Source organism: Megalodesulfovibrio paquesii, from assembly GCF_054653055.1.
On sequence record NZ_BAAIGQ010000004.1, the window covers coordinates 484416 to 541323 of the forward strand.

Below are 56908 nucleotides of genomic sequence, written 5' to 3' on the forward strand. Positions count from 1 at the left end.
TCGGCATCAAATTCATGACCAAGGCCATCGAATCCGACAAGCTGGGTCCCACCAATCTGGCGCTGACCTACTACTTCCGCGGTCGGGCCTGGTACGCGTTGGGCGGCTATGAACAGGCCGTCAACGACTTTACCAACGCCATCGTCCAAAACCCCTCGCTGTTCCCGGCCTACGCCGCCCGTGGGGACATCTGGAAGGAACGCGAACAATACCTGCTGGCTGCCGCGGATTACAGCCATGCCCTCTCCCTGCACCCATATAATGCCACCTTGCATTACAACCGGGGATTCGCGCTGTCTCTGGTCGGCAACAACACTCAGGCGGCCCAGGATTTCCATCTGGCGCACGAACTGGATCCATCCCTGGAAATCCCGGACATCGAAACCCTGCTCCAGCATCAGACCATGCGGCAGGGAATGGGCCCGACGGCGGGTAACGGCACTGAGCTTCCCAACGACTGATCCCCTTCCGCCGCGTCCTGCCCCTGCATGCGCAGCGCGGAACACTCGCCAGGCAGACGCCGTGCAGTGTGCGCCTTAGCCAGGACCGCAGCTCCCTGCGTTGAGTTCTTCCAGCAGAAAGGCCACCAATGGCGCCGCGGCAGGTACCCTGGCGCCCTCTTCTCCAAATATGGCGAATTCAGTTTGCGGCAATTCCGGCAACAGGCCGGGCGGCAATTCCCGCAGCCCCTCCTGCACAAAGGAGCGGCCGAGAATAGACACGCCCAGGCCTCCGGCCACAGCCGCCTGCAACCCCATGAGGCTATGGCAGGTGCAGGCAATGCGGCTGGCCCGTCCGGCTTGCTGCAAGGCTTCCAGGGCCATGGCTCGATACGAGCATGGCGGTGGCAGCAACACCAGCGGCAATTCGGCGTCCGGCGTCAGCTGAAACTGCGCGGCCGCGAACCAGACCATGGGTTCCCGCCAGATGACCCGGCCGCCCTGGACGTTGTCGCCATCGCGCTTGGCAATGGCCAGATCCAACCCGCCGGCGGCCAGCCGGGCCTTGAGCCCGGTACTCAGATCGGTAAACAGCTGCAGGGAAACGCCGGGATGATGCGCCCCAAAGCGCGCCAGCAAGCGCGGCAACTGGCGAGGGATGATGTCTTCGCATACCCCCAGCCGGAGCACGCCCTGCAGCTCCGTCGCGGTTATCCGGCACACGGCTTCGTCGCTGAGGGCAATGAGCCGGCGGGCATAGCCCAGCAGCACCTCCCCTTCCGGGGTCAGAGACATGGTCCGGCTGGTCCGCTCGAACACCCGTCGCGCCAACGCGCTTTCCAGCCGGGCCACCTGTTGGCTTACGGCAGACTGGGTGCGGGCAAGCACCTCCGCCGCGGCCGTGAAGCTGCCCGCTTCGGCCACCGCCACAAAAGCCCGCAACAAATCCAACTCCAAGGGTGGATGCTTCATCCGGAATACATAACGATAATTGATGAAAATATCAAGAAGCATTCCAAAACGTACTTGGTTTCCACCCCGGTCGGCATTGCCTTCAGCCATCCCCAAGGCGCGGTCGCCTTGCGGCCATGTGCGCCATGCGACGGATTCGAGCCATCATCTCCGGAAACGCCCGGTGCGGCGCCGGCTCTTGCTCCTTACTGGGCAATGGACTAAGGAAAAGACCTCATCCGGTTGCGGGCGCACTCCAAATGGTTGCGCCCGCATTCGGTTCAGGAGGTCGCAATGACACGCATTGAGCGCATTTACATCAACGGCGACTTTGTCACCCCGCACGGGGACGCCGAACATGTTCAGATAAATCCCGCCACCAAGGCCCCCATCGCCCGCATCCGCCTGGGCGACGCCGAAGACGTGCACCGCGCCGTGGCTGCGGCCAAGGCGGCGTTTCCTGACTTTTCCCGCTCCAGCGTGGCCGAGCGTCAGGCCCTGCTGCAGCGGTTGCATGCAGCCGTGCAGGCCCGTGAGCACCACCTGATCCAGGCCGCCATGGTCGAATACGGCGCACCCATCAAAGACACCACGGCCCGGGCCAGATCTGCCGCCAACAACTTCCTGCTGGCCGCCGAAACCCTGGACTCGTTTGCCTTTGAACGCCGCCTCGGCAAGGCCACGGTGCTCATGGAGCCCCTGGGCGTGGCCGGCATCATCACCCCCTGGAACGCCAACTACACCCTGCTTTGCAGCAAACTCGCCACGGCCATTGCCGCAGGCTGCACCGTGGTCATCAAGCCCAGTGAACTCAGCGCCCTGCAAACAGATGTGCTGCTGGATTGCTTCCATGCCGCAGGGCTGCCGCCCGGGGTGGTCAATGTGATTCATGGCACGGGCGAGGTGGTGGGCGAAGCCATTACCGGCCATCCTGACATCGCCTTCATTTCCTTTACCGGGTCCACCCGCGTGGGCAGGCTGATTCACGCGCGCGCTGCCGCCACACTCAAGCGGTTGACCCTGGAGCTGGGCGGCAAGTCGGCCAATGTGCTGCTGGACGACGCCAATCTGGACAAAGCCATTCCGCTGGCCGTGCGGATTGCCTTTGCCAACAGTGGCCAGGCCTGCGTGGCGGGCTCCCGGCTGCTGGTGCCCCGGTTCCGGCTGGAGGAGATCAGAACCCGCCTGGCCGCCGAAGTCGCGGCCGTGGTGGTGGGTGATCCCTGGGAGCCAGCCACCACCATTGGGCCTCTCGTGAATCAGGCCCAGTACGACCGCGTCCAGGGCTACATCCATCTGGGCATTGATGAAGGCGCCAAGCTGCTTATCGGCGGTCCGGGGCATCCGGAGGGTCTGGAGCACGGGCACTTTGTCAAACCCACGGTTTTTGAGCAGGTCACACCGAAGATGACCATTGCTCAGGAGGAGATCTTCGGGCCGGTTCTCTGTCTTATGGCCTATGATTCCGAGGAGGAGGCCATCGAAATTGCCAATGGCACCATGTACGGCCTGGCGGCCTATATCAGCAGCACCAACCTCCCCCGGGCGCGGCAGCTGGCCCTGCGCCTGAAGGCCGGCCGGGTGCTCATCAACCGGGCAGAAAGCAACGAGCCCAGGGCGCCTTTTGGCGGCTTCAAACAATCAGGCATTGGCCGGGAGTACGGCCCCTTTGGCCTGGAAGCCCTGCTGGAGCCCAAGGCGGTGATGGACAACTCCGGCGAGCTGTAAGGCAGGCACAAGTGGGGTGACTGGTTGTCAAAACATATTGATCCGGATATGTTTTTGATGGGAGAAGAATATTCTTCCCAAAATGTTCCACCCCCCCAGGCGGCCTTTCAACCGGCACCCACACGAGCATGCCCTATCGATTGCAGGTGCGTTTCGCCCTTCTCCATGCCACTGGGCATCCTTTCAGGCGCTTCTGCCTGGCCTGGTTCGTGGTGGTGTGGTTTTGGCCGATGCTGGCCGGCACCGCCACCCTGCATGCGCAATCTGCTCCTTCGGCTCCGGCGCAGCCTGCGGCCCTGACCCTCAGCCAGGAGGAGCGGCGCTATCTGGACCAGCTGGGGCCCGTCACCTTGTGCGTGGACCCGGACTGGGCGCCTTTTGAACGCATCGACGAACAAGGGCACCATGCCGGCATTGCCGCAGATTTGTTGTTGCTTGTCTCCCGCCGGCTCGGCTTGCCCCTGCAGCTGGTGCCCACCCCGGACTGGGAAGCCTCCCTGGAGGCCTCCAGGCAGGGCCAATGCACCCTCCTGAGTTTTCTCAACAAAACAGCCTCGCGTGATCGCTGGCTTCTCTTTACCGAGCCCCTCTTCACGGACTCCAATGTCTTCATCACCCGGGAGGAGCACGAATTCATCGCCGACCCGGCCAGCCTGTCCAATGAAACCATTGTGCTGCCAGAGGGCACTTCCATTGAGGAGCGTATCCGGGAAGAGTACCCCAACCTGCGCGTGGTGCTGGTGGAGAGCGAAGACAAGGCCTTGGCCATGGTTTCCGAGCGCAAGGCAGACCTGACCATGCGGTCCCTCATCGTTGCAGCGTACACCATCAAGAAGGATGGCTGGTTCAACCTGAAAATCTCCGGCCAGCTGCCACGGTATTCCAATGCCCTGCGCATTGGCGTGCTCCGCAGCGAACCCATGCTGCGGGACATCCTGAACAAGGCCGTGCAGACCATCACCCCGCAGGAACGGGGGCAAATCGTCAACAGGCACGTGTCCATCAACGTGCAGACCGCCGTGGACAAGAGTCTGGTGGTCAAGGTGGTTCTGGCCGCCATGGCCTTGCTGGGGGTGGTGGTCTACTGGAACCGCCGGCTCAGACGGCTCAATGCCCAGCTGGAACGGCTCTCCCAGACGGACATGCTCACCGGCCTGGCCAACCGCATGCGCATTGATGAGCTCTTTTTAAAGGAATACCAGCGGGCTGCCCGCTATGAGCGGCCGCTGTCCATCATCCTGCTGGATATCGACCATTTCAAGCAGGTGAATGACGACCTCGGCCACCAGACCGGGGACAAGGTCCTGGTGGCCATGGCCCATGCAGCGCAGGACGCCGTGCGCGCCTCGGATGCCGTGGGTCGCTGGGGTGGCGAGGAATTTCTGGTGGTGTGCCCGGAAACCGCGCAAGACATGGCCCTGCAGCTGGCCGAGCGCCTGCGCGCCACCCTCAAGGCCCTGCCCCATGCGTCCGGCAGGGAACAGACCATCAGCGCCGGCGTGGCCACCCTGTGCCCGCAGGACACACCGGACAGCCTGCTCCAGCGCGCCGACGCGGCCCTGTATGAAGCCAAACACCGCGGGCGGGATCGGGTCTACGCAGACTCCTGCCCGTGACGGGCTGCCGGCAGGCGAAGCACTCACCGAAAGAAGAGATGCCCGAGACAACTGCAGCCGCAATTGCCGGCACAGTGCAGAAGGGCAACGAGCTACCTGTCAGGCAATGCGGCCTGACGCACCGCGGCAGCCACCTCGTCCGCGCACAGGGTGTTCAGCCGGCTCAGGGCCGAGGCCATGGCGGCATAGGACGTTTCGGGCAGAGGCTGCACGTACCGCCCGGCACCCGAAGCCTGCACCACGCCCCGCGCATCCAGCACCACCCAGGCCGCGTCCAGCACGCAATCCTTGCCTGGCTGGCAATCATGGCGGAACAGCTGCATGGTCACCTGCAAATCCGGCAACGCGCCCTGGGGGAACGGGTAGGACACCACCGGGCGGACACAACGCCGGGCTGATGATGCCTGGCCCAGCCGGGCCGCGAGGTTGGCGGCCAGGGTTCTGGCAAAGGCCCGGTCCAGGGGTTCAGCCCAGCGATCGAACTCGGCCACGTCCACACTGTGGTCATCCTCGCGGGTCACCATCTGTTCGCGATCCAGATACCCCGGCAGGGTCACCGGGCCCACGCCCAGGGTCAGACAGCCGGGGCTGGCCGCCGCATCGGCCAGCCCCCCCGTGATGGCGGCAGCCGCCGTGTCGGGCGTGACGGCAGGCGCGGCCTCGGGTTCCAGAATATAAAAGCGCGATGGCTCGCTTTTGCCCAGGCCACAGCCGGCAACCACCACCAGTGCCGCCAGGCAGCCGCACCAGCGCACCGCGCGCCCGAGGTGTTGGCGCAAGCTCAAACGTGTTTTCATCATTTGCCTCGCAGCAGCGCTTCGGGGTGACGTTCCAGATAATCCGCCAGCTGCTTGATGGATTTGGCCATGCCCGAGATTTCCTGCAGGGTGCGCCGCAACTCGTCCATGGTCGGGGAGCGCGGGTCCACCACCTGCTCCATCTTGGCCAGGGAATCGTGGGCCTGGGTAAGCGCACCTTCCAGCGGCCGCAACCCCTTGCCGGCCTCTGCAGCCAGCTGGCGATAGGCATCCAGGGTCTTGGCCATGTTGCCGGCCAGGGGATCCACCTGATCGTCCACCCGTTTGGCCAGCTCGCCATAGCTCACGAGCGTGGCGTTCATCTGGCTGGTGATGGGATCCACCTTGGCCCGCACATCCTGCATCAAGGCCTTGGCCTCGGCCAGCATGTCTGCGGCATGCTCGGGCAGTTCCTTCATGCGCGGGGACTGGAAGAACTCCTGAATGCCCTTCACCGCGCCGGTGATGGAGCTGACCAGTTCATTCAAGGGTAGCTTTTCCAGGGTATTGGCAATTTCCTCAATGGTCGAGGGCACCGTGGGAATTTCGGCCACATTGCCATCCCCGCGGAACACGGCCGGCTTTTCCGGATGATAGTCCAGGGTGATGGTCAACTGCCCGGTGACGAAACTCTGCTGCTGCAGCACGGCGCGAAGGCCTTTCTCAATGAGTCGGGCAAGGGCTTCATCATATTTCAGATCCGGCAGGTCGTCGTCGGCCAGCTGCTTGATGCCAATCTGCTCGGGCATGATTTCCACCAGCACCGGGATGCTGAAATCCAGGGTCTGGGGATCGATTTCCAGGCGGATGTCCTTGACGCTGCCGATTTTGACACCGCGGAAGGTAACCGCCGAGCCCACGGACAAGCCGGCGACAGAACGATCGAAATACAAGATATAGGTTCGCGTGGTGGAGAACAGCTTGCCCGAGCCGAACAGGAGCACCGCTGCCACCAGCAGGGCCACTGCGCCCAGCACGAACACGCCGATGAGCGTCTTGCTCGCTTTGCCGCTCATGCTGCCGCCTCCCGGGGGGTGCCACCTTCCTGGCCGCGGGTCAGGAACTGCCGCAGCCGGGGATCGGTGGTCGTGCGCAACAGCTCGTTGGGGTCGCCGTGTGCGGTCATGGTTCTCGTCTCCGCATCCAGAAATACTGAATTTGTGCCAATGGCAAAGATACTGGCCAGCTCGTGGGTGACGATGACAATGGTGCTGCCGAGGGTTTCCCGCAGTTCCAGGATCAGTTCATCCAGCAAATGGGCGCTCACCGGGTCCAGCCCTGCCGACGGCTCATCAAAGTACAGAATTTCCGGATCAAGCGCCATGGCCCGGGCCAGACCGGCCCGTTTGCGCATGCCGCCGCTGATTTCAGAGGGATAAAAATCGCCAAACCCGGCCAGCCCCACCAGGGAGAGCTTGAATTCCGCCAGCTCGCGAATTTCCGCGGCCGAAAGTGGCGTGTACTGCTCCAGCGGCAAGGCCACATTCTGGGCCAGGGTCATGGAACTCCAGAGCGCGCCGCTCTGATAGAGCACCCCGGTTCGCCGCAAAAGCGCCTCCCGCCGCGGCTCCGGAGCCTCCCACAGGCTTTCGCCATGGTAGAGGACTGTTCCGGTGGCAGGCGACTTGAGCCCCACCAGCACCTTGAGCAGCGTGCTCTTGCCGCAGCCGCTGCCGCCCATGATGATGAAGATATCACCCCGGCGGATGTCAAAAGTCAGCCCCCGCATGAGCACGAAGGACCCGTAGGCCAGGGTCAGGTCGCGCACGGCAATGGCCGGCGCAACCTCTTCGGAACTCCCGGAAGAGGGGGCCGCAGGCGCGGTGAGGGTGGGCACAACCGGAACAGGCATGGATCAGATTCCCAAAATATCGCAGGACACAGTGATGATGGCTGTGGCCACCACAATGGCCACAATGCTGGTGACCACCGCGGAAGTGGTCGCCTTGCCCACGGCCGAGGCGCTGCGGCCGCATCGCATGCCCTGAAAACAGCCGGCCATGGACACCAGGACACCAAAAACCACACTGTGGAACACGCCAATCCAGATGGTCGGCAAATCCACGGCGCTGCGGGTGAAGGTGATGTATTCCCCCGGGGCGATGTTCAACATGAACACCCCCACGATGAACCCGCCGAGCATGCCCATGAAATCGGCATACAGACACAACAGGGGCATCATCACCGTGAGGGCCACCAGCCGGGGCAGCACCAGAAACTCCATGGGCGAGACCCCCAGCGTGGTCAGGGCGTCGATCTCCTCGTTCACCTGCATGGAGCCCAGCTCTGCGGCAAAACTGGCGCCGGTGCGGCCGGCCATGATCACGCCGGTCATCACCGCGCCCATGACCCGTGCCATGGCAATGCCCACCAGGCTGGCCACATACACCTGCGCCCCAAACATGCGCAGCTGCACCGCGCCCACATAAGCCAGAATAAGTCCCACGAGCACGCTGATGAGGGACACGATGGGCAGGGCTTCAGCCCCACTCATGCGGATCTGCTCCCAGACATCCACACGCCGCAACACGGCCCGGCCGGTCACAAGCCGCCAGACAGCCACGGCGGTTTCACCAACAAAATTCAAATAATCCAGAAATGTGTCCCACAAGGCCAGGGCCACGCCGCCCAGTTGGGCCAATGGACCTTCCGAGACCTTTCCCCGCGCAGATCCTTCCCGTACCGGGACCGAGGCCGCCAGTTCCAGCAGCCGGATCACCCCTGCCGGCAGGCCGGCGGTATCCACCTGCAGGCGCTGCCGTGCCGCGGCGTCCATGATGTTCCGGCAGAGCACCAGAAACCGGCTGTCCCACGCAGTCAGCGCCGCGGTATCGAACGTCACTCCCGCGGACACTCCCTGCAGCGTCCTGTCCCAATGAATGCCCGAAACTTCCTTGGGAAGCCGGCTGGTTACCAGCCAGGCGCCAGCAAACACCAGACGCACCCCGCCACCCTCCCGGCGGATCTCCACAGACGGCGCGCGCGGTCCATCCTCTGACGATGACGGCAGCATGGAGGCGCTGGAGGGAGGAGGCGTACGCACGGACATGGGCTGTCTTTATCGGCAGACAGCAGCCTCTGTCCATGCATTCCTTGCGCCGTCAGGCTTAAGAAATATGCAGCCGTCCGCCCTGACCGGCTATTGCCCGTGCCGGACCCGCTGCCGCACGGCCTGCACATCCGGCAGCGCGGCAATGCGGGCGGTCACATCCGGCCGCTCTACCCAGCGCACCCCGCCCGTGGCAAGGGGCACGCTCCAATAGACCGTATTGGCCCGGCGCCAGCCGCCAGTGCTGGAGATATTGTCCATGATGGCTATGATTTCCGGATAATTATCACCATTCAAATCCTCAAAGGCCAGGGCCCGCGCCACGGGGGTTCCCGGACCAGGCTGCAGCCGGGCCAGGGTTTGGCCATTGTACAGCATGGCAAAGAGGTGTGGCCCCGAGGCCACGGCAGCGGGGTCTGCCAGGGTGATGAAACAGACCGGACCGTACCAGGGCAGTTCCAGGCTGAAGGTCTGTTCCGGCACCATGATCTTGCCCATGAAGCCTCGGGCCAGAGGCTCTGGAGGAATCATCCGGCACCGGTTTTGATCCCGGCTCAGGAACACGCCCGGCGGCAGTGGCGTCGTTGGCGGGCCGCCCGGCTGTTGGCCAAGCGGCTGCCCGGGCGGACGGCCCATTCCGGAGCCTGGCCCTTGCGGCAGGGACGGCTGGGACTGCGGCAGGGGCACTGCTTGCGGCAGGGTCATCGGAGCTTGCGATTGTGATTGCGGTTGCCCTGGCGAAAATGGCGGCTGCTGTGCTTGCGGCTGGGGCTGATATTGCGATTGTGGCTGTGGAGAAGGTTGCGATTGCGGAGATGGGGCGGGCTGGGCGGGCGCACCCGTGCCTGTGGAGGCTGCGGAAGCTCCGGTACCCACGGCAATGGAGGGCAGCATGGCCTCAAAGGCATCCACCCAGCGTTTGGCCAGCCCGGGGATGGCGCCGTTGCGGGCCTGGGTGAAAAACTCCCGCCAGCCCTGCTGGTCATTGGGCCGCATCCAGGTCAGGCCCTGGCCGCATTGCGGGCGGACCGCAAAGTACTGCGGTGCTGCGGCAGTCATCTCCTGGGCATTGGCGGCCATGACCATGGTGACCTGCCGGTCCTGCACATAAAAGCGCACCACCCGCTCAAAGCGCACATCGCAATCATTGGCGCGGGAAAGCACGGCATAGGCCTTGGCATACCGCCCGTCCTGGAGGATGAGCAGTTCTTCGGAACCAGGGACAGCATCCTGCGGCTGCGCGCCAAACTCCTTGCGCTCCAGCGCCTGCATCTCCGCCCGGGCCTGGGCGGCCGGCAGGCCGCTCCAACTCTGCGTGGCAGCGTCCACGGGCAGGATTTCCACGCCCAGACTCACGCCCGGGAGCGACCCCAGCTGTGCCATGGGGACCAGGGCAACCTCCTGGGGCACGGTCACCTGCAGCCCGGTGGCCGGGTCTGAAAACACCCCGCCCTGCGCGCCGCCGGGGTGTGCAGGCTGCGATATGGGGTGCGATGCCGATTGCGATATTGGTTGCGATCCTTGTTGCGATGCTCCTTGAATCGGAACCTGCGGCGTGGTCATGGACTGCAGCGCCAGGGGCGCCGCCAACGAGGATCTGGAGCCCAGCAACTGCAGGCTGATGGCATCCAGCCCTGCCCGGCCGTCCAGGCCGCCTTCGGTGCATTGGCCGGTCCACTGTTCGCCGGTACTGTCATCCACCAGCGTCAGCTGTTCACCCTGGAGCTGGCCCCGCATGGAGCCCGGCACGCTGCCGCCTTCGGTGACGCGCTGCACAATCACCATCCCGTCGGCACGCTGTTCGGTGACCGTCAAACCACCACGGGTCACCTGACCGGATTCCGAAGTCCGAATCCAGCGCAATGTGGCCCCCTGGGGAAACAACTCTGCGCAAGAGGCTGCAAACGACGTCCCGGCAATGCCACACAGCCCCCCGACCGCCGCCACGGCCCCGGCAAGCGCCCAGGCCAAACGTCTGGCAATGATTCGCCGACTCATGCTCATTACGGAACCCGACATGCGCCCTTCCTTGCAATCAAGGCTGATTTTGGTACAGGAGCCCTGAGCATACACGACTCGTGGAAATCCTGCTACTGAAGCAGGCCTGGCCTCCCCAGGGTTTTACCAAGGAGCGACAATGTCAGCCGATATTTTTCCCATTGCGCCGGTACTGGACAAGACCGGGTGGGCGGCGTTCGGCTTTGAAATCTTTTGCATCGTCATGACCCTCTTTTTTATCGGGGCCATGGGATTTGCCTGGACCACAGTGCGCAGTCTGCGGCACGCCGAATTCCAGCTGGCAGACCACGAGCTGCAGGTGCGTTGCTTCCCCTTCAGCCGAACCTACCCGTACACCGCGTTGGATCTGCAGGCGGCCCTCGTCACGGACACCCAGACCCATCCGGAGTTCAAGCCCACCTCGCGCAAGGCAGGGACAGCCCTGGGCACGATCAAAGGCGGCTGGTATCGCCTCCGAAACGGGGACAAGGCGTTGCTTTACTTGACCCGCGGGGAGGAGGCGGTGGTCATCCCCACCCGAAATGGGCACACGCTGCTGCTTAGCCCGCAGGATCCGACCGGTTTTCTGGAACGATTGCGGCAGCGTGCCGGGGCTGTGCCGGACGGGGCCTGAAGTCCCGCACCAGCTGGGCCAGTACGCGCAGCTGCCCGGCGCGGTCCTTCACCCCGTCCGGCAGGGGGACGCCGGAAGCGTCGGGGGGCATGTAGGCCAGGGCGATGTACCGCCGCAGGATTTCCAGGGCCTCCGGAGCCAGATCTGGCCGGAAGGCCTCGATGCGGCGACCGTATTCGACGGGCCCGAGCGCCGGCTCGCGCGGCAGGCCCGCGGTGGCCAGGCGGGAGCAAAAAGTCCGGTACAAGGCCGCCACGGGGTCTTCCCGACGGGTGATGCCGGGCCGCCGCCGGCGTTGCCACCAGAGCACCATGGCCGTCGCGCCGGCCAGCAGCACCGCAAGCGCCACCGCCAGACCGAGCCGGCCGCGCAGGGTCCGCAGGTCCAGCCCCAGATCGCGCAGCATCTGGAACTGGCGCAGGGAACCATAGCTGAGGACCATGTCATACCATTGATACGAGAGTGTTTCCAGGGCATTGCGGAGCCAGGGCCAGTGCACCAGGGGTGAGGTGTCCCGGTGGAAATGCCGGGCCAGATCCTCGGCGCTGAGGGCGGCTTCCAGGCCTATCATGACCCGCTCCGGAGCCACGGCTCCCGTGGGATCCACCCGCACCCAGCCCCGGCCGGGCAGCACAACCTCCGCCCAGGCGTGCGCCTCGGCCTGACGCACCTCCACGTGCCCGCCCAATGGATTGACCAGCCCGCCCAGGTATCCCAGGGTCACCCGCGCCGGCACCCCGGCCGCACGCATCACATACGCAAAGGCCGCGGCAAAATGCTCGCAAAAGCCCTGCCGTGTCCCGAACAAAAAGCCATCAATGGGGTCGGCCCCCAAGGCTTGCGGGGCCAGGGTGTAGACGAAGGGTTCCTCGCGAAAGCGTTGCAACATGGCCTGGACGCGAGCCTCCGGGGCGGCAATGTCCCTGGCCAGCTGCTCCCCCAGCGCCCGGGCTCTGGGGTTGCCCCGGGCCGGCAGCAGCAGGCCGGCGCGAACGGCGTCTTCGGAGGCCGGATCATACGAGTTGAGGAAAGAGACCACCGAATACCGCCGCCGCTGGCTCACAGGCCGGAAGGCCCGCAACGTCCTGTCATTGTGCAGCATGGCCCAATACGGGAACGCCCCCGCGGCCTGCACGGGCTTGTCCAGGGCAAAGAGCCAGCGCGTGTTCATGGGCTCCAGAATGATGGTGTAGGAGATGGGCAGCGTCCCCCGCAACACCGTGCGCTCCTGTTCCGGCTCTTGCCCCTTGAGCCATCCCCGGCCATCAAACTCCCAGAGGGTCAGCCCGCGCCAATAGAGTTGATTCACCGCCGGCGGGGTTGCGTTCTCGAACTCTGCGCGGAAGACCAGTGTTTCATCCCTGACCAGCCGCCCCACCGCGCCCAGAGTCATGTTGTCATCAAAGCCGATGGGTGCGGCATTGGGCGGCAGGCCGAACAACCCGCCGGGCAGGCGGGGAAACAAAAAGAACAGCACCAGCATGACCGGCGCGCCCTGCAGCAGCAACCGGCTGGCCTGATTCAATAATGGCCGGAACCCTTCCTGTGGCCGGACCAGATGCATGAAGACCATGCACGCACCCAGCGCAGCAGCCAGGAGATAGCCGGCCATGGCCATGGATTCGGAATAAAAGAGATTGCTCAGCACCAGAAACATTCCGAGCAGGATGGCGGCCATATGGTCCCGCCGGGCAACGCTTTCCAACGGCTTGAGCCCCATGACCGTGGCCAGCACGGCAACGCCGCCGGCCAGGCTCTTGCTGCTGCCCGTCGAGATAACCGCCTCCACCACGGCCAGGGTCACGGCGGCCAGGGTCAGCACCTGCAGCAGCCTGCGGCCGGGCAGGCGCCAGCCGCGCCGCGGGGTCGCCAACGCGTAGCCCCAGGCAGCCAGGCACAGCCCGGTGATCCAGGGCGGCAGGCGCAGGGCGTGCGGCGCCAGGGCCAGGGCCAGAAAGGCCACCACCGCCTCAAGCCGTGGCGCGGGGGAAACGCTGCCCAGGAACGCGCTGTCTGGAGGAACAGGCAGCATGCGTGGAGATGTTGGCGTCATGCCGGGTCATCCTCCGCGCCGGGGCCGTACACCGCAGGGCGGTACAAGGCCAGTGCATCCAGACAACGCCGTTTGCGTGCCTGCGGATCAAGCCCCTCGCCGACGCGCCGCCCGGGAAGCCGCAGGACATATTCCAAGCCGAGGCCATGCGCCCTGAGGATCTGTCCGCTGAGCACCGCCAGCTTCGCTTCCGGATCAGATCCCGGCGTGGTGGCCAGGTCGAGCTCTGCCGTGCGCCCCTGGGTGCCTTCGAAGGCTTTGACCAGCAGCCCCCGGCCACGGGTGGAGGCCTTCCAGGACACACGGCGGGGCGGATCGCCCGGCACGTAGGCGCGCAGTTCCCGGAAATCATCCACCCCGGGTCCGCCGCTTTGGCCCTCGCCTTCTCCACCGCCGCCAAAGACAAAATCCGGCACCTGGGCCGCCGGTGCGGGCCAGACCAGACACTCCAGCTCCAGCTCCACCACCGTCCAGGCCCGAAAGAGCCCCAGGGGCCAGACAGTCTGCAGGGTCACCGGCCCTGGCAGCAGCCGGCCGCGGCGCGGGGCCGGCATGCGCAGGGTGTAATGCACAGGCATGCCGGCTGGCAAATCCACGCCCGGCGCATCATCATCCAAAAGAAAATGCACGGCGATGGCCAGACGGTCCGTCGGCGCCAGGGCCTGGATGTGCCACTCCGCCAAACCGCCGGCAAACACTCCCGGCCCCACGCCTGATCCCGGAGTCAGCCGAATGTCCAGCAGGGCGCGGCGGGTCTGCAGGCAGGCGGCCAGGGAGGCCCCAACCAGCAGAAACGTCAGGCCAAAGCCCAGGTTCAGATTGTAGTTCATACTGGCCACAAGCATGACCGCCATGGCAGCAAGAAACCACCAGCCATAGCGGGTCAACCCCAGGGCCACGCGGCCGTGGGTGGGCGGTGCGTGCGGGAACAGACGAAAGGCGCGCAACGGGTGGGCAGGCATGCTCAGGCCACGGCCACCTGCGCCAGCAGCGCGTCCAGTGTTTCGGGGGCGAACTCGCGCTGGGTGGCGCGGGATTTCAGCCGGTGCCCAACCACCCAGGGCAGCACGGCCTGGACATCCTCAGGCAGCACGTGCCCTCGTCCGTCCAGCCAGGCCCAGGCCTGGGCCGCGCGCACCAGGGCCTGCCCGGCGCGGGGCGAAAGGCCCACGGCCACCTCGGGATGCCGGCGGGTCAGCTCCAGCAGATCAAGCACGTATTCCACCAGAATCTCAGAAACATGCACCGCAGCCACCTCGCGCTGCAGGCCTGGGATGGCCTGCGGCTCGAGCACCGGGGGCAGGGTCTGAATCCGCGCGCGCGTTCCGCCCAGCAACAGCAGCATTTTTTCGAACTGCCGCTCGGGGTAGCCAAGGTGGATGCGCATGAGGAAGCGGTCCAGCTGGGAGTCCGGCAAAGGATACACCCCTGCCTGCTCCACGGGATTTTGTGTGGCCACGACGAAAAACGGCTCCGGCAGCAGGTGCGAGACACCTTCCACACTGGCCTGGCGTTCTTCCATGGCCTCCAGCAGGGCGGATTGGGTTTTGGGCGTGGCGCGGTTGATCTCGTCCGCCAGCAACACCTGCGTGAACAGCGGCCCCTGGTGAAAGTGAAAGCTGCCGTCGCGCTGGTCATAGACCGAGGCGCCGATGACGTCTCCTGGCAGGAGATCCGAGGTGAACTGGACCCGCTGAAAGTCCATTCCCAGGGACCGTGCCAGGCATTGGGCCAGCGTGGTCTTGCCGATGCCGGGGATGTCCTCGATGAGCAGATGCCCCTGGGCCAGCAGACAGGCGAGGGCCAGCCGGATCTGGCGGTCCTTGCCAAAAATCACATTCCCTATTTGATCAACAAGGGCATGGACGTGCGCGAGCATGAGACTCCCGTTGCGACTGGTACGGCCGGAATGGCGCGCATAGGGGAGCCTACCATCGCTGCAGCGGAAGGTCCAGTCATCCAGCCATCCAGCTGTGCAGCTGCAGAGATGCCCGGCAAGGCGCCGGACGCCGCGCTGGCGGCAGGGGTTATTTCATGCGGTAGGTAATGCGGCCGCGGGTCAGGTCATACGGGGAAAGCTCCACCTTGACCCGGTCGCCAGGCAGAATGCGGATGTAATATTTGCGCATCTTACCGGAAATGTGGGCCAACACCTCGTGGCCGTTTTCCAGCTCCACACGAAACATGGCGTTGGGCAGGGCTTCCTGCACCACGCCGTCAACTTCAATGGCATCTTCCTTGGGCATGCTGGGTCCTTGGTTTCTGGTTGCGGTCGGGGAAACCTCGTTCTATTTTCATGGATCGTCCAGTCTGTCAACGAGGGAGCCCCATGCTGATTCTGATGCTTGCCGAGAACGACCCCGCAGGCACGGCCATTCGCTTTGCCAAGGCCGTGAACGCCTGCACCGATCACCACTGCCGCGTGGTGACCGCCCAGACTCGCTATGCCCACGCCTGGGAGCCGGACCTGCATGTGCCGGATCTTGACCCCGCCGGCCTGGACGAGCTGGAAGGCCTGCTGCGCCGCGCCGACGTCTTTCATTTCCATATGGTGATTGACGAACACTACGCCTTCGGCCCCTTCACCCCAAGGGACTACCTGCGGGGCAAGCGCATTGTGCATCATCACCACGGGCATCATGATTTTCGAAGCAATCCTGAAAAATTCCGGCACAAGTACCAGCAACTCGGCCGCCGCCGTCTGCTCGTTTCCACCCCGGACCTGCGCTGCCTGCTGCCCGAGGCGCGCTGGCAGCCCAATCTCGTCCCCCTGCCCGAGGCAATCCCCCCCCTGCCGCCCTGCCCGCCCCTGATCATCAGCCACGCGCCCACGCGCAAGGATCTCAAAAATACCGACGAACTCCTGCGCATCGTCGCCCGTCTGCAACCGGCGTTCCCGCAGCTGGCCCTGGATCTCATCGACAACGTCCCCCATGTGGACTGTCTGGCCCGCAAGGCCCACAGCCACCTGACCTTTGATCACATGCAGGGATACTATGGCATGAGTTCTCTGGAGAGTCTGGCCATGGGCCGGCCGGTCATCGCCGGGTTGTCCGGGCATACACGGCGCACCATCTGCGAAACCCTCGGCTGCGAGACCCTGCCCTGGCTCCAGGCCTGCACCGGTGCCGAGCTGGAAGCCCTGCTGCGCAGCCTGCTCCAGGATCCAGACACCCTCGCCTTCCTGGCCGGGAGCGCGAGCCGTTCCCGTCAGTTCATGGAGGCCCACTGGAGCCCGGAGCGCATTGTGGGGATGTTGTTGGAGGCGTATGAATAGGAAGAGATACGCAATGCGCCAGGAAGGATACTCCTCCTTGGCTCCCCTCACGGTGTGCGCCGCAGCGCCCGCCAGCTGGAGGGGGGCCGGGGGAACTCAGTTCCCCCGCGCTATGTCTTCTGTTTTGCTGCGGCCTAGCCCATCTGCTTGAGGGCGTAGGTGAGCATCTTTTTGGCTTCCTTGAATTCCGCGTCGCATTCCAGGGCTTTGTTGGCCATGTAGGCCACCTTGTCCCATTTGCCCCAGTCCAGATAGAGCCGGCCGATATTGAAGTACAGGTTCGGATCATCCTTACAGAAATCCAGGGCCTTGGCGTAGTACTTTTCGGCCACGTCAAACTTGGAGAGTTTGCGCAGGGCCATGGCGATGCGGTTGTACAGGTGGATGGACTCCGGGGAGTCCGCCAGGGCCTGGGAGAGGAAGTCGTAGGCTTCCTCGTACCGATTGGCCTTGAGGAAGCGCTCGCCAACGTCTGACTTCAGGGCCGCGTCATCGTGGAACTCGGCCACCAGGCCATCGAAGTGCGATTTGGCTTGGACGAATTGCTGGGCATCCAGCAGCTTTTGCCCGGACTCGACCCCTTCCTGCTTCTTTTTCTCCAGGGCGGTCAGGATGGCCTGGGCGTCGTTGATCTGGCTTTTGCGCAATTCGCCCAGACATTCGCCCAGCGTTTCCAGCAGGGCTTTCTCTTCGCCGGTCTTGTATTCAAGCTTCAGAGGAATCAGGGCGCGAAAGCCCCGGTGCACGTCTACCTTGTACACCGCTTCCGTGAGCAGGGCTGCGAATTCCTCGCGTTCCTGGCGCATCAGGGGAGTCCCCATCATCGTGGCCAGCGCATCCCGGATGGCTTGCACAGCCGGCAGGTATTTTTCCTGCTTGAGATAGGTGCTCACCTGGGACAATTGCGCACGGGCTTTGGTCAGCTCATTGGACATGGGCGGCTCCGTTAGGAAACGACGGGTTCTGCGGCGGGGCTGTTACCGGCCAAGCTCCTGACGCACCATGCTCCGGAAGCGGTGGAAGAAACTCCGGCTGTCATGCGGGCCGGGGCTGGCTTCCGGGTGGTACTGGATGGCGATGATAGGCTTCCTGGTATGACGGAAGCCCTCCAAGGTATTGTCATTCAGGTTGATGTGGGTGATCTCCACATCCTTGAGGCTATCCACATCCACGCAGAAGCCGTGGTTCTGGGAGGAGATCTCTATGTGTCCGGAAAGGAGGTCCTTGACCGGATGGTTGCAGCCGTGGTGGCCGAACTTGAGCTTGAAGGTCGTGCCGCCCAGGGCGTGGCCCAGGAGCTGGTGTCCCAGGCAGATACCGGCCACGGGATAGGTTTCGCACAGGGTGGCCAGCTCCGCGATCACCGGTCCCAGGGCCGCGGGGTCGCCAGGGCCGTTGGAGAGGAACACGGCTTCCGCGCCGGTCTGCTGCACCTGGGCCGCGGTAAAGGAGGCCGGCACCACCAGCAGATCCATGCCCTGCTCTTCCAGGAGGCGCAGGATGTTCCATTTGATGCCGAAATCATACACCACCACGCGCACGCCGCGGCTGCGCCCGCCTTCCGGCGTGGCCACGCCGGGCCAGTCGTAGGAGCCGTCCTTGTTCAGGGAGACGGCCCGGGGGGCGGCGCCATCCCAGCGGTATGTGGACGAGGCGGACACGGCGGCGGCCAGGTTCTGGCCTTCCATGACCGGGATGGCCTTGGCCCGCTCCACCAGTCTGGCCGGATCGGCCTCACGGGTGGAAATGATGCCGCGCTTGGCGCCATGCATGCGCAGATGGCGGGTGAGCTGGCGGGTGTCTATGCCTTCGATACCCAGGATGTTATGGCGCTTGAGGTAGTCCGGCAGGGACTCCTTGGCGCGCCAGTTGGAGGGCACCTTGCAGCATTCCTTGACGATGAAGGCCTCCACGTAGACGCGGTCGGACTCCATGTCTTCGGGATTGATGCCGTAGTTGCCGATCAGGGGATAGGTCATGCACACCATCTGGCCGGCATAGGAAGGATCGGTGAGCACTTCCTGATAGCCGGTCATGCCGGTGTTGAAGATCACTTCGCCGCTGGTTTCGCCGTCGCCGGTGAAGGAGGTGCCGTGAAAGACGAGGCCGTCTTCCAAGGCCAGAATGGCACGCATGGATCAGACTCCTTGAGGGGGGATGAACAGTTCCCAGTACGGCACGGTGGCTTGCGCGGTCAAGCAAAAGGAATTCACCAACGAATCATACTCCTTGGCGTCTGTTTGTCCGGCTTCTGGCCAGGCCGAGTTCCAGGAGCCTGGCTATGAGGGCCTCGAATTCCAGGCCAGCCACCCTGGCGGCGCGGGGCACCAGGCTGGTGGCAGTCATGCCCGGCAGGGTGTTCACTTCCAGGAGGGTCACGCCGGCAATGGAATCCTGCCCGTCCCAGATGAAGTCCGCCCGGCTGTAGCCCTCGCAGCCCAGGAGACGATGGGCGGTCAGGGCCAGATCCTGCACATGGTCGCGCACGGCGTCCGGGATGGGCGCGGGGCACAGCTCATCGGCCCCGCCCTGCTCGTATTTGCTGGCGTAGTCAAAGAATTCCCCGCGGTTGGGCTTGATGAGGATCACCGGCAGGGCCTGTTCCTCGCCAGCATTGCCCAGCACACCGCAGGTCAGTTCAATGCCGGGAAAGGCTTCCTCCACCAGTGCTTCCACCCCCTGGGCCCACTGGCCTTCCAGCACGGTGCGCAGGGTCACGGCGTCCGCGGCGCGGCCCATGCCCAGGGAGGAGCCTCCGGTATTCGGCTTGACGAATACCGGGAAGGCATACGGCCAGGTCCAGTCTGCCCCCGGATCCTGCGGCAGGAAGGCCCAGCGCGGCGTGGGCAGGCCGGCATCGGCCAGGAGTTCCTTGGCCGCGGCCTTGTTCAGGGCCAGAAAGGACGCCGCCGGGCCAGAGCCCTGATACGGACAGCCCACGCGGTCCAGCAGGGCCTGGATGAGCCCGTCCTCGCCGGGGGAGCCGTGCAGGTTCAAAAAGGCAAAGTCGGCCTGTCGGGCCAGGGCAACGAGGCCGCTCAGGTCGTGGACCGGATCATAGGCGAGCACCTCGTGGCCCAGGCGTTCCAGGGCCGCATGGATGATCCGCCCCCCGGAAAGGGAGACCTCACGCTCGCTGGACCAGCCGCCGGCTATCAAAATCACACGCATCGGGATCGCATCCTAGCAATTCGGTGAAAGCTCTGGAAATTTCCAGGGCCTGGGCCTGGGTTCGTTCAATGCCGGCAATGGCCTTTTCGGTCTTGCCGTAGCGGGCCATCAGATCATGGCCGCGCTCGTCCAGGGTCACGATGCGGTCGTGGGCCACGCGCTTGTCGGCGTAGATCACGGCCATGGGCAGAAAATGGCGGCGCACGTCCACGGGCCAGGGCCACCAGACGTGGTGGGCCACGCCCTGGGCGATGCGCGGATTGCCTGTTTCCAGCAGCACCCAGGCCGCGCCCAGCTGGGCGTGCGAGCCGGTGTGCAGAATGGTGTAGAACTTGGCCAGGTCATGCAACAGCGCACTGGCCCGGACTTCCTGGACCTCCACCTCGGTAAAGCCCAGATCCGGCACGGCCAGGGCGGCCTCGGCCAGGGCCGTGGCGATGCGGGCCACCAGCCGGGAATGCTCGCGGATGTGCGCGGGCATGGCGTAGGAGTCCCAGAGCGCCAGACACCGCGCCTCGTCAGGAGCAGGCGGGAAGGGAGGCACACTCTCCGGGGCAACCGGAGGCGGAGGAAGCGTCAATGCAACACCCATTTGATGATTGTGTCGAAATTCAGCGCAGTGCGCAAGGAGGAAGGCAGCGCACGCCAATGAGTTTTTTCCGTCACGATTTCCCGTTGGCCGCGCCCAGCAGAATCCTTGAGCTTGTCTCCCCGGCGCGTTGCTGGGCCACGTGGGAATATGGCGGCAGATCTTCCGTGAGCCAGACGTTGCCCCCCACCACCGAGCCTTTGCCGATGGTGATGCGTCCCAGCAGCGTGGCCCCGGCATACACCACCACGTCATCCTCCACCACGGGATGCCGGGCAATGCCCTTGATGAGCGCGCCGCTGGCATCCTTGGGGAAGCTCTTGGCCCCCAGGGTCACACCCTGGTAGATGCGCACGTTCTGGCCGATGACGCAGGTTTCGCCCACCACCACGCCGGTGCCGTGGTCGATGAACAGCCCTTCGCCGATCTGCGCGCCGGGGTGGATGTCGATGCCGGTTTTGGAGTGGGCCATCTCGGTGATGATCCGCGGGATCAGATCCACCTCCAGCCGGTGCAGGGCGTGGGCGATGCGGTAATGGGTCAGGGCCAGGATGCTCGGATAGCAGAAGATCGTCTCGCCAGGATGCTTGGCCGCCGGGTCGCCCACAAAGGCGGCGCGCACGTCCGCGGCCAGCAGACGCCGGATTTCCGGCAAGGCCGAGAGAAAGCGGGCGGTCTTGTGCCGGGCGGCCTCCTCGCAGCTTTCGCAGTCCGTGTCTGCATGCTCAGGCTGGCTGTTGCGGCAGGAGAAACAGCGACCACGACGAATCTGTTCCGTCAGCAGCCGGGCCACCACATCCAGCCCCGCGCCGATGTGAAAACGCATGGTTTCGGGCGTGAGCTCCGACTCTCCGAAATAGCCAGGAAACAGAATGGCCTGCAGCCGGGCCACCACCTCGCGCAGCACCTCGATGGAGGGCATGGGCTGGTTGTGGGGCGTCTGGTGGAACATGCCCTCGTAAGACTCCACCCGGCAGAGCTGTTCCGTGATCTCATCCAGGGAAAGCAGGGGGCTCATGCGCGGGGCTCCTCCACCAAAGCAGGATCATTGAACAGAGGTGAGCTCAGGTAGCGTTCCCCGGTATCGCAGATGATGGTGACGATGCATTGGCCGGCATGTTCTGGCCGGGCAGCCAGCTGCAGGGCGGCAAAGACATTGGCCCCGGCAGAGATACCGCAGAGGAGGCCTTCTTGCCTGAGCAGGCGACGGGCCGTGGTCAGGGCGTCCTCGGTGCGCACGGGCAGGATTTCGTCCAGCAGGGAAACGTCCAACACCTCGGGCACAAATCCCGCGCCAATGCCCTGGATGCCGTGCGGCCCTGCCTGACCGCCGGAGAGCACCGGGGACTCCGCCGGCTCCACGGCCACCAGCCGCACGGAGGACTTTCTGGCCCTGAGCGCCCGGCCCACGCCGGTGATGGTCCCGCCCGTGCCCACACCGGCCACGAACAGATCCACCGCCCCGGCCGTGGCGTCCCAGATTTCCGGGCCGGTTGTGGCCTCGTGGGCTGCCGGATTGGCGGGGTTCCTGAACTGCTGGGGCATGAACGCGCCGGGCGTGGCGGCCAGGATGGCCTCGGCCTCGGCAATGGCTCCGGTCATGCCTTTGGCCGCCGGAGTCAGGACCAGCCTGGCTCCGAAGCCCCTGAGCAGATCACGCCGCTCCTTGCTCATGGATTCAGGCATGGTCAGGACCAGCGAATACCCCCGCAGTGCGCACACAAAGGCCAGGCCTATGCCGGTGTTGCCGCTGGTGGGCTCCACGATGGTCGCCCCGGGGGTGAGCAGGCCGCGCTGTTCGGCATCGAGGATCATGTTCCTGGCGATGCGGTCCTTGATGGAGCCGCCGGGATTGCGGGATTCCAGCTTGGCATACACCGCGGCCCCCAGCCCCTTGCCCAGCCCCCCGAGCCGGACCAGCGGCGTACGGCCCACACCGGCGAGCATGCTTTCAAATGCCTGCATGATCATTCCACCTTTGCCCCTGCCTCGCCCTGCGCTGGCGGGAGCGCCGCAGGCAGATTGGGGGGCAGATAGAGTTCCATCCGATCCAAAATCATCACCTGGGCCTCGGCTTCGGTGGTGGTCACAGCCAGCAGATGGCCGCCCTGGCGCCGGTCATCAGTCAGAAAATGCAGATGCCAGCCATCCACACCATAGCTTTTGGCGTGGGCCGGGAACCGGAAGCCGATGATATCGCCGGTGACGTCTTCCAGGGTGAACACCGCCTGCCGGGCCACGGCATCGGCCAGGGGCGGATAGGGCGGCTCCTGTTTGGGCACGCTGCGGACCTGGACTCTGGCGAACTGCCCGTGCACCCGCACGGCGGCAAAACGCTGGGTGTCCGGGGCCAGGGCATCCAGAGCCTGGCAGAGGGCCTTGAAATCCCCGGATTGGATCTCGCCGGAGGTGTGCGGGTCAAAGCGCACAGTGGTGGCAAAGGGGATGGTCGTCTCGGGCGGGGCGGCCCGGACCTCGCCATCCACAGGCACCTGATAGGTGACACCGTCCACCTGAACCAGCTCGCCATCGAGCCCGTCGAAGGTGCCCAGGCCCAGGGTGCCCTGGCGGTCGAGGGATTCCACGGAAATGACACCCGCAAACGCACCGGCCTTCAGAGCGTCCAGGGTGGAGGTCTGGTGGATGGCGTCGTCCTCACGGCTGCCGCCACATCCCGGCAGGGCCGCCAGCACCAGCAGGAGCAGGACGAGGTGCGCAACCATGCGGATTGATTGCGATGACAGCATATTGCGCATGCCTCGCCGGTTCTGGGACCGCTTATCGGTGAACAGGCCGCCAGGATTATGCATCGCGCCTCCCGTGCGATTGGAGAACTGGGATCAGTTGAAACGACCGGGAACAGCCCTGACCATACTGCATTCCACCCCACAGCGAAAGAGCGACGGAATGCGCCACACGGCAGGCGCGTTTTGGCCACCACAAAGGCATGGACAAACCCCTGCCACAGGCGTATCGCCTTGGCTGCATCCGCCGTCGCCGCATGTATTCGGAGGTTCGATATGCTGACTGCGACCCTGCTTTCCTTTGCCCTCACGTCGCTGGTTGTCCTGGCCATTCCCGGCCCCACGGTGCTGCTGGTGGTGGGGATGTCCTTGCGGGAAGGCCCACGCGCCGCCCTGCCCCTGGCCCTGGGCGTGGCCCTGGGGGACGCCCTGTCCATCTCCCTGTCCCTGGCCGGGTTGGGGGCGCTGGTGGCGTCGTCCGCCGGATTGTTCACCATCGTCAAATACTGCGGCGCGGGCTACTGCATCTACCTGGGCTGGCGGATGTGGCGGGATGCGCCGGGCCTGCGGGCCGCGGGGCTGGGGCTGGGGGCCGCGGCGCAGCAGGTTTCAGCCAAGCGGATCACCGGGCGCGCGTTTTTGGTGACGGCACTCAATCCCAAATCCATTTCCTTTTTCATGGCCTTTCTTCCGCAGTTCCTGGACCCGACGGCGCCGCTGTTGCCGCAGGCCCTGGCCCTGGGCAGCACGTTCGTGATCCTGGCCACATGCAATGCCATGGCCTATGCCCTGCTGGCCGGACGCTGCTCGCGGTTCTTCCGCCGGCCCGGTGCGGTGGGACTGTTCCACCGTCTCGGCGGAGGCTGCCTGATGACCGCCGGCGCAGCCGTGGCGCTGGAAGGGGCAGACTGACGAGGACGCCGGCGCCGGCGCGCTGTTCAGGCCGCCTTTTCGGCCCCCTGGTCCGGTGGCGATCCGGCCCCGGGCGTGTCTTCGGCCTCTGCAGCCACCTGCGGTGCGGGCAGGCGCACCACAAAGGTGGCGCCCTGCCCCAGGACGGATTCCGCCCAGATGCGCCCGCCGTAGTGTTCCACGATTTCCCGGCAAATGGCCAGACCCAGGCCGGTGCCGCGGGGCTTGTCGCCATCGCGGCCTTCGGGAAGAATCTGATAAAATTTCTCGAACACCGCTTCCAGGGCGGTTTCGGGAATGCCATGGCCGGTATCCGCCACGCGCAGTTCGACGGAACAGATATCAAAGCCCGGCTCCAGGGCCTCCCGAATCAGCGACGCCGAAAGCCGGATTTCGCCGGCTGCGGTGAACTTGGCGGCGTTTCCCAGCAGATTCTGTAATACCTGGACCATCTTGTCCCGGTCCAGGTGCAGCCGGGGCAGGTTGGATTCGACAGCCGTGACCAGACGCACGCGGCCGGAAGCCGGGAGCATGCCCCGGACGCTGGCGGCGGCGTCCTCCAGCAGCTCTGGCAAGGACACTTCCGTATCCCGCCAGATCATCATCCCGGACTCGATGGCATTGATGTCCAGCAAATCGTTCACCAGCCGGGTCAGCCGCCCTCCCTCCCGGGCAATGATGTCCAGGTTGCCGGCAATGCGCTCCCCGCACTGCCGGCGGGGGATTTTCGCCAGCGGCTCAATGCGGGAATCCCCTGTCAAATAATAGCGGTGGAACAGCTTGCTCGTGATTTTGGCGAACCCCAGGATGGAGGTGAGCGGAGTGCGCAGTTCATGGGAGGCCGAGGACAGGAAAGAGGTTTTGAGCCGGTCCAGCTCCAGCAGCCGGGTGTTGGCCTGGCGCAGTTCCCTGGTGCGGAGGGCCACCTGCTGCTCCAGCTGCTCCCGGGCCTGCTCCCTGGCGGTGTCCACGACCTTGCGGTCCGTGATGTCCATCTGGAAGCCCTCGATGTGCGTGGGCTGCCCGCGCTCGTCCCGCACCAGCCGTGCCGTCAGGGACCCCCAGTACAGGGTGCCATCCTTGCGCTTGAACTGCAGTTCCGCCTCCTGCACGGCGTCTGTGTGCAGCAGCCTGGTGAGCAGGGCCTGGCGATCCTCGGGGCGTGCGTACATGTCCTGCCCGAGATGCCCCAGGCGGTCCGACGAGGCCTGCGGCGAGGCATCGCCCTGAATCCTGGCAAACTCCGGGTTGGCGCTGAGCAGTTTTCCGTCCACGGTAGAACGGAAAATGCCCACAGGTGCGTTCTGCACCAGGAGCCGGTATCGGTTTTCCGCCTGTTCCCGGGCCTGGGCGTTCTCTTTTCGCTCCGAAATGTCCCGAATGGTGGCGATACAGCGTTGCACCCCGCCGACGGTGACCAGACTCAGATTCACCTCAGACCAGAACAATTCGCCATTGCGCCGGCGCGAGCGCCATTCCAGGTTCAGCGAACCTTGTCGCCGTGTCTGCCGGATGTGCTCCCGCACCTCGCGGAATGAATACGGCGGCTCCCCCTGGCTGATGTCAGCCACATGCAGCAACAGCAGTTCCTCGCGGGTGTAGCCGAAGAGATCGCAGGCGCGTTGGTTGGCATCCACAATCCTGCCACTCTCCACATCATGGACCAGCAATCCCTCGGTCACGCCCTGGAAGACGACGTGAAAAAACTCCTGCGAGGCCGCCAGCGCCTCTTCCGACTGCTTGCGCCGCGTCACATCCGCCAGCATGCCGTCGATGCGCAGCAATTGCCCCTGTGCATCCCGAATGGCCACCGCATTGACGGCCACCCAGATCACACTGCCATCCTTGCGCAGCATGGGCAGCTCGTAGCCGGAAATGAACCCGTGCTCCGCAAGCATGGCCAGCACCAGCGCCCGCTGCTCCGGCCGGGCGTATATACTGGGCATGGAGACAGCATTGCGGCGGACATCTTCCTCATCCTGATAGCCGAACATCTGCGCCAGCGCCGGGTTGCAATGCAGGACCTTGCCGTCCGGCCCGATCTGGAAAATACCCTCGATGGCGTTGACATACAGGTCCCGCAATCTGCCTTCCGACGCCCGCAGGGCCGATTCCCGTTCCCGAAGCTCGCCGGCCATGCCCGCAAACGCCCCGGCCAGTTCATCCAGCTCGGCAAAGGTCTGCCCTTCGCCATCCAGGGTCGCCGCCTGCATGATGGCCGGCGCCTCTACATCCAGAGGCCGCAGGCCGCTCAGCGCCTGGGCAAACTCCAGCAACGGCCGCGTGACCCGACGCCGCATCTCCTGGCGCAGGGCCACCACCAGCATCACATACAGGAGCACCACACCGCCAAGATACCCGGAGCAGGCAAGCAGGGCCGGCTGGAGCATGGAGGATACAGGGCGGGAAATCAGCAACACCCAGCCAGTCCGCGGCAGGGCCTGGGGGACAACCATGCTGAGCCGGCCCGCCACCTGCTGCAGCGTGACCGTCCCTTCCTCCTCCTCTTCGCTTTCCGCCTGCTGGAAGGAGGGCCAGTCGGCAATATTCAGGTCAGCCTGCGGTCCCAGGGAGGCAGGGGTCACGATGACGCCGCCAGCCTCGTCCGCCAGCAGCAGCGCGTCCTCATCGCCCACCAGCATGCCGCGCATGGAATCCGTGAGGGTTTGCAGATTCAGCAGGCCCACCATGGCCCCGCCGCCGGGGATACGGCACTCCACATCCACCACCAGGTGCCCCGTGTCTGGCGAACGGTGTGGCCGCGAGACCACCCTCGGCAGGCCGCCGGTTTCTGCAACATCATATTGCGAAAGAACCGTCGGGCCATCCGGAAACGCGCGCACCAGCCCGCCGGCAGTGTCAAGGTGAATCAGCCTATCGAAATATCGCGCATTTTGCTGCAACGCCCGCATGGCCTGCTCTGCGGTGGCCGGCGACGCGCCCGCGGTCAGGGTGGCCAGGGACTGCAACTGGGCCTGCGCTGTCTCCACGTGCTGCTGCACATACCGGGACATGGCCGCCGCCAGTTCCCTGTTGGCCTGAAGCACCGTCCGGTACTGCGCCAGGGCCAGCAGCCCCCCCAGCAACACCCCAAAGGCCAGCACCGGCAAACGCAGCCGGCTGGCGATGGTCCGCTCCACAATACTTGAAAGTCGAGGATGTCGCGTCATGCCAGCACACCACTCTTGTCCAGAAGTCCATACGGCAACGGCCTGCTGACATCCCCTGCTTGTGACAACGCAACGCCCCTGGGCCTTGCATGGTTTCTGCTCACAGCGCCCCTCTCCCGGCCCGCGCGCCCCCCGCTGCCACGCAAACCACTCCCGGCAGGTTGCCCCCCTGCCTTCCCTACAAATTCAGCCTGATGGCAAAATACGCCTGCCCTGCCAGCGCTTCAATCCTTTTTGCGTTTTTTTTCTTTTTTGGTTGACAGCCAGGCTGAATAGGAATAATTCTTTCTCAAGATCAATTCGTACTTCGTATCGAGGCAGCCATGAACACAGCCCCTGTTCGCACTCCCCTTCGTGACGCCCTGGTGCAAGCCGATCTGGCCTGCACCCCACAACGTCTGGCCATTTATGATGTCCTCATGCACGCCACGACACACCCCACCGCCGAGGACGTGTACCAGACTGTCCGCTCGGGCATGCCCACCATTTCCCGGGATACGGTTTACCGCACCCTGACCCTGTTTGAAGAACTGGGCTTGCTGGAGCGCGTGCAGATGAGCGCCGACTGCGCCCGGTTCGAACCCAACCTTGCCCCGCACCACCACCTCGTCTGCACGGGCTGTGGTTCGGTGGCTGATTTTGATTGGCACGAGGTCGAAAGCCTCCCGCCCCCGGCCTTGCCAGAGGGGTGGGACGCGCCTCGCAGAGCCCATGTCGTGTTCCGGAGCATGTGCCCAGCATGCCGGAACAATGCCCTGAAACAACAACAAAAAAGCAACATTCCTCAAGGAGAGCATCATGTCCATGACCAAGACTGAAGCTGATCTGCGCGAAGCCTTTGCCGGCGAATCCCAGGCCAACCGCAAGTACCTTGCCTTTGCCGAAAAGGCCGACAAGGACGGCTACCCCCAGGTTGCCCGCCTCTTCCGTGCGGCGGCCGCCGCGGAAACCGTGCATGCCCACGCCCACCTGCGCGCCCTGGGCGGCATTGGCGACACCGCGGCCAACCTCAAGGAAGCCGTGGCCGGCGAAACGCATGAGTTCAAAGACATGTACCCCGACATGATCGAGCACGCCAAGGAAGAAGGCCACAAGGCGGCGGAGCGGTCCTTCACCTACGCCAACGAGGTGGAAAAGATCCACGCTGAACTGTACCAGAAGGCCCTGGATTCCCTGGGGCAGGAACAGGCCGACGCGCCCTACCATGTCTGCAACGTCTGCGGCTACACGTGTGAAGGCGAGGCCCCGGATACCTGCCCCGTCTGCAAAGCCAAAAAGCAGGCGTTCTTCATCGTGCAGTAGCTTCAGTTTCCCGCATGCCATTGCGGTGCCAGCGCGCCCTGTCCGGACTCCGGATGGGGCGTTTTCTTTTGGATTCGACCATCGCGCCGCAATGTGCTATGCAGTCACTATTGGTCCCCCTCTCTCACACCAAACACACCGTTGAAAGTCGCACGCATGGAACGAACATACCACACCGACCCCCTGTCGCTCGCCGCACCGGAGCACATGCGCTGGGACGCCATGCAGGCCGATGCGGCCCTCTGGGCCCGGCTGGCCGCCACCCCGCGCATCCTGCTGCTGGACTACGACGGCACCCTGGCCCCCTTTGTCCCCCAGGGCCTGCGCGCCCGCCCCTATCCCGGCGCCGCCGAGCTGGTGGAGCGGCTCATGCAACGCCCGGATCTGCACCTCGCCCTGGTCAGCGGCCGGCCCACGGAACTGGTGGCCTCGCTCATGGGCATTGACCCGGCCCCGGAAATCTGGGGCTGCCACGGCCTGGAGCACCGTGATGTGCACGGCCTCCTGACCCGCGCCCCCCTGGAGCCTGGCCTTGAAGACGGCCTGCGCGCCGCCGAGGACTGGGCCGAAGCCCGTCGCCATGCCGGGTACCTGGAGCACAAGCCAGGCTGCCTGGCCCTGCACGTCCGTGGCCTGCCCAAGGCCAAGGCGGAATTCATGCTCCAGGACGCCACGGAGGCCTGGCAGGCCATTGCCAACACGTTCCCCCTGGCCCTGCATACCTTTGACGGCGGGCTGGAGCTGCGCCCCCGCGGTGTGGACAAGGGTCGCGCCGTGGCCGCCATGCGCACCCAGCACCCGGGCCTGCCCATTCTTTACCTCGGCGACGACCTGACTGACGAAGACGCCTTCCAGGCGCTTGTGCCTGGCGACGTGCCCGTACTGATCCGGGAGCGGTTTCGCCAGACTGCGGCCGCATGGTGGTTGCGGCCGCCAGAGGAGCTGCTGGCCTTTCTGGAGGCCCTGCTCCATCTGCCAAATCCCCTTACGTACGGAGAGACCTCATGAGTGTTCCGCAGCTGGCCGTCATTTCCAATCGCCTTCCCGTCCGCCTGTCCAAAGACGCCTCGGGCAAGTGGATGCTGGAACAGGGCGCCGGCGGACTGGTCACGGCCATGGCCCCGGTGCTGCGCGACCGCGGCGGATCCTGGGTGGGCTGGTCCGGGCTGGCGGCAGGCAGCCTGGGAAATGGCAGCGGACTGGACGGCACCGGCGACAACGTCACCCCCCTCTTTGAAACCTTCTCCAGGCAGGCCGGCTATTCCCTGCATCCCGTGCAGCTGACCGAAGAGCAGGTGGCCGGGTTCTATGCCGGCTTTTCCAACGAAATCCTCTGGCCCCTGTTCCACGACCTGCCCACCCGCTGCAATTTCTACAAACCCGATTACTGGCGGCATTATCGTGAGGTGAACATGCTGTTTGCCGACACCATCGCCGCCACCCTGCCCGCCTCCACCTACTGCTGGATTCATGACTATCACCTGATGCTCGTGGCCGGGGAGCTCCGCCGCAAGAATCCGGAACGTCGCTGCGGCTTTTTCCTGCACATTCCCTTCCCCCCGCCGGACAACTTCCTCAAGCTCCCCTGGCGACGCGAGATCCTGCACGCGCTCATGGAGCATGACCTCGTGGCCTTTCACACCCTGCGCGACCGCCGCAACTTTGTGGCCTGCCTGCAGTCCCTGATGCCCCAGGTTACCGTCCGCGGGCGCGGCGGCGTGGTCCAGGCCAAGCACGAAGGCCGCACCGTGCGCATCGGCGCCATTCCAATTTCCATCGATTACCGCAGCTTCGTCCACACTGCGGGCACCAAGGAAGTGCAGGATCTCGCCCGCGCCCTCACGGCCGCCTACGAACACCGGACCATCATCCTCGGCGTGGACCGGCTGGATTACACCAAAGGCATCCCCGAGCGCCTGGAAGCCCTGCGGCTGATGCTCCAGCAGCATCCCGAACTCCTCGGCCGCATTGTCTTTGTGCAAATCCTCGTCCCCAGCCGGGAAGATGTGGACGAATACCGCCAGCTGAAAATGGAAATCGAGCGGATGGTGGGCGAGATCAACGGCCAGTTCGCCACGCCGGGGTGGAACCCCATCCATTACCAGTACCGCAACTTCCCCCGCGAGGAGCTGGTGGCCTATTACGTGGCCGCCAACGTCATGTTCGTCACCCCCCTGCGAGACGGCATGAACCTCGTGGCCAAGGAGTACTGTGCCTGCCGCCGGCACAACACCGGCGTGCTCATCCTCAGCGAGTTTGCCGGGGCAGCGGCCCAGCTGCAGCGCGACGGCGCGCTCCTGGTCAACCCGTTCGACATCGAAGGCATGGCCGCCACCCTGCGCCGGGCCTGCCTGATGCCCGTGGCCGAGCAAAAACCCCTCATGCGCCACATGCGCGCCAGCATCCGCAAGCACGACATTTACTTCTGGTGCGATACCTTCCTGAACACCGCCTTTTCCCTCAAACTGTCGGACTTCCCCCAAATGGAGGACGTGCAATTCCACGAACTGGAATAAACCAGCCCTGTTTGCCCATGCAGGCTGACATGCCCCTGGCGGCATGGTATGGTGGGTCCATCGCCTTGCTTCGGCAAGACCGGGCGAGAAAGAGGGCACAGCCATGACCACCACCCACCCTGGCGGCACTCCGGGCGGCACTCCGGATGACCGGGCGCGGGCCAAGGAACTCATCCTGGCCTACTATCCGGAATTCGGCCAGTCCCGCTTCGGCCGGCTCGTCACCGACACCACCGAGTTCTCCCGCATCGACTACGGCGATGTCATCGCGCTGGAAACCGGCCACTACCTGGTGTACCGCAACGAGGCCGAGCGCCGCTTCGGGCTGGAAGACCCCAAATACTGGGTCAAGCGCTGCCGGCACCTGGAAACCGGGGAGACCAAGATTCTCAAGCTGGTCTTTCACGAGCACTTCCCCCTGCGCATCGGCCAGCTGGAGATTCTCTGCCACCGCAGCCCGGAAAAGGAGGCCCGCATCCTGGATCTCGTCCGCGGGGACATGCGGTTCATGCAGGGCGTGTGCACCCTTGATGCCGCAGGCAACAACGTGCGCATCCTGGACATGGTCCGCGGCAAGCCCATCGATGAAGTGGTCTCGGCCCTGGAAATGGACCACGCCACCTACTTCCGCACCCGCTTTCCGGACATGCTCGCCCGTTTCCTCAATGCCTGCGAGGCCCTGGCCTTTCTGCACAGCCATCACGAAAAACACGGCGACGTGCGGCGCGATCATCTGTTTGTGGAATACGGCACCGGCCTGTGCCGTTGGATCGACTTCGATTACGCCTTCCAGTCCAACGAAAACCCCTTCGGCCTGGATATCTGGGGCCTGGGCAACATCCTGCTCCACCTGACCGGCAAGGACCTCTATACCACCCACGACCTGCACACCCGCGGCTTTGACCCCGAGATCCTGGCCGATCTCAGGCCCGAGGACATGTCCCTCATGTTCACGCACCGGGTCATGAACCTGAAAAAGCTGTTCCCGTACATTCCCGGGACGTTGAACCGCGTCCTGATGCATTTTTCCGCTGGTGCGCCGGTGTATTACGAAACCGTCTCCGAATTCCTGGACGACCTGCGGCCCGTGCTGCAGGCCATGCAACCCCATGGCGCATGAAGGAGGGAACCATGAATCCCCGGAACATCCTGCTGGCAGTGGACGGCTCCGAAAACGCCATGCGCGCTGTGGAATACGCCAGGGCCATGACCAGCGGCGGCGAGTTTCTCCTGCGCCTGCTGCACGTGGAACGCCTGCCCGAGCGCGATACCTTTGCCGATGACGAAGCCTGGCGGGAGGCCTGCATGCAGAATCACGCTGCCATGCAGGCCTTTCTGGAACAGGCCCGCACCGTGCTGCTGGAAGGCGGTCTGCCACCCGAGCGTCTCAGCCTGGAATATGTGCACGCCTGCGCCTGGCCTTTCGACGCCCCCCAGGGCCAGCGCTGCAGCCCGGATCTCTCCGTCTCCCGGGAAATCCTGCGCCGCATGCAGGAAGACGGCTTCGGCACCGTGGTGATCGGCCGGCGGGGGCTTTCCAAGGCCGAGGAGTTCATCTTTGGCAGTGTTTCCAATAAAATCATGCACCTGGCCAAAAACTGCACCGTGTGGGTGGTGGCCTGAGCCAACGCAGCTCGCCGGTGCATGAACAGTTCTCCAGCCAGGCATGACAGCGGCCCGGCTTTCGGCTACCATGGCAGGCATTCTCTTGTAATAAGGAGCCCTGCATGCCCACGGACCGCACCGCCACCTGGTACAAGGACGCCATCCTCTATGAAGTCCATATCCGCAGCTTTTATGATGCCAATGGCGACGGCATCGGGGACTTCATCGGCCTGACCAAAAAGCTGGACTACATTGCTGACCTCGGCGTCACGGCCATCTGGCTGTTGCCTTTCTATCCGTCTCCCGGCCGCGACGACGGCTACGACATTGCCGACTACCTGAGCATCAATCCCGATTATGGAACCATGCATGACTTCAAACAGTTCCTGAAGCAGGCGCACGCCCGCGGCCTCAAGGTCATCACCGAACTGGTCCTCAACCACACCAGCGACCAGCACGCCTGGTTCCAGCGCGCCCGCCGGGCTCCCAAGGGATCCAGCCAGCGTGATTTCTACGTCTGGAGCGACACCCCGGACAAATACACCCAGGCCCGCATCATCTTTCAGGATACCGAAACCTCCAACTGGACCTGGGACCCCCTGGCCAAGGCCTATTACTGGCACCGCTTCTTCTCCCACCAGCCGGATCTGAACTTTGAACACCCGACCGTAAAAAAGGAAATGTTCAAGGTGGTGGACTTCTGGCTGGGCCTGGGCGTGGACGGTCTGCGCCTGGACGCCGTGCCCTACCTGTACGAAGCCGAAGGCACCAACTGCGAGAACCTGCCCAAGACTTTCGCTTTTCTCCAGGAACTGCGCGCGCATGTGGACAGGAAATTCCCCAACCGCATGCTCCTGGCCGAGGCCAACCAATGGCCTGAGGACGCCGCCCGCTACTTTCGCCCCGATGACACCGGCCCGGCCTGCCACATGGCTTTTCATTTTCCGGTCATGCCCCGGCTGTACATGGCCCTGCGCATGGAGGACCGCTTTCCCATCATCGACATTCTTGAACAGACCCCGGCCATTCCCGAGACCAGCCAGTGGGCCATCTTCCTGCGCAACCACGACGAACTGACCCTGGAAATGGTCACCGACGAAGAGCGCGAGAGCATGTACCGCAGCTTTGCCCCCAACCCGCGGGCCCGCATCAATCTGGGCATCCGCCGCCGCCTGGCCCCGCTGCTGGGCAATGAGCGCCGGGTCATCGAGCTGCTGCACACCCTGCTCTTCACCCTGCCCGGCACCCCAGTGCTCTACTATGGCGACGAAATCCGCATGGGCGACAACATCTACCTCGGCGACCGCAACGGCGTGCGCACGCCCATGCAATGGAGCGCCGACCGCAACGCCGGCTTTTCCAAAACCAATCCCCAGCAGCTTTACCTGCCCGTCATCATCGACCCGGAATACCATTACGAAGCGGTCAATGTGGAAAACCTGGAGTGCAATCCGGCCTCCTTCCTCTGGTGGGTCCGCCGGGCCATTGCCGTGCGCAAACGGCACGACAGCTTCAGCCGCGGCACCCTGCGCTTTGTCCAGCACGCCAATCCCCATGTCCTGGCTTTCATCCGCAGCTACGGCGACGAGGCCATCCTCGTGGTGGTCAACCTTTCCCGCTTTCCCCAGGCCGTGCGGCTGGATCTGCGCGAATACAAGCGCTGCACCCCGGTGGAACTCTTCAGCGGCAACGCCTTTCCCGCCATCGGCCTGGCCGGGGAGGAGTTCTACAGCCTGACCCTGACCCAGCACAGCAGTCTGCTGCTGCAGCTGGAACGCAGCGCCGCCGAACGCATGGCCGCCCAGGCCCAGCCGCCCCTGGCCACCCTGACCCTCAAGCCCGGCGGCTTTCTGGATCGCGCGGCCAAGGACGAGCTGGAAGCCTCCATCCTGCCGAATTATCTGAAACGCCGAGGCATTATCGCCTCCCGGCACCGCGACCTGCGCCGCCTGGAACTCCTGGAAGCCCTGCCCATGGGCGGCCACGGCCAGCCCGTCTGGTTGTTCATCATCCAGCTGGATCGCCCGGCCGGCCCCAGCCAGTACGTGCACCTGCTGGTCAGCGCCCACTTTGGCCAGGATGCCCACCGCCACATGGACGGCCGCGAGCCCCTGACCCTGTGCCGCTTTCTGACAACCCCCGGCGAGGGCGAAGATACGGGCGGCGGCATCCTGCGCGAGGGCTGGCCGGACCACGCCCCGGCGCATACCTTCCTCTCCCACTTCTCCCAATCGCGCACCATCCAGGCCTCGCGCGGCACACTGGAAATCCTCCGCTGGCGCAATGGCAAGGACACTTCCCTCAAGGCCCTGGGCGAGCAGGCCGCCGCCGTCTATCAGCCCCTGGACCAGCACATGGCCCGCGTGGAGATGGGTGATCTGCATCTCAAAATATACAGCCGCACCGAGGCGGGCCCCCGGCCCGGAGTGGAGATGCTCAAGGCCCTCCAGTCCCTGCACCATGGCCCATCGCAGCGCAGCCATCCGGCCGTGCCCGAGCTGCACGGCCTGCTCAGCTACCGGCCCGCCGTCAGCCAGACCGGGCCGGGTCGCCCGGTGCTCATGGCCATGCTCTACCGCCAGCCCCATGCCGAGACCAGCCTGGCGGATCTCTGCCGCAATCAGCTCCAGGCGGCCATGGAAACCCTGCTTTCCGACCGTTCCGCCCTGGACAAGCCAGCCCCGGGCGCGTCCCCCCTGGAGATCTTCACCGGGCGCGCCCAGCCGGACGCCCCCGCCTGGATTCCCGGCTTCATGCTAGAGCTGTTCCAGCGCCTGGGCGAATACATGGCCGGCCTGCACCGCGCCCTGGCCCGGCCGGAACTGGGCCGGACCTTTGTGCCGGAGCCGTTCTCCCTGCTCTACCAGCGGTCCGTGTTCCAGAGCATCCAAAGCGGCGTGAAGAGCGCCTGCACCACCCTGGAGCAACAACGCCCCCTGCTGCCTGAGGCCGTCCAGCCCCTGGCCACGGCCCTGGTGGGCCAGCGCAACAGGACCATCCAGACACTCAAGCGTCTGGCCACCCTGCAGCTGGACTGCATCAAAATCCGGGTCCATGGCGCCTGCCATCTGGACCACCTGCACTTTACCGGCAAGGAGCTGTTTCTGGCCGACCTGGATGGCGACGAGAGCAAATCCCTTTCCGAACGGGCCCTCAAGCGCAGCTGCCTGCGGGACATGGCGGATCTGGAACGCTCCCTGTGGCGCCTCTCCCACGAGCAGCTGGCCGGCCTGCGCACGCTGCGGCCAGAGGACGCGGCGCTGCTGGCGCCCTGGGTCACAGTCTGGACGCGCACCCTGCTCTCCCACTGCCTGCAGGCCTACCTGCGGGGCCTGGAATACCCCATGCAGCCCGCGGCCCGGCTGCTTCCCGGTCGGCCTGAGGAGGCGGCCTTCCTCTTCGCCGCCTTTGTCATCGACCGGCGCTTCCAGGAAGTCGCCGCGGCGGCCGTCGCCTCCAGCCCGGCCACGGCGGCCCTGCTGGAATCCACCCTGGCCCTGTTGGAGGTCGTGTCCGCAGATTCAACCGACGCGAAAACGTAACGCACCGCAGGCAGGCTGCCTGGCAGGGAGGGGGCGCCCATGGCCAACAAGACTGTCGAAGAGCAGATGGCAATGCTGCAACAGATGACCTCACCCGTCCTGGTGCAACGCATGCGCTGGGCGTCCGCGGGCATCCTGGCCGGCATGGCCGGCATGGCCATGTATACCCTGCATGGGGGCTGGATCATGGGGACGCTGGTGATCGGACTGATGACCTGGGGTATCTTCTCCAGCGTGCCGCACCTGCGCAACGCCGCGCGTGGCGCGCGCGAGGGGGAGCGGCAGCCCGGCGAGGCCGCGTTGCGCCCGAATCCGGATTCCGAATCCGGCGAATTTTTGGCGGAAGTGATTGAGGCTTCCGGCCAGGGCTGGACCTTTGCCTTCATCCCGCAGGGCTGGAAACCCAGGGCGGAGCGCGTACCCGTCTCGGTGGTGCGGCTGCCGGACGTCACCTGGCCGGTGCTGGTCATCGGCCCCGAAGGCGTGATGCTGCCGCGCAATGCGCCCGAGCGCCTGCCGGTGATCGGGGCCTGACCTGCCCGCGTCAGCGGCTGCAAAGCAGGCGGATGATTTCCCTGGATAATTCTGCCGCCCGGGCCAGCGCATCCGTACCCAGGCGGGAGGGCACGTCCAGAGGGGTGTGCAGGGCAGGGTCTCCCTGACCATCGGAAAGACGCACAAACGGCGTACGCAGCCAGGGCAGAGCGGCCGGATCATCCGGGGCAAGCTCGCGCCACTGCTCCACACGTACCCCTGCGGCAGCGGCGGCCTCGCGGGCCAGGGGCAGCAGGGCGGCGCTGGCAGCCACTTCCAGGCGACCTTCACGGCTGCCCAGGGCGCCCAGTTCCAGCACGGCTGCCGGGGCCCGGCCCTGGCGCAGGAGGGCGTCGCGACAGGCGGCGTCACCGCGGCGGCCCAGAGTCTGGGCGCCGGCGGCGCAAAAGAGCGTTTCCCGCCAGCTCTCCCAGGCCGCCTCCCAGGACAGTTCCCGGGCCAGATGCAGCAGCAGGGCCAGCCCGGCCGCGCCGTCCATGGCCTGCACGCCGTTCCAGAAACTGTCGTACCGGGCCATGATCAGCGCCGGTGGCTGCACCGCGCCGGGCAGACAGAAAAGCAGGTTCTCCGCGGCCGCATCACGCATGCCGCCGTGCACTTCCAGGTCCACTTCCAGCGGCAGGCCGCGTTCAAGCTGCTGGAACAGGGTGTGGGCGTCGTGGCCGGAGATGCTGACAGCCGGAATGCTGCCCTGGGATCCATCGCCGGTGCAGGCCACGCAGCGGATGGCGTGGCCGGAAAGATCCGTGGCCAGGATGGCCCCGCCGGCGCGCCGGGCGCAGGCAGTGGCGTAGTCGCGGTGCGGGTCCCGTCCGCGCAGGCAATGCACCGCGCCACGTGGAACCGGGGTCGCCGGGGTGGCCTGATTTTTCTGGCCCGCCTGGCCTCCCGGGGCAATTCCCTGCACCAATTGGACGGCCGACACCTGCCCCGGCCGCGAGCAGGCCACTGGCTCGCAGACCAGTTCCCGCTTGTCACCTGCCGGGCCCTGCACCCGAACTATGGCTTCTTCCAGGATATAATTGCGGAACCGGAACTTTTGCCGGCCCAGGGACAGGCCGATGGCGGCCATCTCCTGACTCAGGAACCCTTTGACGCGGTCCACGGCCTGGGATCCCATCCAGCGGGCCCCAAAGCTGCAAAGCGCCTCCACCGTGGCAAAAATGGCGTGCCCGTCCATGATCCGAGTGGAAGCCTCCGCATCCCAGGTGCTTGCGAAAAGGCGCAGCTGCGCCAGCCAGTGAGACACGAAAGATGAAAAAAAGATGCCAACTTTGAAACACTGAAATAGTTGAGGAATCAGCAAACATTTTTCTGATCATTTACGGAACTGTCAATTGTTGTGCGGAAATTATAACAAATTTGCAAATCTCAACGCAACATCCCGTCTTCCCGCTGCGCCGGTGCCTTGCCTTCCCCCAGGCTTTCTGCCATGCCGGCCTTCATGAACGCTGACCTTGTGCTTGGGGTGGACACCGGCGGCACCTTTACCGATTGCCTCTGTCACGACGGCCGTCAATGGCGCGCCCACAAGCGGCTCTCCTCGCCGCAGGACCCGGCCCGGGCGGTCATTGAGGGCGTGCTGGCCCTGAGTGGCTCGGAGGCCGGACGCTCTCGCCACATCCGCCACGGCTCCACCGTGGCCACCAACGCCCTGCTGGAACGCCGCGGCGGGCCGGCAGCGCTCATCGTCAACGCCGGATTCGAGGACCTGCTGCGCATTGGCCGTCAGAACCGGCCCGAGCTCTACGATCTCTTTGCCCGGCCCGAGCTGCCCTGCATCGCGCCGGCGCACTGTTTCGGCCTGCCCGGCCGGCTGGACCATCAGGGCCGCGAGCTGGAGCCCCTGGATGAGGCTGCCCTGGCAGCCATCGCGGATGGCCTGGCGGCCAGTGGCGTGGCGGCTGTGGCCGTGTGCCTGTTGTACAGCTTCGTCAATCCGGCACACGAGTTGCGCGTGGCCGACGCCCTGGCCCCCCTGGGCCTGCCCGTGAGCCTTTCCCACCGCATCCTGGGCGAATTCCGGGAGTATGAACGGGCCAGCGCCACGGCGGTGAATGCCTATGTGGCCCCGAAGATGGACCGCTACCTGGCCAACATCGAAGCCTCCCTGCGCACCGGGGACAGTCTGCGGATCATGCAGTCCAACGGCGGGGCCATCAGCGCGGGCACGGCCCGCCGCGAGCCGGTGCGGACCATCCTTTCCGGCCCGGCCGGCGGTGTGGCCGCGGCCTGGCAGGTGGGGCAGGCCGCGGGGTTTGACCGGCTGCTGACCTTTGATATGGGCGGCACTTCCACGGATGTGTCCCTGCTCCATGGCGGCCTGTCCATGACCACGCACACCCAGATCGCCGGGCTGCCCGTGCGCATTCCGATGCTGGATATACACACCGTGGGCGCGGGTGGCGGCTCCATCGCCCGACTGGATGCCGGCGGGGCGCTGCAGGTCGGTCCGCGGAGCGCCGGCGCGGAGCCCGGACCCGTGTGTTATGGAACCGGACGGGAACTGACCGTGACCGACGCCAACTGCCTGCTTGGCCGGTTGCAGCCGGACTTTTTTCTGGGCGGATCCATGCGTCTGGACAGGGACCGCATCCTGCCCGTGGCCGAGGCCCTGGCCAAGCAGGCTGGCATCCCCCCGCAAGAATTGGCCGAAGGGGTGCTGGACGTGGCCAATGCCGCCATGGAGCGGGCGTTGCGGGTCATTTCCGTGGAACGGGGGCACGACCCGCGGGGGTGCACCCTGCTCTGCTTCGGCGGCGCGGGCGGGCTGCACGCGGCGTTTCTGGCGGCGTCCCTGGGGGTGCCGCGGGTTCTCATCCCGCAGCATCCCGGCCTCTTTTCCGCCCTGGGCATGCTCCTGGCCGACGTGCTCAAGGACTACTCCCGCACGGTGATGCTGCCCCTCACCCCCGCCACCGCCGCCGCCCTGCCCGAGGCCTTCGCCCCGCTGATGGCCCAGGCCCTGGACGAACTCCGGGCCGAAGGCGTGGCCGAGGCGGACATCTCCCTGGATTGCACCCTGGACATGCGCTACCAGGGCCAGAGCTTCGAACTGGGCGTACCCTGGGAAGGCGTTGCAGGAAAGAAGAACGGTTCGGGAGAGGAGGAAGCATCCCCCGAAATCGCCCTGCGGGCCGCCTTTGACGCCCGCCACGCCGCGGCATATGGCGCGGCCGTGCCCGGCCGGGCCATGGAGATTGTCACCCTGCGCGTCCGGGCCCAGGGCCGTCTGCCCCGCCCTGCGTTGCCGGCCCTGCCCCTGGCCGGTGAAGCGCCACCGCCGGGCGCCCATCTGGCCACGCGGCCCGTTGTCTTTGCCGGGCAGGCCCATCCCGCCGCCATCTGGCAACGCGAGCGGCTGCAACCGGGCAATCGCCTCGCCGGACCGGCAGTGGTGGTGGAATATTCCTCCACCACCATCCTCCCCCCTGGCTGGCAGGCCCGGGTGGACACCTACGGCAATCTGCTCCTGGAGACAGCATGAGCACGCCCCCGCACCGCTCCTCGCCCATCGCGTTGCCCATCGCGTTGCCCATCGCGTTGCAGGTCTTTGCCCACCGCTTTGCCGCCGCGGCCGAAGAGATGGGCGGCACACTCATGCGCGCGGCCTTCTCCCCCAACATCAAGGAACGCCGGGACTTTTCCTGCGCCGTGTGCGACGCTGCCGGGGGGTTGGCCGCGCAGGCGGCCCATATTCCCGTGCACCTGGGATCCATGCCCTTGTCCGTGCTGGCCGTGATGCAGGACCCTGCCCTGGGCCGGCTGGAGCCCGGCGACATGGCCGTGTGCAACGACCCCTTTCGCGGCGGCACCCACCTGCCGGACATCACCCTGGTGGCACCTGTCTACGTCCCCGGCGAATCCGCCCCGCGCTTCTACGTGGCCAACCGGGCCCACCATGCCGATGTGGGCGGCATGTCCCCGGGGTCCATGCCCCTGTCCTCCTCGCTGTTTCAGGAAGGACTGATCATCCCGCCCCTGCGGCTGGTCCGCGCCGGCGAGGTTGACCGGTCCCTGCTTGCGCTGATTCTGGCCAATGTCCGCACGCCGGCCGAACGCGAGGGGGACTTTGCCGCCCAGATCATGGCCAACCTCGCCGGCGTGGCCCGCCTGCAGGCCCTGATGCAGGCCCACGGCCCCGACACCATGACCGCCATGGCCGCCGCCCTGCAGGAGTATGCCGAGGCCCTCTGCCGCAGCGCCATCGCGGCCCTGCCCGATGGCGAGCACACCTTTGAGGATGTCCTCGACGGCGACGGCTGCGGCGCGACGGACATTCCCCTCCGCGTCCGCCTGCACATCCGGGGCGACACCATGGAGATTGATTTTGCCGAGTCCGCGAATCAGGTGGCCGGCTCGGTCAACGCCGTGCGGGCCATCACCCTGAGCTGCGTGCTCTACGTGCTGCGCTGCCTGCTGCCCGCGGGCGCGCCCACCAACGCCGGCTGCCTCCGGCCGGTGACGGTGCATACCCGGCCCGGCAGCGTGGTGGATGCCCGCTTTCCGGCTGCCGTGGCCGGGGGGAATGTGGAAACCAGCCAGCGCATCGTGGATGTGCTCCTGGGCGCGTTGAGCAAGGCCGCGCCGGGCCGCTTTCCCGCCGCCTCCCAGGGCACCATGAACAATCTGACCCTGGGCGGCGTCGATCCCCGCACCGGCCAGGCCTTTGCCTACTACGAAACCCTGGCCGGCGGGCATGGGGCCTCGGCTCACGGCCCTGGCGCGTCCGCCGCGCATTCCCACATGACCAACACCCTGAATACGCCCGTGGAGGCCCTGGAATACGCCTGCCCCCTGCGGGTCCGCCGTCTGGCCGTGCGGCAGGGCTCCGGCGGCGCGGGCCGGCATCGCGGTGGTGACGGCCTTGTCCGCGAGCTGGAAGCCCTGGCCCCCATGGAGGCCACCCTGCTGACCGAGCGTCGCACCCATGGCCCCTGGGGCCTGGACGGCGGCCTCCCCGGCCAGCCCGGCTGCACGCTGCTGCTGCGTCCGGATTCGTCACCCGTCGAGGTGCCGGGCAAATGCCGGCTGCACCTGGAAGCCGGCGACATCCTGCGCATCGAAACTCCCGGGGGAGGCGGCCATGGCACGCCCCCGACACGCACGACGGATTGATTTTTTGCGAAAGATGAGGAATGCTGGCGGTGGCGAGGTTGGGGGAATCGAGGATCAGCAGCATGCGTACGGCGGGTTTTTTTGCAGCGGGCATCGGCTTTTTCGTGATGCTCTTTGGCTGTATTTTTTTCACCGGCAGGATTCGGGAGCGGGCGGAGCTTCTGGATACCTTGATTCGCGAGACCCTGCCGGCGGTGGACGAGGTTTCCCTAGGGCCGCCGGCCAATACCCGCGCCGAGGCCCTGGCCATCGCCCTGGCTCAGGCCATTTTCCTGCGCACCAATGCCCCCCTCGATGCGAACATGCTGGACTGGTACGAACTGCTGGAAAGCATGTCGCCCTTTAACGTCAGTGCAGCCACCGCGCTCAAGTATGGCGGGTTCGGCCTCAAACAGCACTCGCGCTACGGGCCCTGCACCACCATGTCCCGCACGCTCATTCTGGCTCTCAAAAGACTCAATGTCCCGGCGCGCCCGTTATACCTGGAAGCCGATGAACGCGGACTTGGCGGCGGGCACAACATTGTGGAATTTTATGACGAAGGCCGCTGGAAGGTCATCGCACCGTCGGACCGCGCATTTGTCTGGCGCACCCGCGACGGCCGGGTGGCCTCGGTGGCGGATATCGTCGCCTCCCCCGAGGTTTTTTCCCAGGTGTACGAGAGCTATCCGCACTATCAGTATCTCTTCCACAAGCCCAGGCGATTCTCACTCCCGGATGCACCGGAATTCCTGCGCTCATTTATTGCACTCTTTTTGACCAACGATGGCGATGGCCCCGTGGCGCCGGCCCTGTTTCAGTCACCCAGGGGCTTCATGTTCCGCGTCTGTCTGGTGCTCGCCAGCCTGTGCGCCGCAACGGCCATCTGGCTTAGACCCCGGCGGTACATCGAGGAATGATGCTCCGCTCTTCACGGGTTTACCGTCTCCTGATCACGACGCTGCTCCTTGGCGGCGTTTGCCTTGGCAGGCACGGGCTGGCCTTGGCGCTGCCCGCCGCCGCGCAACTGCAGCTGCAACTGCAGGCTGCGGAAGCGCTGTTCTGGAGCGGCCAGCCTTCCCAGGCCCTTGCGGAAACCAGGGCGCTGGTGACCCAGGCAGGCGACGACGCAGCACTCCCCCTGGCCCAGCTGGGCCACCTGCATGATGCGCTGCTGGAATTCGAGGAGGCATGGCAGGCGCACACCCTGGCCCTGCAGAACGCCACCCAGTCTTTTGGCCCGCACAACCCCGCGCTCGTCCCGTACCTGAGCGCCCTGGGCGAGCACTGGATCCAGGCAGGCGATCTTCAGCAGGCCTCCCAGTGGTTTGAAACCGCCCTGGACGTCGTGGCCCAGGCCCTGGGACCAGCGCACCTGAATACGCAGTCCTTTTACAATGTCCTGGCCTCGCTGGCCATGCTGCGTGAGGACAAGGCCGCCGCACTTGGCAACGCCACGCGCTCGCTGGAGGTGGTCTCCCTGGCGCTATGGCCCGAGCATCCCGCGCACATCAAGGCCCTGGGCATGCTGGGTACGGTGCAGGCACATTTTGGGGAAGTGGACGGTGCCCGCCAGAGCATCGCCGCAGCCATTCGCCTGGGGCAGGTCCAGCTGGGGCCGACACACCCCGACGTGCTGCGCATGCAGCTGCAGGAAACGGGCATGGACTTCCCGACAGAGAAATCTCCTGCAGCGGAAGCCTCCATGACTGAAAATCCCGGGCCTGCCACTTCTGCGACTGGGCCTGATGCGGATGCGGCTGGGCGCGGACAGGAGGACCCGGCCGAGCTGGACGCGGCCGCCGCCCGGGCCCGGGACATCCTGCGCAAGGCCCTGGACGCCTGGGGGCCTGCCTGGCCCAGGCTGGTCATCCAGGCCGAGGCCTCGGGCGTGGCGCGCGCGCTGCTCCATGCAGGGCGGCCGGCAGAAGCCATCGCCCTGCAGCGCATGCGGCTGGCCCTGTGGGACGCTGCCGGCCTGGCGCAGCATCTGGGGCGCGATCTGGATCTCACCCGTCTGGCCAGGCTGCTGCTTGCCGCCGGCCACCCCCGGGAGGCGTTGGAGATATTGCAAACCCTCCTGGCTCCCACCGTCTGGCGGCGGATTTTCCTGGTGCACTCGCCAGCCGCCCTGGCGTTGCTGCATCGGGACCTCGACTCCCGCCTCGCCCTGCTTCGCCAGCTGATCCAATCCCCCGCTGCGCCCGGGCTGCGCGCCGAGGCTGCCCGCCTGCTCGATGACGTGACGAAGCATCCGTTTTATTCCATGCCCTTCAGCGCCGTGCAGGCAGCCCAACGTCAATTCAAACACACTACCCCGGATGGCGTCGAGCAATACCGTCTCCGCACCCTGGCCATGCGGCTGCAAGGAGAGGGGCCGCAAGGGCAACCGCTGGAGCGCTATGCAGACCGACTGACACGGATCCGCTCCCGCATTGACCGGCGCTTTGCCCTGCTCCCGCATGCGCCAGATGTGCCAGATGTGCCGGATGCCTCTCCCACCCCTCCCCCTGCGGTCCCTCCCAGCACCCCCTAGTGTGACGTCCCGAAATGAGGTGAAGGTTCCAGCCTCTTACTTCGGGGAGAACCGTCCGCCAAAATGTGTGGATTTTGGCGGCCCAGTGTTGCGTCTTTCAGACAAGGACACATGGTGTGGACGCATTTCGAGCGTGGAAGCGAGGCGTTGCGTTCCCGTCCGAACCTGTTTCCCGGCGTGGATACGCTTCAAGCACACCCGACGCGCAAGGCCGCCTTGGCGCGCCGAAGCAGACGGCTGCGGTCTTCCAGGCCGTGCAGTCCGCCGTTGATGCGCCGGGTGACCCTGGCCAGATCATCGGCATCGGCCAGGGCGTTCAACCCTCGCGTTTCCCAAAACCAGCCCGCCACATCCACACACAGTTCCGGCTCGCGGGCCACGCATTCAGGCTGTTCCAGCAGATCGCGTTCCCGGCCCAGGCTGCGGCCATAGGCGGCGTAATTGGCCCGGCCAGTCAACTGTATCAACCCCCGGCCCTTGAAGCGGGGACCATCACCGCGCTCGGTGTTGCCGAGCTGGAGCCGGCCTTCGTATTCCCGGCCGGACGCCAGCTCTTCCCGATGTCGCAACTCGGCGGATTCATGCCCCACCTGAGCCAGAAAATGCGCCTGCCGCAAAGGCGAATCGATATTCCGGGCACGCATGCAGGCCAGCACAGCCGGTCCCAGGGTCTGCAGGTCAGCATCTCGCGCATGGACGAACACCAGCCGCAGATGCGCACTCTGCGCCAGCGGTGGGGGCAGCAGGGCCATAAGGGCGTGCAGGGTCCTGCCTCCAGGGGTCAGACAGCCCTCGGCAGCGCCAAGGCCCGGCGTCCTCTCCTGAAACGCCCGCAGGGCCGCTTCGGTCCGCGGTCCCCACACACCATCTGCGATCAGACCCCCGGCCGGTCTTGCGCGAGTTCCGGCCAGTTGCAGCAGGCGCTGCACCGTGCGCACGTCTTCCACATTGTTCGGCGCGCCCGTTCCCACGGGCAACAGGACCAGACCGGCCCAAAGGCTTCTGGATTCTTCCATGCACATCCTCCCGGCAAAGCGTTCCGGCGGAGCATTATGGTTGACTGGCAACACTCAGCCATACCGCGCACGGTTTCGGGAAGGACAGGGGGAAGCGCTTCCGTGAAGAGGGCCGGTTCTGCAACCACCGTCCCCACAGAGGAAGGAACCCTGCGGAATTTCATGTTCGCAGGCGGAACGCGGGACTGGCCAGATTCTGACGTCCGGCTGATCGTCAGAACATCGACTTGAGCAGTTCCTCGCGGGTGGTGGCAGCGGGCGGCGCACTGCGGGGGGGCTTACGGCTGGTGGAGGCTGGTTCCATGAACGCGCCAGTGGCGGTGTCCAGGGCGGGCTCCACTGCACGCTGCGTCAGGGCCGGCTTTTCCTCCATGCCTGGAAAGGCCATGAAATCATTATAAATCAAGTCCTCTCCGCCAAAATTTCCGGCAACCCGCAAGGGCACGGGCTGTTCGCCGGGGCGCACGTCCGGGGAGCGGAAATCCTGCACCGGGTACATGTCTTCCACCTTCAGCCGGTAAGCCGCCCAGATGGGCAGGGCCGTCCGGCCGCCGGTTTCGCCAGCGCCCATGGGGGTCAGCTCGTCAAACCCCACGTAGACGCCGGTCAGCAGATAGGGCGAGAAGCCCATGAACCAGGTGTCGATTTCATTATTGGTGGTGCCGGTTTTCCCGGCCACGGGCCGGCCAAGCACCCGGGCCCGCGTGCCTGTGCCAGCCTGCACCACCCCCTGGAGCATGGAGGCCATGAGATAGGCGTGTTCCGGGCTGATGGCCTGCTGATACTGCGGCTTGATGCGCAGAATCTCCTCACCCCAGGCCTTGCGGACGCTGTGGATGAAGCGCGGCTTGACGTAGGAGCCGTCCCGGGCAAAGGCAGAGTAGGCCTGCGCCAGATTGATGGGCGTGAACACCTGCGCTCCCAGCGCGATGGGCAGGTACGGCGGGAATTCCCCTTCCAGCCCCAGCTTGCGCGCATGGGCGATGACCGTGCGGATGCCCATATCCGCGGCAATGCGCACGGTGACCAGATTTCTGGACTTGGCCAGGGCCGTGCGCAGGGGCATGGGGCCCATGGACCCGCCACCGTAGTTTTTGGGGCTCCAGGTGCCGATGGTGATGGGACTGTCCAGCACGATACTGGACGGGTTGTAGCCGTGTTCCAGGGCGGCGGAGAACACGATGGGCTTGAAGGCCGAACCGGGCTGCCGGCGCGCCTGGGTGGCCCGGTTGAACCAGCTTTCATTAAAATCATACCCGCCAACCACCGCCACCACGTCACCCGTGGGCGGCTCCATGGAAATGAGCGCGCCCTGCACCAGCGGCTTGTCCCGCAGGCGGCACAAGAGCGTGTTTTCCTTGGCGAGCGCCTGACAGAGATCCTCCAGCTTGCGCCGGGCGGCGGCTTGTTCCGGCAGGGCCTTGTCCAGAGCGTCCATGGAGACGTCCGGACTTTCCACGCTGACCCACACCACGTCCCCGGGTCGCACGCTGCCCTTGGCCCAGCGCGCCCAGGCTGTCTGCTGCGCCGGAAGAAAGCCCTTCTGGCTGCCCATGCGCAGGTCGTACCCGCCGCTGCGCAGCCCCACTACCAGGGCCTGAATCCACTTGCCCGGCTCCAGGTCTTCTGGGGCTGGTTCACGCGCCAGAAAGGCTTTCCATTGCTCCGGCTTGCGCTGCTCCACGGGCCCGCTCCAGCCGTGGCGTTTGGAATACTCCTCCAGGCCAAAGCGCAAGGCCATTTCCGCCGCGGCCTGATGCTGGAGATCCACGGCGGTGTGCACGTGCAGCCCTTTCTGATACACGGCGTCTTCGCCAAAGCAGTCCAGGGGCATCCCTTTTTTGCGGACGTTTTCTTCAGAAAACTCCTCAATGAGCTGCCGGCGGACTTCTTCCAGGTAGTACGCGCCCAGGCCCCAGGATGGCTCGGGCATGGGCTTGAAGACCAGTTCCTGCCTGCGCGCGTTCTCGTATTGCGCCGGGCTGATCCAGCCCAGTTCCAGCAAGCGGGCCAGGGCCACGCCTTTGCGGCTGTGGGCCTTTTCCGGATTGGTGTAGGGGTTGTACATGCTCGGGGCCTTGGGCATGCCGGCCAGCACGCAGCCTTCGGCCAGGGTCAGCTCGCCCACGTGCTTGCCGAAGAAGGTCTGGGCCGCCGCCTCAACACCGTAGGCCCCGGCCCCGAAGAAGACCTGGTTGAGGTAGATGGTCAGGATCTCGTCCTTGGTCAGCCGGCTGTCCAGCCGGAAGGCCAGGATGGCCTCCTTGAGCTTGCGCTCATACTTCTTTTGCGAAGTCAGGAGGATCTGCTTGATGATCTGCTGATTGATGGTGGAGGCGCCCTGGACGATGGCGCCAGCCTCGTAGTTGGCCAGGGCAGCTCGAAGGATGGCGGTGAAATCCACGCCCTTGTGCTCGTAAAAGGTATGGTCCTCCATGGCCAGAAAGGCCTGGACCACATGCGGCGGCACATCCTCCAGCTTTATCAGGAAGCGTTTTTCCCGGTACAGATAACCCAGGATTTGCCCATCACGAGCATAGATGGTGGTGACAAGATTGGGTTCGTAATCAGTGAGCTTGTTGAAATCAGGCAGGTCGCGGGTCACCCACATGTACAACCCGCACGAGGCCAGAACAGCCGAGGCCACGGCAAGAAACACCACGAGCAGGCCGAAGGTGGCCAGATAATATCGCAGCTTCAAGAGAGACACGGATCCCCCCGCCTGGTTTCCCACCCCTTCTCAGCGGCTTGCGTGCGCGAGCTGCCGCCTGTGGGTGAGAACCATACAATACGCAGTTGCTCCCCGCAAAGCAACCACAGGGCGAACCTGCGTGGCATCTTGCACAAAAAAACACGGCAACCGCCGGGGCGGGGAGGCGCCGCCCGGCGGTTGCCGGCAAGAGGATGTATGCAGGACGAGGAGAGAAAACTATTCAAAGACCAGGAGTTTGACTTCCTCGCACGGCACTTCGCCGCGCTTCAGCTGGCCCTGGATCTTATCATAAAACTCAAAGGTGACCTTGCCGTTAATGTCGCCGGTCATGGCCTGGATGGCTGCACCGGGGAAGACATCCATCACCCGGCCGCGGGAAGGACGATGCCCGCGGATGGTGATGACCAGATTGTCCATGCCGCGGTTTTCCACGCTTTTGATATCATGTGGATTCACCACACGATAGATGCCGTCATGGATAAAGTGGTAATCCGTGAAGCCAACGTTCAGAAACTTGGCAACCTGCTGCCGCTCGCCGTTCAGGGTATAGATGTATCCTTTCAGATACAATGCCTGATCCTGCGCACCCAGGGAGGCGGGCATGGCAAGCAAAATGGCAAACAGCAACATAAGCATCCGACGCATGGCGAACCTCCCGTGGCAAACACAATCCAACGGACAAAGCGCATAACGCAACCAAAACCGCACAGCCAGAGCAGCGCACCCCGCAATGATGCGGCTCAGCACAATGCCACCCTGCCACCAGACAATTACATTCCCGTTACTAGCACCAAACAAATCCATTGACAAGTACCAAGCACATAAATTGCAGTCGACAGCAGACTGTATTGCAGGCTCCCCGCTGCATTCACCACAGTGTAAACAATTTTTAGAGTACAACAATAGTGTCTATTGATGTATTTTTCACAATATCTGCATTTACAATTAGCAATTCTCGACAATTGATATAATTATATGTCGCCATTGCTACTATTTCAACCTTCGTCTCGAATGAACATTCACTCCTCTTCACTCTTTCAAATTGCCTGGATGCGTAATCCTACATGTAATATTGTATCATGTGATCCAGCATTGCATCCGTAGCCGCTTCATTCATGGCCACATAAAAAAGCACGCCGCGCCTCTCATGAGACGCGGCGTGGAAGTGCCGTATGCCCGGAATGCGGCCCGGGTCAGGCCAGCCTGGACAATGCCTGGAACACGGCCACAGCCAGCACATAGGCAGTCACCGTGCTATAGACTGTTGAGAAAACAGCCCATTTCCAGTTACTCTCCCGCCAGATGGTCACCACGGTCACGAAGCAGGGAGCATAGATCAGCACAAAGAGCATCAGCGAGATGGCCGCAGCCAGGGTGAAATTCGGGTTGGCCGCCAGTTGTTCGGAAAGGCTGCCAGCATCCTCGGCATCCACCTCACCCAGGGAATACGCCGTACCCAGGGTGGACACGATGACTTCCTTGGCTGCAAAACCGCCCACCAGGGCAATGTTCGTCCGCCAGTCAAACCCGGCCAGGGAGGAAAGAGGCTCCAGGGCCTTGCCGATACGGCCAGCTGCGGAATATTCCAGCGAGGCCTCGGCCAGGGCGGCTTCGTCCGTGATGGCGGCAGCCTGGTCTTCGGGCAGGGAAGGATAGGTCATGGCCGCCCAGATCAGGATGGAGATGGCCAGAATCACCGTCCCGGCTTTCTTGATGTACTGCCAGGTCCGCTCCCAGGTATGAATCAACAGCCCGCGCAAGGTGGGGAACCGGTATGGCGGCAGTTCCATGACAAAGGGCGTCGCCTCCCCGCGTATCACCGTCCACCGGAGAATGCGGGCGCCCACAAGCGCCATGACCCAGCCCATGAGCGTGAGCCCGAACATGCCCACGGCCTGAAAATCGGGCATGACCACTCCGGTAATCAGAATGAATACCGGCAGTTTGGCCCCGCAGGTCATGAAGGGGGCGGTAAGGATGGTGGCCAGACGTTCCTTGGGGCTGCGCAAGGTGCGCGCGGCCATCACGCCCGGCACGGCGCAACCACCGCCCACACCGCCGGAAATGATCAGCGGCATCACGGAGCTGCCATGCAGGCCAAACACGCGGAACACCCGGTCCAGCATGTAAGCCACGCGGGCCATGTAGCCCGTGTCTTCCAGGAAGGCCAGGAGGAAGAACATGATCATGATCAGCGGTACGAAGGAAAAGACCCCGCCCACGCCGTCGATAATCCCGGACACGATCAGGGAGCGCAGCATGCCATCTGGCAAGGCCTCGCTGGCCGTGTCAGACAGCCAGCCGAAGATCTCCTCCATCCAGCCCATGGGCGTTTCCCCAAGGGTGAACACCGCGTGATACAACGCCAGCAGGGTCGCAAGCATCAGCACCGGGCCGAGCAGACGCTGGGTCAGCACGCGGTCCAGCTTTTCGGAAAAGGCGCGACGCTCCTCGGCCTGCTCGCGCTGCAGCACGCCCTTGCGCATGAGCGCGGCGATGAAGCCATAGCGGTAGTCGGCAATGATGGCTTCGGGGTCCACTTCCAGGGTGTTACGGCAGTGGGCCGCCGTCTTGGCGGCAATCTCTTCCAGTCTGGCGCTCACGGCTCCGGCCTGGCGCCCCTGCTCCAGAATGGCGCTGTCTTCCTCAAGATACTTCAAGGCCAGCCAGCGGGAGGGGTACCGGTCGGTCATGAAATGATGCTGCTCGATGAGCTGCTCCATGGCGGTCAGGGCCTCATCGAGATCCGGACCGTAGGAAATGTGCAGCGCGGGGCGGCGCACCGGGGTATCCAGCCGGGCTGCCATCAGCTCCATCAACTCATGCACCCCTTTGCCCCGTTTGGCCACCAGGGGCAGCACGGGCACATCCAGCAGCTCGCTCAGCCGGCGCATGTTGATGCGCATGCCCTGGGCCTCGGCCTCGTCCATCATGTTCAGGGCCAGCACCACCGGGGCGCCCAGCTCCAGGAGCTGCAGGGCCAGATACAGATTGCGCTCAAGGCAGGAGGCGTTGAGGACGTCCACCACCACGCGGGGCTGCTCCGTCACGAGCACCTCGCGGGCCACGAGCTCCTCCGGGGAATACGCGGAGAGCGAGTAGGCGCCCGGCAGGTCCAGCACGCGGATATCGCGCCCTTCAAGCACGGCCACGCCTTCTTTGCGTTCCACGGTGATGCCGGGGTAGTTGCCCACATGCTGGCGGGCCCCAGTGAGGGCGTTGAACAGCGTGGTTTTGCCCGCATTGGGGTTGCCGGCCAGCGCAACGATGGCCGCCCCCTGGGCATGCGATGCTGCAGTTGATGCCATACCCCTATTCCTCCACCTGGACCATGATGTGGTCCGCTTCGTTGTTACGCAGGCTGATGGTGGCGCCAAGCACCCGCAGCGCGACCGGATCGTACAGTGGTGCGCGGCCAGCCACGCTGATTTGCACCCCGGGAGACAGGCCCATGTCGCGAATACGGCGGCCCATCTCTCCCTTGGCCGTCACGCTGGCGATGACCGCCGGCTGATCCACCTGCAACGCCCGCAACGAAACCACTCGGGACATGGCCTGATCTCCTACCAAATAAGTATGAAGTTTGGGTACATAGGAATCATCGACGCAAGACCGGACAGAACGGTGCCGGGCAACCATGGCCTGCCGGCGAGCTGCCTACTCAGACCTGCCAGGGCGACCCCGGCCGTGAGGAGGCGGGTCGTGCGAGGACGGCGCGCGAGACTCTGAAGCATGCGCACCAGCTTCACGGCAGGAACACCGGCACTCGCATCCGCTGGTCGCACCGGAGGCAGTGGGGACGCCAGATGCGCCGCCCGCTTCGCCAGAGACAAGGCGCACCAGAATCTTGTCTGCCATGCCGTGCCCAATAGCCAGCGATCCGCCGCGTACGCACAGGCAACACTGCCCGCACCCGCAGGATTCCACAGTGGCCGTGGAACCGGGCGTCAGACCCAGCGCAAGCAACCGGCTGCGCATGGCCGGGCAATCCCCCACCCGCTCAATGCGGATGGTGGAGCCGGCCGGAGCCATGCTGAGGGACATCACGGCCGAGGCCGCAGTGGTTGCCTGAGGGTGTCGCATGGGTTGATTGAGTAGGCTTGATGAAAGTGATTGTCAAGTTCTATCTCATTGAATTTCCGCGCAACCCAGTTGCCGAACAGATGCTGCCACCGTTGCCGCACGGCCTGCCGCGGCTGTAATCACACGATTACAGCCATCGTGCCCTTTGCTGCACACGATCAGTTGACGCCTCCATCTCCAGGGCGTACAGCGGAACAATGCGTCGCAAGGAGAGCGGTCATGCATATTTCTGAGGGTGTCCTCGCGGTGGGCCCGCTGGCTGCCGGCTGGGCGGTTACCGCCATCGGCCTGGCGGTGGGGCTCAAACGGCTTGATGAAAAACAATTGGTGACAGCCAGCTTCCTGGCGGCGGCCTTTTTCGTGGCCTCGCTCATCCATGTGCCGCTGGGGCCGGGCAATGTGCATCTCGTGCTCAATGGCGTGCTGGCGGCGATGCTTGGCTGGTCGGTGTTTCCGGCCATCTTCGTCTCCCTGCTCCTGCAGGCCGTCCTGTTTCAGTACGGCGGGCTGACCATTCTGGGAGTGAACACGGCCACCATGTCGTTATCCGGGCTCCTGTGCTGGCTGCTGCTGCGGCCCTGGCTTGCCAAAGGCGGCCGGGCCCGTATGGTGGCGGCGTTCCTGATGGGCTTTGGCTCCGTGGGCGTGGCGGCCCTGCTCACGTCCCTGTGCCTGGCCCTGAGCGGCGAGGCGCTGGTGCCCACGGCGTCCCTGCTCCTGCTCGCCCACGTGCCGGTCATGTGCATCGAAGGCGCCATCACCGTGGCCGTGGTGCAGTTCCTGGCCCGGGTACAGCCGGAGTTGTTGCACCTCACCGCCCCCGGTCCCACGCCGGTCGTTGCGGCCCCACACCCCTCTGTCGCGGGGAGGTTGTGATGGGCCGCCTTTGCCTGATGGTTCTGATGCTCACGCTGTGCGCCCCCGTGCCTGCGTGGGCCCACCGCGTGAACGTCTTCGCCTGGGTACAGCAGGGCGAGGTGGTGGTGGAGGGGGGCTTCGCCCGGGGCAACCCCGCGCGCGGTGCGGCGGTGGAGGCCTTCATTCCCGGACAAGACACCCCGGTTTTTCGCGGAAACACGGACGACGAAGGCCTGCTCCGATTTGCGCTCCCCGAGGCAGCCATGGGGCATGGCCTGCGCATTGTGCTTTCCGCCGGCGAGGGCCACCGCAATGAATGGCTGCTCGCGGCCGAAGAACTGGCCGGGCAAGCGGTCTCCGCATCTGCTCCTGCGACTGACCCCGCGGCGGCTCCAGCCAGCGGCCCTGCGGCTTCAGATGTTCCCGCCCAGTCGGCGGTCCTTCCAGCCACTGGCCTGCCGACTGGCTTGGCGGAAGCGCAGCTGGAGCAGATGATTGCCGAGGCGGTCCGGCGGGAAGTCTCCCCCCTGCAACGGCAGATCGCCGAGTTGCAGCGCGAGCTGCTCCAGCCTGGGCCAAGCGTGCAGGATATCACCGCAGGCATTGGCTTTCTGTTTGGTCTGGCCGGTGTGGCCATGCTGGTCAAACGCAGGCGTTAATTTTTTTCCTCATTGCGGCACGAATTTAAATTTCGTATTTTTAAAAGAGCACCACTCCAAACATCAAGCACACAGGAGACGCCATGACCCCGCTCTTCCGCCCTGCTTCCATCACCCTGGCGCTGGCCATGTGTCTGCTGGCCGCCTCGCCGGCCCTGGCGCACTTTGGGATGGTCATCCCCTCCACCAATGCAGTGGATGAAAAAGCCAAGTCCGTGGATCTGACCCTGGCGTTTGCCCATCCCATGGAGATGGAGGGCATGAATCTGGTCAAGCCCAAGGCTTTCTTTGTGGTGGCGGATGACAAACAAACCGACCTGCTCCCCTCCCTCAAGGAAACCAAAGTGATGGACCACACGGCCTGGACCGCCAGCTATGCGGTTGCCCGGCCGGGCGTGTACACCTTCGTCATGGAGCCCACACCGTACTGGGAGCCGGCGGAAGACTGCTCCATTATCCATTACACCAAGACCATCGTCGCGGCCTTTGGCGAGGAAGAAGGCTGGGACAAGCCTGTGGGGCTGAAGACGGAAATCCTCCCCCTGACCCGGCCCTTTGGCAACTACGCGGGCTACAGCTTCACCGGCCAGGTGCTGGTGGATGGCAAGCCAGTGCCCAACGCCACGGTGGAGGTGGAGCTGTATAACGAAAAGAAGACGATCACCCCGCCCACGCCCTACCACGTCACGCATGTGGTGCAGGCGGACGCCAATGGCGTATTCACCTTTGCCTGCCCCAGGGGTGGCTGGTGGGGCTTTGCCGCGCTGACCGAGGCGGCCGAAACCCTGCCCGACCCCTCAGGCGCGCAAAAGCCTGTGGAACAGGGCGCGGTGCTGTGGATCAAGATGGACGAGTGGAAGACCAAGAAGTAGCCGGCCTGCGAGCGTCAAGACGGCAGCAAGACCGCATGAGGCGGCAAGGAGGGGCTTGAACGCGGGCATGCGCGCCGGGGTTCAGGCCCCATAGATTTTGGTCCGCCTTGCCTGCAGCACCCGCTGCGCCCGATGCCGGGCCCTGGCGCACAGCGGGGCGGCCAGCAGCACGCCGGCCTCGCCCTCTCTCCGCCAGCGCACGCAGCCCTGCTGCCCTTCAATTAGCTCGCCCCAATGGGCCACGGAGCAGGCGCCGAAGGTCAGCTTTTCCCCAACAGGGAGCAGGTCTGGCTGGCCCTGCTCCCCCCGAACCCGGAGCCGCAGGCCGGACACGCCCATGTCGAGAATTTCCGCCCGGAACATCTGGCCGGAGCCGGCCCAGATTTCGCAGCTGCAATCTCCTGCCGAAGTGGGGGCAAATCGCAGGGCGTGCCGGCGGTCCGGGGGAGTGGCCCCAGGTATCAGGCCGGGAATTTGGCCAGAACCGATGGCCGCCGGCTCTGCCTGCCCAGACGGCGCGGGAGCAGGCGTTGCAGGGCCGACCGAGGCAGTCTCTTCGGCGGTAGCCACACGGGAACGGGGCGACGCGAATTTGTGGAAATGCATGCTCAAGCCTCTGCGACTGTTGCCGTCATGCCATACGCGAAAAACACGCCCTGCGCATGCAGTATGCGCAAGCGTGGTCCCCAAAGTGCATCCCGAAACAGCCCCTCCCAAGGCAACTGACAGTTGCGCCTGGGCGGGAACTTTACTACGTAGCTTACACTATTCCGTCATCATTGCAAACCACCCTCCCGCCCGGCAGGGCGGGCCTGGCAAAAGAGTCGCACATGCCCAACTACGACTACGAACACATGGGGCAGTCGCCCTCGGCCACACCTTGTTCCCTTGGCCACATTTTTGAACAATTCCAGTCCATTCACGATGAACCACTGGCTGTATGCCCTATCTGCGGCGCCCCGGTACGCCGGCTGATCTCCAAACCCATGATCAATGTCCCCCGCTCGGATGCCGAAATCCGGGATGCGGGGTTCACCAAACTGGTGCGCCGTGATGACGGGGTATACGAAAATGTGACCGCCAGGGACGGCGAGTCCCGTTACGTGCACCGCGACAAGCCCGAAACCATGCCGGATCTCTCCCGCGTCATCAGTGATTGAACAAAAAGATGCAGCCCGGCCAGATACGAGTACGCATCAGGCCGGGCTGCATCTCTCAAGAGGCACGGTGGTTTGGAGGGGTGTGTGCGCGCCTGGGATGAGTAATACGATTTTATTTTTCGTATGTCAACAGTGGCATGAATTATTCAATCAGCCGATCCACAATCAGCCCGAAAAACTGCGTCGGCCCGGTGAACTTCCACCCCAGGTGTGCCCGGCACTGGCGGCACACGGATATCTGCCAGGAATATCGTGCAAACCAGGTGAACGCACTTGACGGCAGGCCAATCGCCGCGCATCCTTTTGCCATGGCAAAGCAGCGGATCTCGAAGACCAGCCCGGCGGGATTGCAGCACACATGCGCATGACGGCCCGAGACCTCCACAGCGGCGTCCCGGCTGGTGACTGGTGCGTTGCAGCGGCGGCAACGCAGGGGCTTTTCCTGAAAAAACGCGCTGCCCTGTCCTGTGGTGGGCCGCTGGCCGGCCTCGTCCCGTCCATCGCCCGGAGGGTCTTCGGGAATGCGCCAGGGCACGCCGGGGGGTGTTCGGGGAGGCCTGCACTGCGGCACCCAGCGGCACTTCATACAAACCCCCTTGTGGTTTTCCCCGTGATCATCTCGCGGTTGTCTGCAAGCAGTGACATCCTTGTCACACAGGGTGAGGTAAGCAGAACCGGCATGTCGGCGATGCGCCCCGCTGCTGCAGTTGCTCCCGACGGCAGGCGCCCAGTTGGCCAGACTTTGTAACACCAGCGAGCGATCCGCACCAGCCATGGCCACCCCTTCCAGCACGCCCTCTCCGACCCAAGCCCCCCCCTTGCAGGCCACCCCCGTCTTTTACGGGTCCATGGCCTTCAAACTGTTGTGGATTTCTGCTGTGCTGCTAAGTCTTTTCCTGGCCATGGTCTTTGGCTACGGGCACTTTCGGCTGCAGCACGAATTTGAACGGGAGCTGGCCGCCAATGCGGATGCGGCCATTGAGCGTCTGGCCCTGAGCCTGGGCACGCCGGTGTGGAACCTGGAGCAGAACACCGTCCTGGCCATCATGCGCGCTGAAATGCACGATCCCAGCATCGTCACCATCATCGTGCGCGATGGCCTCACCCAGAGCGTGTTCGCCGCCCTGGGCCGTTCCGATACCTGGGAGCCCATGCCCCTGGAGGCCATTCCCTCCCCTGGAAACAATCTCGTGGTCACGCGGGATCTGAACGCCCTGGGCCGTCCGCTGGGTTCGGTGGAAATCCGCTTCACCCCGTCCTTCGTG

General features: G+C 64.8%; 51 protein-coding genes (2 of these 51 only partly in view). 24 read left to right on the plus strand and 27 right to left on the minus strand.

Features of this window, described 5'->3' with window-relative positions; all coding sequences use genetic code 11:
- Window positions 1–461: the final stretch of a tetratricopeptide repeat protein gene (locus ACYQ00_RS04840; RefSeq protein ID WP_460031034.1), read on the plus strand. The gene continues 538 nt to the left of window position 1, outside the view; 461 of the gene's 999 nt are visible here — the last part of the coding sequence; the start codon falls outside the window, past its left edge; it ends in the stop codon at window positions 459–461.
- A gap of 75 nt (window positions 462–536) precedes the next feature.
- Here ACYQ00_RS04840 and ACYQ00_RS04845 read toward each other — a convergent pair whose 3' ends face one another.
- The gene (locus ACYQ00_RS04845) at window positions 537–1397 is read right to left on the minus strand and encodes a LysR substrate-binding domain-containing protein (RefSeq protein WP_460031035.1); all 861 of its coding nucleotides are present in this window, start codon (window positions 1395–1397) and stop codon (window positions 537–539) included.
- A 288-nt stretch (window positions 1398–1685) separates the two neighbouring features.
- On the opposite strand from ACYQ00_RS04845, the gene ACYQ00_RS04850 reads away from it, so the two are divergent.
- Window positions 1686–3119 carry an aldehyde dehydrogenase family protein gene (locus tag ACYQ00_RS04850; RefSeq protein WP_460031036.1) on the plus strand — a complete coding sequence of 478 codons (1434 nt, stop codon included), beginning with the start codon at window positions 1686–1688 and terminating at the stop codon, window positions 3117–3119.
- Window positions 3120–3247: 128 nt separating this feature from the next.
- Window positions 3248–4735, plus strand: a complete 1488-nt coding sequence (locus ACYQ00_RS04855) for a diguanylate cyclase (protein ID WP_460031037.1) — start codon at window positions 3248–3250, stop codon at window positions 4733–4735.
- Window positions 4736–4827: 92 nt separating this feature from the next.
- Here ACYQ00_RS04855 and ACYQ00_RS04860 read toward each other — a convergent pair whose 3' ends face one another.
- The 5 genes from ACYQ00_RS04860 to ACYQ00_RS04880 all read right to left on the minus strand — a co-directional run bounded on the left by ACYQ00_RS04860 (window position 4828) and on the right by ACYQ00_RS04880 (window position 10600).
- On the minus strand, window positions 4828–5520 hold the full coding sequence (locus ACYQ00_RS04860) for a PqiC family protein (RefSeq protein WP_460031038.1): 693 nt from the start codon (window positions 5518–5520) through the stop codon (window positions 4828–4830).
- Window positions 5521–5531: 11 nt separating this feature from the next.
- A complete protein-coding gene (locus ACYQ00_RS04865; protein ID WP_460031039.1) occupies window positions 5532–6548 on the minus strand; it encodes an MlaD family protein in 1017 nt (338 codons plus the stop codon).
- Entirely contained in the window at window positions 6545–7384 is an 840-nt protein-coding gene (locus ACYQ00_RS04870) for an ABC transporter ATP-binding protein (RefSeq protein ID WP_460031040.1), read from the minus strand. Before ACYQ00_RS04870 ends, ACYQ00_RS04865 begins: the two co-directional genes overlap by 4 nt.
- Before the next feature lie 3 nt (window positions 7385–7387).
- Window positions 7388–8581, minus strand: a complete 1194-nt coding sequence (locus tag ACYQ00_RS04875; RefSeq protein WP_460031041.1) for an MlaE family ABC transporter permease — start codon at window positions 8579–8581, stop codon at window positions 7388–7390.
- A 90-nt stretch (window positions 8582–8671) separates the two neighbouring features.
- Window positions 8672–10600 carry a hypothetical protein gene (locus tag ACYQ00_RS04880; RefSeq protein WP_460031042.1) on the minus strand — a complete coding sequence of 643 codons (1929 nt, stop codon included), beginning with the start codon at window positions 10598–10600 and terminating at the stop codon, window positions 8672–8674.
- A 118-nt stretch (window positions 10601–10718) separates the two neighbouring features.
- On the opposite strand from ACYQ00_RS04880, the gene ACYQ00_RS04885 reads away from it, so the two are divergent.
- Entirely contained in the window at window positions 10719–11213 is a 495-nt protein-coding gene (locus ACYQ00_RS04885) for a PH domain-containing protein (RefSeq protein ID WP_460031043.1), read from the plus strand.
- On the opposite strand, the gene ACYQ00_RS04890 is transcribed toward ACYQ00_RS04885, so the two are convergent.
- The 4 genes from ACYQ00_RS04890 to infA form a co-directional block, all read right to left on the minus strand.
- Window positions 11140–13266 carry a transglutaminase TgpA family protein gene (locus ACYQ00_RS04890; RefSeq protein ID WP_460031044.1) on the minus strand — a complete coding sequence of 709 codons (2127 nt, stop codon included), beginning with the start codon at window positions 13264–13266 and terminating at the stop codon, window positions 11140–11142. The two genes, ACYQ00_RS04885 and ACYQ00_RS04890, sit on opposite strands and share 74 nt — an antisense overlap.
- Window positions 13263–14228, minus strand: a complete 966-nt coding sequence (locus tag ACYQ00_RS04895; RefSeq protein ID WP_460031045.1) for a DUF58 domain-containing protein — start codon at window positions 14226–14228, stop codon at window positions 13263–13265. The genes ACYQ00_RS04890 and ACYQ00_RS04895 overlap by 4 nt, the downstream gene beginning before the upstream one ends.
- Window positions 14229–14230: 2 nt before the next feature.
- The gene (locus tag ACYQ00_RS04900) at window positions 14231–15145 is read right to left on the minus strand and encodes an AAA family ATPase (RefSeq protein ID WP_460031046.1); all 915 of its coding nucleotides are present in this window, start codon (window positions 15143–15145) and stop codon (window positions 14231–14233) included.
- Window positions 15146–15293: 148 nt separating this feature from the next.
- Window positions 15294–15512 carry a translation initiation factor IF-1 gene (gene infA, locus ACYQ00_RS04905; protein WP_460031047.1) on the minus strand — a complete coding sequence of 73 codons (219 nt, stop codon included), beginning with the start codon at window positions 15510–15512 and terminating at the stop codon, window positions 15294–15296.
- Between the two features lie 83 nt (window positions 15513–15595).
- Between infA and ACYQ00_RS04910 the strand changes: the two genes are divergently transcribed.
- Complete coding sequence (locus ACYQ00_RS04910; RefSeq protein ID WP_460031048.1) at window positions 15596–16543, plus strand: glycosyltransferase; 948 nt, start codon at window positions 15596–15598, stop codon at window positions 16541–16543.
- A gap of 134 nt (window positions 16544–16677) precedes the next feature.
- Here ACYQ00_RS04910 and ACYQ00_RS04915 read toward each other — a convergent pair whose 3' ends face one another.
- The 7 genes from ACYQ00_RS04915 to budA form a co-directional block, all read right to left on the minus strand.
- A complete protein-coding gene (locus ACYQ00_RS04915) occupies window positions 16678–17478 on the minus strand; it encodes a tetratricopeptide repeat protein (protein WP_460031049.1) in 801 nt (266 codons plus the stop codon).
- A 42-nt stretch (window positions 17479–17520) separates the two neighbouring features.
- Window positions 17521–18678, minus strand: coding sequence for a glutamine-hydrolyzing carbamoyl-phosphate synthase small subunit (carA, locus tag ACYQ00_RS04920; protein WP_460031050.1), 1158 nt, complete (start codon window positions 18676–18678; stop codon window positions 17521–17523).
- A gap of 85 nt (window positions 18679–18763) precedes the next feature.
- Window positions 18764–19714 carry a D-alanine--D-alanine ligase family protein gene (locus tag ACYQ00_RS04925; RefSeq protein ID WP_460031051.1) on the minus strand — a complete coding sequence of 317 codons (951 nt, stop codon included), beginning with the start codon at window positions 19712–19714 and terminating at the stop codon, window positions 18764–18766.
- Window positions 19671–20258 (minus strand): HD domain-containing protein, encoded by a 588-nt coding sequence (locus ACYQ00_RS04930; RefSeq protein WP_460031052.1) that lies wholly within the window; start codon window positions 20256–20258, stop codon window positions 19671–19673. The genes ACYQ00_RS04925 and ACYQ00_RS04930 overlap by 44 nt, the downstream gene beginning before the upstream one ends.
- 118 nt (window positions 20259–20376) lie before the next feature.
- On the minus strand, window positions 20377–21321 hold the full coding sequence (gene epsC, locus ACYQ00_RS04935; RefSeq protein ID WP_460031053.1) for a serine O-acetyltransferase EpsC: 945 nt from the start codon (window positions 21319–21321) through the stop codon (window positions 20377–20379).
- Window positions 21318–22268 (minus strand): cysteine synthase A, encoded by a 951-nt coding sequence (gene cysK, locus ACYQ00_RS04940; RefSeq protein WP_460031054.1) that lies wholly within the window; start codon window positions 22266–22268, stop codon window positions 21318–21320. Before cysK ends, epsC begins: the two co-directional genes overlap by 4 nt.
- Before the next feature lie 2 nt (window positions 22269–22270).
- Window positions 22271–23026, minus strand: coding sequence for an acetolactate decarboxylase (budA, locus tag ACYQ00_RS04945; protein WP_460031055.1), 756 nt, complete (start codon window positions 23024–23026; stop codon window positions 22271–22273).
- Between the two features lie 297 nt (window positions 23027–23323).
- Here budA and ACYQ00_RS04950 point away from each other — a divergent pair, with 297 nt between their 5' ends.
- Window positions 23324–23959, plus strand: coding sequence for a LysE family translocator (locus ACYQ00_RS04950; protein ID WP_460031056.1), 636 nt, complete (start codon window positions 23324–23326; stop codon window positions 23957–23959).
- A 26-nt stretch (window positions 23960–23985) separates the two neighbouring features.
- Here ACYQ00_RS04950 and ACYQ00_RS04955 read toward each other — a convergent pair whose 3' ends face one another.
- On the minus strand, window positions 23986–27129 hold the full coding sequence (locus ACYQ00_RS04955) for a PAS domain S-box protein (protein ID WP_460031057.1): 3144 nt from the start codon (window positions 27127–27129) through the stop codon (window positions 23986–23988).
- Between the two features lie 323 nt (window positions 27130–27452).
- Here ACYQ00_RS04955 and ACYQ00_RS04960 point away from each other — a divergent pair, with 323 nt between their 5' ends.
- The 8 genes from ACYQ00_RS04960 to ACYQ00_RS04995 all read left to right on the plus strand — a co-directional run bounded on the left by ACYQ00_RS04960 (window position 27453) and on the right by ACYQ00_RS04995 (window position 36628).
- Window positions 27453–27947, plus strand: coding sequence for a Fur family transcriptional regulator (locus ACYQ00_RS04960; protein WP_460031058.1), 495 nt, complete (start codon window positions 27453–27455; stop codon window positions 27945–27947).
- On the plus strand, window positions 27934–28431 hold the full coding sequence (locus tag ACYQ00_RS04965) for a rubrerythrin family protein (RefSeq protein ID WP_460031328.1): 498 nt from the start codon (window positions 27934–27936) through the stop codon (window positions 28429–28431). Before ACYQ00_RS04960 ends, ACYQ00_RS04965 begins: the two co-directional genes overlap by 14 nt.
- A 156-nt stretch (window positions 28432–28587) precedes the next feature.
- A complete protein-coding gene (gene otsB, locus ACYQ00_RS04970; RefSeq protein ID WP_460031059.1) occupies window positions 28588–29439 on the plus strand; it encodes a trehalose-phosphatase in 852 nt (283 codons plus the stop codon).
- On the plus strand, window positions 29436–30947 hold the full coding sequence (locus ACYQ00_RS04975; RefSeq protein ID WP_460031060.1) for an alpha,alpha-trehalose-phosphate synthase (UDP-forming): 1512 nt from the start codon (window positions 29436–29438) through the stop codon (window positions 30945–30947). Before otsB ends, ACYQ00_RS04975 begins: the two co-directional genes overlap by 4 nt.
- Window positions 30948–31050: 103 nt before the next feature.
- On the plus strand, window positions 31051–32067 hold the full coding sequence (locus ACYQ00_RS04980; protein ID WP_460031061.1) for a protein kinase family protein: 1017 nt from the start codon (window positions 31051–31053) through the stop codon (window positions 32065–32067).
- An 11-nt stretch (window positions 32068–32078) separates the two neighbouring features.
- Complete coding sequence (locus tag ACYQ00_RS04985) at window positions 32079–32570, plus strand: universal stress protein (protein WP_460031062.1); 492 nt, start codon at window positions 32079–32081, stop codon at window positions 32568–32570.
- A 104-nt stretch (window positions 32571–32674) separates the two neighbouring features.
- Window positions 32675–36094: a maltose alpha-D-glucosyltransferase gene (treS, locus tag ACYQ00_RS04990; protein ID WP_460031063.1), complete on the plus strand. Its 3420-nt coding sequence runs from the start codon at window positions 32675–32677 to the stop codon at window positions 36092–36094.
- A 39-nt stretch (window positions 36095–36133) separates the two neighbouring features.
- A complete protein-coding gene (locus ACYQ00_RS04995; RefSeq protein ID WP_460031064.1) occupies window positions 36134–36628 on the plus strand; it encodes a hypothetical protein in 495 nt (164 codons plus the stop codon).
- 10 nt (window positions 36629–36638) lie between these two features.
- Here ACYQ00_RS04995 and ACYQ00_RS05000 read toward each other — a convergent pair whose 3' ends face one another.
- On the minus strand, window positions 36639–37829 hold the full coding sequence (locus tag ACYQ00_RS05000; protein ID WP_460031065.1) for a zinc-binding metallopeptidase family protein: 1191 nt from the start codon (window positions 37827–37829) through the stop codon (window positions 36639–36641).
- Between the two features lie 264 nt (window positions 37830–38093).
- On the opposite strand from ACYQ00_RS05000, the gene ACYQ00_RS05005 reads away from it, so the two are divergent.
- The 4 genes from ACYQ00_RS05005 to ACYQ00_RS05020 all read left to right on the plus strand — a co-directional run bounded on the left by ACYQ00_RS05005 (window position 38094) and on the right by ACYQ00_RS05020 (window position 44282).
- Complete coding sequence (locus ACYQ00_RS05005; RefSeq protein ID WP_460031066.1) at window positions 38094–40136, plus strand: hydantoinase/oxoprolinase family protein; 2043 nt, start codon at window positions 38094–38096, stop codon at window positions 40134–40136.
- Window positions 40133–41767: a hydantoinase B/oxoprolinase family protein gene (locus ACYQ00_RS05010; protein WP_460031067.1), complete on the plus strand. Its 1635-nt coding sequence runs from the start codon at window positions 40133–40135 to the stop codon at window positions 41765–41767. The genes ACYQ00_RS05005 and ACYQ00_RS05010 overlap by 4 nt, the downstream gene beginning before the upstream one ends.
- Window positions 41768–41829: 62 nt before the next feature.
- Window positions 41830–42666 carry a hypothetical protein gene (locus ACYQ00_RS05015; protein WP_460031068.1) on the plus strand — a complete coding sequence of 279 codons (837 nt, stop codon included), beginning with the start codon at window positions 41830–41832 and terminating at the stop codon, window positions 42664–42666.
- Window positions 42667–42749: 83 nt separating this feature from the next.
- A complete protein-coding gene (locus ACYQ00_RS05020) occupies window positions 42750–44282 on the plus strand; it encodes a tetratricopeptide repeat protein (protein ID WP_460031069.1) in 1533 nt (510 codons plus the stop codon).
- A 188-nt stretch (window positions 44283–44470) separates the two neighbouring features.
- On the opposite strand, the gene ACYQ00_RS05025 is transcribed toward ACYQ00_RS05020, so the two are convergent.
- The 6 genes from ACYQ00_RS05025 to ACYQ00_RS05050 all read right to left on the minus strand — a co-directional run bounded on the left by ACYQ00_RS05025 (window position 44471) and on the right by ACYQ00_RS05050 (window position 52007).
- Entirely contained in the window at window positions 44471–45298 is an 828-nt protein-coding gene (locus ACYQ00_RS05025) for a glycoside hydrolase family 19 protein (protein WP_460031070.1), read from the minus strand.
- Between the two features lie 214 nt (window positions 45299–45512).
- Window positions 45513–48008 (minus strand): penicillin-binding protein 1A, encoded by a 2496-nt coding sequence (locus ACYQ00_RS05030; protein WP_460031071.1) that lies wholly within the window; start codon window positions 48006–48008, stop codon window positions 45513–45515.
- Between the two features lie 219 nt (window positions 48009–48227).
- The gene (locus ACYQ00_RS05035; protein WP_460031072.1) at window positions 48228–48656 is read right to left on the minus strand and encodes a hypothetical protein; all 429 of its coding nucleotides are present in this window, start codon (window positions 48654–48656) and stop codon (window positions 48228–48230) included.
- A gap of 548 nt (window positions 48657–49204) precedes the next feature.
- Complete coding sequence (gene feoB, locus ACYQ00_RS05040; protein ID WP_460031073.1) at window positions 49205–51319, minus strand: ferrous iron transport protein B; 2115 nt, start codon at window positions 51317–51319, stop codon at window positions 49205–49207.
- Between the two features lie 4 nt (window positions 51320–51323).
- On the minus strand, window positions 51324–51563 hold the full coding sequence (locus ACYQ00_RS05045) for a FeoA family protein (RefSeq protein WP_460031074.1): 240 nt from the start codon (window positions 51561–51563) through the stop codon (window positions 51324–51326).
- A gap of 105 nt (window positions 51564–51668) precedes the next feature.
- Window positions 51669–52007, minus strand: a complete 339-nt coding sequence (locus tag ACYQ00_RS05050; RefSeq protein WP_460031329.1) for a ferrous iron transport protein A — start codon at window positions 52005–52007, stop codon at window positions 51669–51671.
- Between ACYQ00_RS05050 and ACYQ00_RS05055 the strand changes: the two genes are divergently transcribed.
- From ACYQ00_RS05055 to ACYQ00_RS05070, 4 genes are all read left to right on the plus strand, one after another.
- Window positions 51940–52083: a hypothetical protein gene (locus tag ACYQ00_RS05055; protein WP_460031338.1), complete on the plus strand. Its 144-nt coding sequence runs from the start codon at window positions 51940–51942 to the stop codon at window positions 52081–52083. The two genes, ACYQ00_RS05050 and ACYQ00_RS05055, sit on opposite strands and share 68 nt — an antisense overlap.
- A gap of 230 nt (window positions 52084–52313) precedes the next feature.
- Complete coding sequence (cbiM, locus tag ACYQ00_RS05060; protein ID WP_460031075.1) at window positions 52314–52970, plus strand: cobalt transporter CbiM; 657 nt, start codon at window positions 52314–52316, stop codon at window positions 52968–52970.
- Complete coding sequence (locus tag ACYQ00_RS05065) at window positions 52970–53611, plus strand: cobalamin biosynthesis protein CbiL (protein ID WP_460031076.1); 642 nt, start codon at window positions 52970–52972, stop codon at window positions 53609–53611. Before cbiM ends, ACYQ00_RS05065 begins: the two co-directional genes overlap by 1 nt.
- Before the next feature lie 83 nt (window positions 53612–53694).
- Complete coding sequence (locus ACYQ00_RS05070) at window positions 53695–54483, plus strand: DUF4198 domain-containing protein (RefSeq protein ID WP_460031077.1); 789 nt, start codon at window positions 53695–53697, stop codon at window positions 54481–54483.
- A gap of 81 nt (window positions 54484–54564) precedes the next feature.
- On the opposite strand, the gene ACYQ00_RS05075 is transcribed toward ACYQ00_RS05070, so the two are convergent.
- Window positions 54565–55089: a hypothetical protein gene (locus ACYQ00_RS05075; protein ID WP_460031078.1), complete on the minus strand. Its 525-nt coding sequence runs from the start codon at window positions 55087–55089 to the stop codon at window positions 54565–54567.
- A gap of 224 nt (window positions 55090–55313) precedes the next feature.
- Here ACYQ00_RS05075 and ACYQ00_RS05080 point away from each other — a divergent pair, with 224 nt between their 5' ends.
- Entirely contained in the window at window positions 55314–55643 is a 330-nt protein-coding gene (locus ACYQ00_RS05080) for an FmdB family zinc ribbon protein (RefSeq protein WP_460031079.1), read from the plus strand.
- A gap of 142 nt (window positions 55644–55785) precedes the next feature.
- On the opposite strand, the gene ACYQ00_RS05085 is transcribed toward ACYQ00_RS05080, so the two are convergent.
- Complete coding sequence (locus tag ACYQ00_RS05085; protein WP_460031080.1) at window positions 55786–56229, minus strand: cereblon family protein; 444 nt, start codon at window positions 56227–56229, stop codon at window positions 55786–55788.
- A gap of 145 nt (window positions 56230–56374) precedes the next feature.
- Here ACYQ00_RS05085 and ACYQ00_RS05090 point away from each other — a divergent pair, with 145 nt between their 5' ends.
- Window positions 56375–56908, plus strand: the start of a protein-coding gene (locus ACYQ00_RS05090) for a response regulator (protein WP_460031081.1). Its footprint extends 2778 nt past the window's final position; 534 of the gene's 3312 nt are visible here — the first part of the coding sequence; the start codon lies at window positions 56375–56377; its stop codon lies beyond the right edge, outside the window.

What these genes read in the sequence shown, in the direction of transcription:
- ACYQ00_RS04850 (WP_460031036.1), top strand. Translation starts at nt 1,686, where the DNA reads ATGACACGCATTGAGCGCATTTACATCAACGGCGACTTTGTCACCCCG.
- ACYQ00_RS04855 (WP_460031037.1), top strand. Translation starts at nt 3,248, where the DNA reads ATGCCCTATCGATTGCAGGTGCGTTTCGCCCTTCTCCATGCCACTGGG.
- ACYQ00_RS04865 (WP_460031039.1), bottom strand. Translation starts at nt 6,548, where the DNA reads ATGAGCGGCAAAGCGAGCAAGACGCTCATCGGCGTGTTCGTGCTGGGC.
- ACYQ00_RS04870 (WP_460031040.1), bottom strand. Translation starts at nt 7,384, where the DNA reads ATGCCTGTTCCGGTTGTGCCCACCCTCACCGCGCCTGCGGCCCCCTCT.
- ACYQ00_RS04875 (WP_460031041.1), bottom strand. Translation starts at nt 8,581, where the DNA reads ATGTCCGTGCGTACGCCTCCTCCCTCCAGCGCCTCCATGCTGCCGTCA.
- ACYQ00_RS04880 (WP_460031042.1), bottom strand. Translation starts at nt 10,600, where the DNA reads ATGTCGGGTTCCGTAATGAGCATGAGTCGGCGAATCATTGCCAGACGT.
- ACYQ00_RS04885 (WP_460031043.1), top strand. Translation starts at nt 10,719, where the DNA reads ATGTCAGCCGATATTTTTCCCATTGCGCCGGTACTGGACAAGACCGGG.
- ACYQ00_RS04890 (WP_460031044.1), bottom strand. Translation starts at nt 13,266, where the DNA reads ATGACGCCAACATCTCCACGCATGCTGCCTGTTCCTCCAGACAGCGCG.
- ACYQ00_RS04895 (WP_460031045.1), bottom strand. Translation starts at nt 14,228, where the DNA reads ATGCCTGCCCACCCGTTGCGCGCCTTTCGTCTGTTCCCGCACGCACCG.
- ACYQ00_RS04900 (WP_460031046.1), bottom strand. Translation starts at nt 15,145, where the DNA reads ATGCTCGCGCACGTCCATGCCCTTGTTGATCAAATAGGGAATGTGATT.
- infA (WP_460031047.1), bottom strand. Translation starts at nt 15,512, where the DNA reads ATGCCCAAGGAAGATGCCATTGAAGTTGACGGCGTGGTGCAGGAAGCC.
- ACYQ00_RS04910 (WP_460031048.1), top strand. Translation starts at nt 15,596, where the DNA reads ATGCTGATTCTGATGCTTGCCGAGAACGACCCCGCAGGCACGGCCATT.
- ACYQ00_RS04915 (WP_460031049.1), bottom strand. Translation starts at nt 17,478, where the DNA reads ATGTCCAATGAGCTGACCAAAGCCCGTGCGCAATTGTCCCAGGTGAGC.
- carA (WP_460031050.1), bottom strand. Translation starts at nt 18,678, where the DNA reads ATGCGTGCCATTCTGGCCTTGGAAGACGGCCTCGTCTTTCACGGCACC.
- ACYQ00_RS04925 (WP_460031051.1), bottom strand. Translation starts at nt 19,714, where the DNA reads ATGCGTGTGATTTTGATAGCCGGCGGCTGGTCCAGCGAGCGTGAGGTC.
- epsC (WP_460031053.1), bottom strand. Translation starts at nt 21,321, where the DNA reads ATGAGCCCCCTGCTTTCCCTGGATGAGATCACGGAACAGCTCTGCCGG.
- cysK (WP_460031054.1), bottom strand. Translation starts at nt 22,268, where the DNA reads ATGCAGGCATTTGAAAGCATGCTCGCCGGTGTGGGCCGTACGCCGCTG.
- budA (WP_460031055.1), bottom strand. Translation starts at nt 23,026, where the DNA reads ATGGTTGCGCACCTCGTCCTGCTCCTGCTGGTGCTGGCGGCCCTGCCG.
- ACYQ00_RS04950 (WP_460031056.1), top strand. Translation starts at nt 23,324, where the DNA reads ATGCTGACTGCGACCCTGCTTTCCTTTGCCCTCACGTCGCTGGTTGTC.
- ACYQ00_RS04955 (WP_460031057.1), bottom strand. Translation starts at nt 27,129, where the DNA reads ATGACGCGACATCCTCGACTTTCAAGTATTGTGGAGCGGACCATCGCC.
- ACYQ00_RS04960 (WP_460031058.1), top strand. Translation starts at nt 27,453, where the DNA reads ATGAACACAGCCCCTGTTCGCACTCCCCTTCGTGACGCCCTGGTGCAA.
- ACYQ00_RS04965 (WP_460031328.1), top strand. Translation starts at nt 27,934, where the DNA reads ATGACCAAGACTGAAGCTGATCTGCGCGAAGCCTTTGCCGGCGAATCC.
- otsB (WP_460031059.1), top strand. Translation starts at nt 28,588, where the DNA reads ATGGAACGAACATACCACACCGACCCCCTGTCGCTCGCCGCACCGGAG.
- ACYQ00_RS04975 (WP_460031060.1), top strand. Translation starts at nt 29,436, where the DNA reads ATGAGTGTTCCGCAGCTGGCCGTCATTTCCAATCGCCTTCCCGTCCGC.
- ACYQ00_RS04980 (WP_460031061.1), top strand. Translation starts at nt 31,051, where the DNA reads ATGACCACCACCCACCCTGGCGGCACTCCGGGCGGCACTCCGGATGAC.
- ACYQ00_RS04985 (WP_460031062.1), top strand. Translation starts at nt 32,079, where the DNA reads ATGAATCCCCGGAACATCCTGCTGGCAGTGGACGGCTCCGAAAACGCC.
- treS (WP_460031063.1), top strand. Translation starts at nt 32,675, where the DNA reads ATGCCCACGGACCGCACCGCCACCTGGTACAAGGACGCCATCCTCTAT.
- ACYQ00_RS04995 (WP_460031064.1), top strand. Translation starts at nt 36,134, where the DNA reads ATGGCCAACAAGACTGTCGAAGAGCAGATGGCAATGCTGCAACAGATG.
- ACYQ00_RS05000 (WP_460031065.1), bottom strand. Translation starts at nt 37,829, where the DNA reads ATGGACGGGCACGCCATTTTTGCCACGGTGGAGGCGCTTTGCAGCTTT.
- ACYQ00_RS05005 (WP_460031066.1), top strand. Translation starts at nt 38,094, where the DNA reads ATGAACGCTGACCTTGTGCTTGGGGTGGACACCGGCGGCACCTTTACC.
- ACYQ00_RS05010 (WP_460031067.1), top strand. Translation starts at nt 40,133, where the DNA reads ATGAGCACGCCCCCGCACCGCTCCTCGCCCATCGCGTTGCCCATCGCG.
- ACYQ00_RS05015 (WP_460031068.1), top strand. Translation starts at nt 41,830, where the DNA reads ATGCGTACGGCGGGTTTTTTTGCAGCGGGCATCGGCTTTTTCGTGATG.
- ACYQ00_RS05025 (WP_460031070.1), bottom strand. Translation starts at nt 45,298, where the DNA reads ATGGAAGAATCCAGAAGCCTTTGGGCCGGTCTGGTCCTGTTGCCCGTG.
- ACYQ00_RS05035 (WP_460031072.1), bottom strand. Translation starts at nt 48,656, where the DNA reads ATGCGTCGGATGCTTATGTTGCTGTTTGCCATTTTGCTTGCCATGCCC.
- feoB (WP_460031073.1), bottom strand. Translation starts at nt 51,319, where the DNA reads ATGGCATCAACTGCAGCATCGCATGCCCAGGGGGCGGCCATCGTTGCG.
- ACYQ00_RS05045 (WP_460031074.1), bottom strand. Translation starts at nt 51,563, where the DNA reads ATGTCCCGAGTGGTTTCGTTGCGGGCGTTGCAGGTGGATCAGCCGGCG.
- cbiM (WP_460031075.1), top strand. Translation starts at nt 52,314, where the DNA reads ATGCATATTTCTGAGGGTGTCCTCGCGGTGGGCCCGCTGGCTGCCGGC.
- ACYQ00_RS05065 (WP_460031076.1), top strand. Translation starts at nt 52,970, where the DNA reads ATGGGCCGCCTTTGCCTGATGGTTCTGATGCTCACGCTGTGCGCCCCC.
- ACYQ00_RS05070 (WP_460031077.1), top strand. Translation starts at nt 53,695, where the DNA reads ATGACCCCGCTCTTCCGCCCTGCTTCCATCACCCTGGCGCTGGCCATG.
- ACYQ00_RS05075 (WP_460031078.1), bottom strand. Translation starts at nt 55,089, where the DNA reads ATGCATTTCCACAAATTCGCGTCGCCCCGTTCCCGTGTGGCTACCGCC.
- ACYQ00_RS05080 (WP_460031079.1), top strand. Translation starts at nt 55,314, where the DNA reads ATGCCCAACTACGACTACGAACACATGGGGCAGTCGCCCTCGGCCACA.
- ACYQ00_RS05085 (WP_460031080.1), bottom strand. Translation starts at nt 56,229, where the DNA reads ATGAAGTGCCGCTGGGTGCCGCAGTGCAGGCCTCCCCGAACACCCCCC.